The organism is Oryzomonas japonica, from assembly GCF_008802365.1.
GTDB classification, from domain to species: domain Bacteria; phylum Desulfobacterota; class Desulfuromonadia; order Geobacterales; family Pseudopelobacteraceae; genus Oryzomonas; species Oryzomonas japonica.
In genome coordinates, this window is sequence record NZ_VZQZ01000009.1 from 57672 (window position 1) to 115342 (window position 57671).

The 57671-nt window shown below is 59.7% G+C and carries 52 protein-coding genes and 1 riboswitch (1 of these 53 only partly in view); of the genes, 17 read left to right on the forward strand and 35 right to left on the reverse strand.

The genetic code is table 11. The annotated features are described in order from the left end of the window. The 6 genes from obgE to F6V25_RS13730 form a co-directional block, all read right to left on the reverse strand. A protein-coding gene (obgE, locus tag F6V25_RS13705) for a GTPase ObgE (RefSeq protein WP_151129105.1) crosses the window boundary here: on the reverse strand, window positions 1-167 show its start. 847 nt of this gene lie to the left of the window's left edge; only the first 167 of its 1014 coding nucleotides appear in the window; its start codon is at window positions 165-167; its stop codon lies off the left edge, out of view. A gap of 3 nt (window positions 168-170) precedes the next feature. Next, window positions 171-1340 carry a recombination-associated protein RdgC gene (gene rdgC, locus F6V25_RS13710; RefSeq protein ID WP_151129106.1) on the reverse strand — a complete coding sequence of 390 codons (1170 nt, stop codon included), beginning with the start codon at window positions 1338-1340 and terminating at the stop codon, window positions 171-173. 166 nt (window positions 1341-1506) lie between these two features. Further along, window positions 1507-2478, reverse strand: a complete 972-nt coding sequence (locus tag F6V25_RS13715) for a 4Fe-4S binding protein (RefSeq protein WP_151129107.1) — start codon at window positions 2476-2478, stop codon at window positions 1507-1509. A 209-nt stretch (window positions 2479-2687) separates the two neighbouring features. Next, the gene (locus F6V25_RS13720) at window positions 2688-4106 is read right to left on the reverse strand and encodes a DegQ family serine endoprotease (protein ID WP_151129108.1); all 1419 of its coding nucleotides are present in this window, start codon (window positions 4104-4106) and stop codon (window positions 2688-2690) included. Window positions 4107-4232: 126 nt separating this feature from the next. After that, window positions 4233-4904 carry a response regulator gene (locus F6V25_RS13725; protein WP_151129109.1) on the reverse strand — a complete coding sequence of 224 codons (672 nt, stop codon included), beginning with the start codon at window positions 4902-4904 and terminating at the stop codon, window positions 4233-4235. A gap of 67 nt (window positions 4905-4971) precedes the next feature. Continuing rightward, complete coding sequence (locus F6V25_RS13730; RefSeq protein ID WP_151129110.1) at window positions 4972-5781, reverse strand: pyruvate, water dikinase regulatory protein; 810 nt, start codon at window positions 5779-5781, stop codon at window positions 4972-4974. A gap of 242 nt (window positions 5782-6023) precedes the next feature. Here F6V25_RS13730 and F6V25_RS13735 point away from each other — a divergent pair, with 242 nt between their 5' ends. From F6V25_RS13735 to F6V25_RS13770, 8 genes are all read left to right on the forward strand, one after another. Further along, on the forward strand, window positions 6024-6590 hold the full coding sequence (locus F6V25_RS13735; RefSeq protein ID WP_151129111.1) for an MXAN_5187 C-terminal domain-containing protein: 567 nt from the start codon (window positions 6024-6026) through the stop codon (window positions 6588-6590). A 130-nt stretch (window positions 6591-6720) separates the two neighbouring features. Next, window positions 6721-10221 (forward strand): transcription-repair coupling factor, encoded by a 3501-nt coding sequence (gene mfd, locus F6V25_RS13740; protein WP_151129112.1) that lies wholly within the window; start codon window positions 6721-6723, stop codon window positions 10219-10221. A gap of 104 nt (window positions 10222-10325) precedes the next feature. After that, entirely contained in the window at window positions 10326-12902 is a 2577-nt protein-coding gene (locus F6V25_RS13745; RefSeq protein ID WP_151129113.1) for a putative bifunctional diguanylate cyclase/phosphodiesterase, read from the forward strand. A gap of 105 nt (window positions 12903-13007) precedes the next feature. After that, entirely contained in the window at window positions 13008-13958 is a 951-nt protein-coding gene (locus F6V25_RS13750; protein ID WP_151129114.1) for a peptidylprolyl isomerase, read from the forward strand. Between the two features lie 97 nt (window positions 13959-14055). Beyond that, window positions 14056-15042, forward strand: coding sequence for a peptidylprolyl isomerase (locus F6V25_RS13755; protein ID WP_246167045.1), 987 nt, complete (start codon window positions 14056-14058; stop codon window positions 15040-15042). A 183-nt stretch (window positions 15043-15225) separates the two neighbouring features. Next, the gene (locus F6V25_RS13760; RefSeq protein ID WP_151129115.1) at window positions 15226-16842 is read left to right on the forward strand and encodes an ArnT family glycosyltransferase; all 1617 of its coding nucleotides are present in this window, start codon (window positions 15226-15228) and stop codon (window positions 16840-16842) included. Between the two features lie 11 nt (window positions 16843-16853). Next, entirely contained in the window at window positions 16854-18014 is a 1161-nt protein-coding gene (locus tag F6V25_RS13765) for a glycosyltransferase family 2 protein (protein WP_218043552.1), read from the forward strand. Further along, the gene (locus F6V25_RS13770) at window positions 18001-18714 is read left to right on the forward strand and encodes a class I SAM-dependent methyltransferase (RefSeq protein WP_191966197.1); all 714 of its coding nucleotides are present in this window, start codon (window positions 18001-18003) and stop codon (window positions 18712-18714) included. Before F6V25_RS13765 ends, F6V25_RS13770 begins: the two co-directional genes overlap by 14 nt. A 421-nt stretch (window positions 18715-19135) precedes the next feature. On the opposite strand, the gene F6V25_RS13775 is transcribed toward F6V25_RS13770, so the two are convergent. The 9 genes from F6V25_RS13775 to F6V25_RS13810 form a co-directional block, all read right to left on the reverse strand. Next, the gene (locus tag F6V25_RS13775) at window positions 19136-19876 is read right to left on the reverse strand and encodes a response regulator (protein ID WP_151129117.1); all 741 of its coding nucleotides are present in this window, start codon (window positions 19874-19876) and stop codon (window positions 19136-19138) included. 88 nt (window positions 19877-19964) lie between these two features. Next, entirely contained in the window at window positions 19965-21437 is a 1473-nt protein-coding gene (gene rfaE1 / locus F6V25_RS13780; protein ID WP_151129118.1) for a D-glycero-beta-D-manno-heptose-7-phosphate kinase, read from the reverse strand. Window positions 21438-21483: 46 nt separating this feature from the next. Continuing rightward, window positions 21484-22332, reverse strand: coding sequence for an energy-coupling factor ABC transporter ATP-binding protein (locus F6V25_RS13785; protein WP_151129242.1), 849 nt, complete (start codon window positions 22330-22332; stop codon window positions 21484-21486). Continuing rightward, entirely contained in the window at window positions 22329-23096 is a 768-nt protein-coding gene (gene cbiQ / locus F6V25_RS13790) for a cobalt ECF transporter T component CbiQ (protein ID WP_151129120.1), read from the reverse strand. Before cbiQ ends, F6V25_RS13785 begins: the two co-directional genes overlap by 4 nt. Next, window positions 23093-24049: a methylmalonyl Co-A mutase-associated GTPase MeaB gene (gene meaB, locus F6V25_RS13795; RefSeq protein ID WP_151129121.1), complete on the reverse strand. Its 957-nt coding sequence runs from the start codon at window positions 24047-24049 to the stop codon at window positions 23093-23095. Before meaB ends, cbiQ begins: the two co-directional genes overlap by 4 nt. A gap of 191 nt (window positions 24050-24240) precedes the next feature. Further along, a complete protein-coding gene (locus F6V25_RS17045) occupies window positions 24241-24390 on the reverse strand; it encodes a hypothetical protein (RefSeq protein WP_191966198.1) in 150 nt (49 codons plus the stop codon). 18 nt (window positions 24391-24408) lie between these two features. Continuing rightward, complete coding sequence (locus tag F6V25_RS13800; protein ID WP_151129123.1) at window positions 24409-24720, reverse strand: STAS domain-containing protein; 312 nt, start codon at window positions 24718-24720, stop codon at window positions 24409-24411. A gap of 1 nt (window position 24721) precedes the next feature. Beyond that, a complete protein-coding gene (locus F6V25_RS13805; protein WP_151129124.1) occupies window positions 24722-25330 on the reverse strand; it encodes an ATP-binding protein in 609 nt (202 codons plus the stop codon). Next, a complete protein-coding gene (locus F6V25_RS13810) occupies window positions 25327-26529 on the reverse strand; it encodes a PP2C family protein-serine/threonine phosphatase (RefSeq protein WP_151129125.1) in 1203 nt (400 codons plus the stop codon). Before F6V25_RS13810 ends, F6V25_RS13805 begins: the two co-directional genes overlap by 4 nt. 298 nt (window positions 26530-26827) lie before the next feature. On the opposite strand from F6V25_RS13810, the gene sixA reads away from it, so the two are divergent. Then, window positions 26828-27361 (forward strand): phosphohistidine phosphatase SixA, encoded by a 534-nt coding sequence (gene sixA, locus F6V25_RS13815; RefSeq protein WP_151129126.1) that lies wholly within the window; start codon window positions 26828-26830, stop codon window positions 27359-27361. A 31-nt stretch (window positions 27362-27392) separates the two neighbouring features. On the opposite strand, the gene F6V25_RS13820 is transcribed toward sixA, so the two are convergent. The 3 genes from F6V25_RS13820 to F6V25_RS13830 all read right to left on the reverse strand — a co-directional run bounded on the left by F6V25_RS13820 (window position 27393) and on the right by F6V25_RS13830 (window position 32210). Then, complete coding sequence (locus tag F6V25_RS13820) at window positions 27393-28442, reverse strand: acyl-CoA thioesterase (RefSeq protein ID WP_151129128.1); 1050 nt, start codon at window positions 28440-28442, stop codon at window positions 27393-27395. Window positions 28443-28728: 286 nt separating this feature from the next. Beyond that, a complete protein-coding gene (locus F6V25_RS13825) occupies window positions 28729-30426 on the reverse strand; it encodes a methyl-accepting chemotaxis protein (protein ID WP_151129130.1) in 1698 nt (565 codons plus the stop codon). A gap of 455 nt (window positions 30427-30881) precedes the next feature. Continuing rightward, complete coding sequence (locus F6V25_RS13830) at window positions 30882-32210, reverse strand: anaerobic C4-dicarboxylate transporter (RefSeq protein WP_151129131.1); 1329 nt, start codon at window positions 32208-32210, stop codon at window positions 30882-30884. Window positions 32211-32633: 423 nt separating this feature from the next. Between F6V25_RS13830 and F6V25_RS13835 the strand changes: the two genes are divergently transcribed. From F6V25_RS13835 to F6V25_RS13855, 5 genes are all read left to right on the forward strand, one after another. Further along, window positions 32634-34160 carry a B12-binding domain-containing radical SAM protein gene (locus F6V25_RS13835; protein ID WP_151129133.1) on the forward strand — a complete coding sequence of 509 codons (1527 nt, stop codon included), beginning with the start codon at window positions 32634-32636 and terminating at the stop codon, window positions 34158-34160. A gap of 176 nt (window positions 34161-34336) precedes the next feature. Continuing rightward, entirely contained in the window at window positions 34337-35140 is an 804-nt protein-coding gene (locus F6V25_RS13840) for a DUF2971 domain-containing protein (protein WP_151129134.1), read from the forward strand. A gap of 179 nt (window positions 35141-35319) precedes the next feature. Beyond that, a complete protein-coding gene (locus tag F6V25_RS13845; RefSeq protein WP_151129135.1) occupies window positions 35320-35994 on the forward strand; it encodes a phosphopantetheine-binding protein in 675 nt (224 codons plus the stop codon). A 109-nt stretch (window positions 35995-36103) separates the two neighbouring features. Then, window positions 36104-36409: a YciI-like protein gene (locus tag F6V25_RS13850; protein ID WP_151129136.1), complete on the forward strand. Its 306-nt coding sequence runs from the start codon at window positions 36104-36106 to the stop codon at window positions 36407-36409. 153 nt (window positions 36410-36562) lie between these two features. After that, complete coding sequence (locus F6V25_RS13855; protein WP_151129138.1) at window positions 36563-37156, forward strand: hypothetical protein; 594 nt, start codon at window positions 36563-36565, stop codon at window positions 37154-37156. A gap of 52 nt (window positions 37157-37208) precedes the next feature. On the opposite strand, the gene lhgO is transcribed toward F6V25_RS13855, so the two are convergent. The 7 genes from lhgO to F6V25_RS13890 form a co-directional block, all read right to left on the reverse strand. Continuing rightward, window positions 37209-38408, reverse strand: a complete 1200-nt coding sequence (lhgO, locus tag F6V25_RS13860) for an L-2-hydroxyglutarate oxidase (RefSeq protein ID WP_151129139.1) — start codon at window positions 38406-38408, stop codon at window positions 37209-37211. A 36-nt stretch (window positions 38409-38444) separates the two neighbouring features. Further along, a complete protein-coding gene (locus F6V25_RS13865; protein WP_151129141.1) occupies window positions 38445-38966 on the reverse strand; it encodes an FUSC family protein in 522 nt (173 codons plus the stop codon). Window positions 38967-39004: 38 nt separating this feature from the next. After that, entirely contained in the window at window positions 39005-39331 is a 327-nt protein-coding gene (locus F6V25_RS13870) for a DUF1634 domain-containing protein (RefSeq protein WP_149308787.1), read from the reverse strand. Continuing rightward, window positions 39328-40131: a sulfite exporter TauE/SafE family protein gene (locus F6V25_RS13875; RefSeq protein WP_246167047.1), complete on the reverse strand. Its 804-nt coding sequence runs from the start codon at window positions 40129-40131 to the stop codon at window positions 39328-39330. The genes F6V25_RS13870 and F6V25_RS13875 overlap by 4 nt, the downstream gene beginning before the upstream one ends. Before the next feature lie 57 nt (window positions 40132-40188). Beyond that, complete coding sequence (locus F6V25_RS13880; RefSeq protein WP_151129143.1) at window positions 40189-41610, reverse strand: sigma-54-dependent transcriptional regulator; 1422 nt, start codon at window positions 41608-41610, stop codon at window positions 40189-40191. Then, the gene (locus F6V25_RS13885) at window positions 41607-43316 is read right to left on the reverse strand and encodes a transporter substrate-binding domain-containing protein (protein ID WP_420849997.1); all 1710 of its coding nucleotides are present in this window, start codon (window positions 43314-43316) and stop codon (window positions 41607-41609) included. The genes F6V25_RS13880 and F6V25_RS13885 overlap by 4 nt, the downstream gene beginning before the upstream one ends. Before the next feature lie 82 nt (window positions 43317-43398). After that, window positions 43399-43797 (reverse strand): PilZ domain-containing protein, encoded by a 399-nt coding sequence (locus F6V25_RS13890; protein ID WP_151129145.1) that lies wholly within the window; start codon window positions 43795-43797, stop codon window positions 43399-43401. A 236-nt stretch (window positions 43798-44033) separates the two neighbouring features. Here F6V25_RS13890 and F6V25_RS13895 point away from each other — a divergent pair, with 236 nt between their 5' ends. Beyond that, window positions 44034-44378 (forward strand): hypothetical protein, encoded by a 345-nt coding sequence (locus tag F6V25_RS13895; protein ID WP_151129146.1) that lies wholly within the window; start codon window positions 44034-44036, stop codon window positions 44376-44378. 65 nt (window positions 44379-44443) lie between these two features. Here the strand turns inward: F6V25_RS13895 and F6V25_RS13900 are convergent, their stop codons facing one another. The 4 genes from F6V25_RS13900 to F6V25_RS13915 all read right to left on the reverse strand — a co-directional run bounded on the left by F6V25_RS13900 (window position 44444) and on the right by F6V25_RS13915 (window position 48382). Continuing rightward, window positions 44444-45217, reverse strand: coding sequence for a glucose 1-dehydrogenase (locus F6V25_RS13900; RefSeq protein ID WP_151129147.1), 774 nt, complete (start codon window positions 45215-45217; stop codon window positions 44444-44446). A 65-nt stretch (window positions 45218-45282) separates the two neighbouring features. Then, window positions 45283-47298, reverse strand: coding sequence for a CHASE2 domain-containing protein (locus F6V25_RS13905; RefSeq protein WP_151129149.1), 2016 nt, complete (start codon window positions 47296-47298; stop codon window positions 45283-45285). An 11-nt stretch (window positions 47299-47309) separates the two neighbouring features. After that, complete coding sequence (locus tag F6V25_RS13910) at window positions 47310-47942, reverse strand: OmpA family protein (protein WP_151129150.1); 633 nt, start codon at window positions 47940-47942, stop codon at window positions 47310-47312. Further along, on the reverse strand, window positions 47942-48382 hold the full coding sequence (locus tag F6V25_RS13915; protein ID WP_151129152.1) for a FecR family protein: 441 nt from the start codon (window positions 48380-48382) through the stop codon (window positions 47942-47944). The genes F6V25_RS13910 and F6V25_RS13915 overlap by 1 nt, the downstream gene beginning before the upstream one ends. A gap of 164 nt (window positions 48383-48546) precedes the next feature. Then, window positions 48547-48623, forward strand: a riboswitch (cyclic di-GMP riboswitch). Window positions 48624-48717: 94 nt separating this feature from the next. On the opposite strand from F6V25_RS13915, the gene F6V25_RS13920 reads away from it, so the two are divergent. Further along, entirely contained in the window at window positions 48718-49320 is a 603-nt protein-coding gene (locus F6V25_RS13920) for an OmpW family outer membrane protein (protein ID WP_151129154.1), read from the forward strand. Between the two features lie 78 nt (window positions 49321-49398). On the opposite strand, the gene F6V25_RS13925 is transcribed toward F6V25_RS13920, so the two are convergent. Continuing rightward, complete coding sequence (locus F6V25_RS13925) at window positions 49399-49932, reverse strand: hypothetical protein (protein ID WP_151129155.1); 534 nt, start codon at window positions 49930-49932, stop codon at window positions 49399-49401. A 260-nt stretch (window positions 49933-50192) separates the two neighbouring features. Here F6V25_RS13925 and F6V25_RS13930 point away from each other — a divergent pair, with 260 nt between their 5' ends. Next, window positions 50193-50630 carry a thioredoxin family protein gene (locus tag F6V25_RS13930; RefSeq protein WP_151129157.1) on the forward strand — a complete coding sequence of 146 codons (438 nt, stop codon included), beginning with the start codon at window positions 50193-50195 and terminating at the stop codon, window positions 50628-50630. Between the two features lie 54 nt (window positions 50631-50684). On the opposite strand, the gene F6V25_RS13935 is transcribed toward F6V25_RS13930, so the two are convergent. The 5 genes from F6V25_RS13935 to F6V25_RS13955 all read right to left on the reverse strand — a co-directional run bounded on the left by F6V25_RS13935 (window position 50685) and on the right by F6V25_RS13955 (window position 57610). Then, window positions 50685-51119: a hypothetical protein gene (locus F6V25_RS13935; RefSeq protein WP_151129159.1), complete on the reverse strand. Its 435-nt coding sequence runs from the start codon at window positions 51117-51119 to the stop codon at window positions 50685-50687. A gap of 233 nt (window positions 51120-51352) precedes the next feature. Further along, window positions 51353-53503: a squalene--hopene cyclase gene (gene shc, locus F6V25_RS13940; protein WP_338045601.1), complete on the reverse strand. Its 2151-nt coding sequence runs from the start codon at window positions 53501-53503 to the stop codon at window positions 51353-51355. A 65-nt stretch (window positions 53504-53568) separates the two neighbouring features. Continuing rightward, the gene (locus F6V25_RS13945; protein WP_246167048.1) at window positions 53569-54183 is read right to left on the reverse strand and encodes a TetR/AcrR family transcriptional regulator; all 615 of its coding nucleotides are present in this window, start codon (window positions 54181-54183) and stop codon (window positions 53569-53571) included. Between the two features lie 108 nt (window positions 54184-54291). Then, window positions 54292-55818, reverse strand: coding sequence for a B12-binding domain-containing radical SAM protein (locus tag F6V25_RS13950; RefSeq protein WP_151129161.1), 1527 nt, complete (start codon window positions 55816-55818; stop codon window positions 54292-54294). A 238-nt stretch (window positions 55819-56056) separates the two neighbouring features. Beyond that, the gene (locus F6V25_RS13955; RefSeq protein WP_151129163.1) at window positions 56057-57610 is read right to left on the reverse strand and encodes a sigma 54-interacting transcriptional regulator; all 1554 of its coding nucleotides are present in this window, start codon (window positions 57608-57610) and stop codon (window positions 56057-56059) included. Window positions 57611-57671: the final 61 nt, after the last annotated feature.

A 57671-nucleotide genomic window follows, 5' to 3' on the forward strand; every position in this document is an offset into this window, starting at 1 on the left:
AGGGTCGAGAGGCCGGAGGTGGCCACGAAGATCACGTCGCCCCCCTTGCCGCCGTCGCCGCCGCTGGGGCCGCCGAACTCGATGAACTTCTCGTGGCGGAAGGCGACGCAACCGGCGCCGCCGTGCCCGGAGGCGGTGAACAGGGTTACTTCATCAATGAATTTCATAGGCTACTTTCCGTCCAGCCAAGCCTGAATGGCTTGGAGGCGCGCTCCCCAGGCATCGGTCAGGCGCTCGTTGAGAAATGCGGCGAACAGGCTGTCGAAGAGTTGGACGCCCTGCTCCAGCAGGAACATGCGCTCGTAGAAGACCGCCTCCCGCTCGCTCATCTGATCCACGGTGGCGTCCTTCTCGATACGGACCTGGGGGCATTTGAGGGAGGCGAAACCGAAGGTCTCACCCTTGAGGGTCAATTTCCAGGGGTTTTCGTCCTTTTCCATGCAGATGGTGGCACTGGTGATCCGCTTGCCCCCCTTGAGGGCCGAGATGGCCTCCAGGTAGCTGTCCTGGGAACCGGAGACCGAGACCTTCTGGATGCTCCCCTCCTCGCTCCCCCCCTGGAACTGGATACGGTCGTCGATCCAGGCGGAAAAACGCTCGCCGGTGCCGAGATGGCCCGGGCGGCTGACGGAGAAATCCCCCTCCCCGTTCACCCCACGCTGGAGGAGCCAGAGGAGGAAATCCCACCCCAGCCACTGGTTGTCGCGAATCTGGGCCGCCACCGCGTCCGATCCGGCCAGGTTGGCGGCCTCCAGCTTGTCCAGCATCGGCCCCTCCACCAGCATCCGGGCCCGGGCAAAGGGGTGGACGATCACCGGGCTGAACCCTTCGAAGGTCTTGCGGAAGATCTCCTCGAAGCGCTCCAGGACCTTGGTCCCCAGGCTGAACAGGGTCAGCACGCCGCTCCTCTGGTCCCAGACCACGTCCACGCTGGAGGGGACCGGCAGGGATTTGGTCAACAGGCGCAACTGCACCAGTTCCTTGATCTCCTCCCGCTTTTTCTTGGGTGCGCGGCGCAGGTTGGGGTGCTGGGCCAGGAAGGCCCCCTCCTCCCGGCCGGCGTGGGATTTGAGCAGGGCGGCCGGCACCTTGCGCTGGTCCCGGCGCAGGGAGAAGACCACGTAGTTGTCGCGCCAGAAATCGGACGGCACCTCGAAGTCGGCGTTATCGGGATGGTCCACCAGGGTCCACCCTTCGGAGGATTCTTCGGCGGAGTTTTCGATGGACTGGAACCCGCGGGCCGACAGTTTTTCGGAAAACCACTGGAACTGGTCGTTCTTCGGCAGGTCGCCGGTTATGGTGTACTGGGTGATGCTGACGGTGTTGGCGTAAACTCCCATGATTCGGGTGCATCCTTTCGTATCTGAAATAGTCGGTTAGTATGACATATTTTCATGGGTTGCGCCACGATTATGGGGCCAATGGGACTAATGGGACGTATAAGTCCTATGGGACCCATAGCTCCCGTATCCTATAAGTCCCATCAGCCCCATAAGCCCCGTCTCCCTACCTCCCCAGGAGCCTGCCGTACTCGGCGGCATCCAGCGCCGTGCGCCAGTGGCCGGTCAGTTTGCCCGCCAGGGTCCCTCCCCAGAAGAACAGCACCACCAAAACAGCAAAGACGATGCCGGGGATGACGAACCTGCCCACGACGCGCATGGAGAGCGCGCCCTCCGCCCGACAGTGACTGACGCAGCGCCAGCAGCCGATACACTCGGGGGAATTGACGCTCTGCTTGTGCATGACGTCGATATAGGTGGGGCAGACCTGGTTGCAGACCCCGCAGGAGACGCAGCGCTCGCTGTCGCGGGTGACCCGTACCGGCGAGAGCAGGGCCGCAAGCCCCAGCAGCGCGCCGTAGGGGCAGAGGTAGCGGCAGAAGGGGTTGCGCAGGATAAGGGAGGCCGCCACCAGGAAGAGGATGATCATCAGGACCGTGGGGGAGATATACAGGAAGAAGTCCAGGAGCCGCACGTCGGCAACCTTGTGGTAGTCGGAGAAGATGAAGTCGCGCAACCCCTCGGCCGACATGGCGATGGCGATGGAGTAGATGAAGAAGGCCATCAGCAGGTATTTCAGGCCGCGCAGGGTCACGTCCAGCCAGCGGGGGAGGCGGAGGTTGCGCTTGAGTCCCTTGAACCCGCCCTTCCAGGCGCATTCCGAGATGGTGGCCACCGGGCAGACCCACGAGCAGAAGGAGCGTCGCAGCAGCAGGGATACGCCGAGTATGGTCAGGAAGATCACCACCGCCGCCGGGTGGACCGGGTTGATGCCCAGCCCCTTGAGCCAGCCGGCCAGGCCCAGCAGCCCGGAGATGGGGAGAAACCCCTCGACGCCGTCGGGACGCACGGGGGCGGAAGCGCCGCCGACACGGAGATACTGGACGAACTGGTAGAACCTGAGCCCCAGCCAGAGCATGAAGGCGAGAAAGCAGAATTGGATCAGGATGCGCAGCGGCTGGACGTAACGAGCGGACATGGGGACTCCCGGGATGAAATGAGAAGGGCGGGCCNGCGCCGCCGACACGGAGATACTGGACGAACTGGTAGAACCTGAGCCCCAGCCAGAGCATGAAGGCGAGAAAGCAGAATTGGATCAGGATGCGCAGCGGCTGGACGTAACGAGCGGACATGGGGACTCCCGGGATGAAATGAGAAGGGCGGGCCTGCGGCCCGCCCTCTCCGGTTTTATTGGTCGATCTTTACGGCAACGTAGTAAAGCGCGCCATCGGGGTGCTTCAGGAGCAGGCGGGCCACGTCGCCCTTTTTCAGCTTGGCGACCACGGCGTTGTATTTCTCCCGGGTATCCGGCCCCTGGCCGTTCACCTCAATGATCATGTCGCCAGGGGCGATCCCCGCCTCCTCGGCGGACGAACCGGGCTTCACCTCGCTGACGATCAGCCCCTTGGTGTCCCTGATACCCAGGCGGGAGGCCAACTCCTTGGTCAGTTCCTGCACCACGATGCCGATGGATGCGCTCTCGGTGGTGCCAGCGGCAGCGGCCTGGGCCTCGCCATCCTTCAACCGGGCGATGGTCACCCCTACCACCTGCTTCTTGCCGTCGCGGAAGATCATCAGCTTGACCTTCTTGTCGATGGGGGTGGCCGCAACGTAGCGGGGCAGTTCATTCCCTTCGGTGATCGGTTTGCCGTCGTACTCCAGGATGATGTCGCCCGCCTTGAGTCCGGCCTTATCGGCCGGGGTGTCCTTCTCCACGTTGGCGATCAGGGCTCCCTTGTCCGAATCCAGGCCGAAGGATTTGGCCAAATCGGCGGTCAGCGGCTGGAAGCGCACCCCCAGATACCCCCTGGTGACCTTGCCCTTGTCCCGGAGTTGGGCCACGATGTCCTTTGCCATGTTGATGGGGATGGCAAACCCGATCCCCTGGCCGCCGGCGATGATGGCGGTATTGATGCCGATCACCCTGCCGTTGGCATCGAAGAGCGGCCCGCCGGAGTTGCCCGGGTTGATGGAGGCGTCGGTCTGGATGTAGTCGTCATACGGTCCGCTGCCGATCACCCGCCCCTTGGCGCTGACGATCCCGGCCGTGACGGTCTGGGCCAGGCCGAAGGGGTTGCCGATGGCCATGACCCACTCCCCGACCTCCAGATTGTCGCTGTCCCCCAGTTCGGCGACCGGCAACTTTTCCTTCTCGCTGATCTTGATCAGCGCCAGGTCGAGTTTTTCGTCGCTCCCCGTAAGCTCGCCCTTGATCTCCCGGCCGTCGGAAAGCTTGACCATCACCTCGTCGGCGCCGCTGACCACGTGGTTGTTGGTCAGGATGTACCCTTCGGCGCTGATGATGAAACCGGTGCCCAGGGCCTGCTCACGGCGCGGCCGCTGTTGCGGCGCCTCGTCGAAATAGCGGCCGAAGAAATCGTCGAAGAAATTGCCGAAGGGTGGTTGCTGAAGCTGGGGGTGTCGGGCGCGTTGCCGCGGTTTGATGTTCTTGGTGGTCCGTATATTGACGACGGTCGGTTTGAGCCGCTTCGCCAGGGCGACGAAGTCGGGACTGATCGGTTTGGCGATGGACATGACCGGGATTGCCAGGGTGGCAATCAGACCGGCGACCAGAAGACGGACCGTGGACACGAATGGTGTGGACATGTTCTGACCTCCGAGATTTTATGGGGTTGACAACCGACAAGGGCGGATCGCATTACCAGCCACGACGCCGCCCTTGACCCTTTTGGGGGAAAATAATCCATCAACCGACAAAAATCAAGTCCCCCGCTACCCCTCCCGCAGGATATACCCCTGGCCGCGGACGGTGTGGATCAGTTTGCCGGAATAATCCTTGTCGATCTTCTTGCGCAGGTAGTTGACATACACGTCGATGATGTTGGTAAAGCTGTCGAAGGCGTAGTCCCACACGTGCTCGGCAATCATGGCCCGGGAGAGGACGGTGTTGGGATTGCGCATCAGGTACTCCAGAAGGCCGTACTCCTTGGACGTCAGGTCGATCTCCTTGACGCCGCGCCACACCTTGTGGCTGACCGGATCGAGCCGCAGGTCGGCGAAACGGATTTCGGCGCCCCGGTCCTGCTCGCCTCTCCGCAGGAGGGCACGGACGCGGGCCAGCAATTCGGCAAAGGCGAACGGCTTGGTAAGATAGTCGTCGGAACCGGCGTCCAGGCCGGACACGATATCCTCCATATTGTCGCGGGCGGTCAACATCAGCACCGGCACGCGGTTTCCCGCTTCCCGCAGCTCCCTGACCACCGCCATGCCGTCCTTTTTGGGCAGCATCATATCCATGATAACCAGGTTGTAGTCGCCGTCCCGGGCCTGCCTGAAGCCATCGAGGCCGTCATAGGCCACCGCGACCTTGTAGTTGTCGTCCTCGAGACCGCGCTTGATGAAGCTGGCGACCTTCTTTTCGTCTTCAACCACGAGAATGTTCATGTGTACCTCCCTCATAATATCGACCCGGTACATCTATGTGAAAAACGCTCGGGAAACCGCTTCAGCTTCAATAGACGGGCGGTTCATCCCGGCGCCGCATGATCTCCGATGCCGATTCCTCCACCGATTTGTTGGTAACATCGATGGTCAGCCATTCCGGGTGCTGCCGGTACAGTTTTTTGCAGAATGCGACCTCGTCCTCCACCTGCTGATAATCGGCGTAGCTCCCGCGGGGGCTCTGCCGCATGTTGAGCAGCCGCGAGGTGCGGATCTCCACCAGGCGCCGGGTATCGATGATCAACCCCACGACCTTGGCCGGGTCGATCTGGAACAGCTCCTCAGGGGGCTCGATCCCCTTTACCAGCGGCACGTTGGCCACCTTGTACCCCTTGTGGGCCAGATACATGGAGAGGGGGGTCTTGGACGACCGGGACACCCCCACCAGGACCAAATCGGCCTTGTACAGGTGCCGGGTCTCCTGGCCGTCGTCGTGCTTGACCGTGAAATCCACCGCCTCGATCCGTTTGTGGTAGTCGGTGTCGATGCGGTGCAGCAGTCCGGGAATCTCCCGCGACGGGGCTCCCAGATAGCGGGACAGGTTGTAGATCAGACTGCTCAGCAGGTCCACCGCGATGAGGCCCTGCTCCTCGGCGACCCGTTCGACCGCCTCGGAGAGGTGCGGGTCCACGAGGGTATAGACCAGCATTCCCGGTTCGCGCACCACCACGGCAAGGGCCTGTTGCAGGTCGTTCTGGGAACGGATCTGGAACACACGGTTGACCTTGACGTCCTCTTCGTAGAATTGAGAAAGAGCCGCCTTGATCACCCGTTCCGCGGTCTCGCCGGTTGAGTCGGAAAAGACGTAGATCGTTTTCATTTATCTCGCCGTAACCTTGCCAGTCTCATTAGTTTAAAGACGATTTTTCTAATTAAATATCGCCAGCACAGTAATATGTCAAGAGTTTTCGTTTACGGGAAAAATCTTATTAACGCTTTACATATCGGGGTGATTGATTATATTTTGTTTAATTGCGGTGCATGGCTGCCGGATGGCCCGCACCCTGTTTTTTCCGGGCGGGTTCGGGGCGGCCGTAGGAAAGAGGGGATTGGGGTTTTTGCATGGGAATGGCCGAGGATTTCGCAACACTCGAACAGGCGCTGGCCGATCTGGTCCTGCGCTATGAACAGTATTTCTCCGGCCTGGAGAAACGGGAGCCGCTCCCCCTGCGTGGCGAGGTGGAGAGGACGGTGCGGCGCTATATCGGCACGCCCATCAACAACACCATGCTCAAACATAAATTCGCCACCCTGGTCGCCCGCTTCAACACCTATCGGGAACATTGGAACCGTATCCTCCGGCTCATGGAAGAGGGGAAGTATTCCCGCGACCGCTTCATCAGCGACCTGCATCAGAGGCAGCGCAGCGGCGCTTCACCGGCAAAGGCGGAGCCCGACCGGCCAACGCCTGACGGGCCGGACAATCAGGTGGAGCGGGTCTACCGGGAATACTGCGAAGCCCGCAAAAGCTGCAACCTGCCGATAGACGGCATCAGCCGCGACCAGATCCGGGCGGCCATCGAGAAACAAAAACCGGCCCTCAAGGGGAAGCTGGGGACCGACGACCTGGCATTCCGGGTGGTGGTGGAAAACGGCAAACCCAAGATCAAGGCCGGCCTGAAAAAATGACCCGACAGACCGACGCGCCGGAATCAGGACACCTGCACGACGGCACGGCGTAACCTCTCCGGTGAAAGAGCTTCCAAACGAGCCGACGAAAGCATGACCAAAGCAAGGCGCCGCGCATGATGGTACCCCCATGACCTCTCCGACAACAATCTCCCTGCCGCCCCAATTAGTGGATTGCCTGGCTGCCCTGCGCAGGGGCGACCGGCGTATCGTTCTGCCCGGCCTGAAGGGCTCCGCCGCCGCCTATGTGGTTGCCGCCCTGCTCGGTTCGTCCCCTAAGGGGCTCCTGGTCATCACCGCCGACCAGGAGGCCGCCGACGAGTTCTGCCGGGAACTGGCCTTTTTCGGCAGCGACGTCCCCCCCCTCTCCTTCCCGGCCTGGGACAGCGCCCCCTTTGCGGCGGCCTCCCCCCACCCCGACATCTCGGGCGCACGGCTCGACGCCCTCTCCCGCATGCACGGCAATCAGGCCCGGGCGGTGGTGCTGCCGGTGGCGGCGGCCCTGCAAAAGGTCCTGCCCCGGACCGTCTTCAACCAGGTTGCCTGCTACCTGGTGGCCGGCGAGGAGTTCGACCGGGACGTGCTTTTGGGCAAACTGGTCAGGCTCGGCTACTCCAGCGCCCCCCTGGTGGACGACCGCGGCACCTTTGCCGTCCGGGGCGGCATCCTGGACATCTTCCCCCCCAACTTCAGCACGCCGGTCAGGATCGAGTTCTTCGGCGACACGGTGGAGACCATGCGCGCCTTCGATCCCCTGACCCAGCGCTCGCTCCAGCCGGTTGAGGAACTGGTGCTGCTCCCGTCCCGGGAACTGCTCCTCACCGACGAGGTCCTGGACGATATCTCTCCCCGGCTGAAGCAGTGCTGCGACGACCTGGACATCCCGGCCGACCGGCGGCGCCTGATCCTGGAGGATCTGCGCAACGCCGTCTACTTCCAGGGCATCGAGTACCTCCAGCCGCTCCTGCACCCCGGCCTGGAGACCGTCTTCGACTATGCGCCGGCCGCGCCGGTGGTCCTGCTCGACCCCGAGGCGGTCCGCGAGGCCGCCGCCCGCTTCGCCGACGAGATCGCCGCGGGCGGGGACAAGGCCCGCGCCGGCCGCCTGCCCCATTCGCCGCCGGAAGCGCTGTACCTGGACGCCGGGCAGCTTGAGGGCATCCTGGCCGGCAAAAGCCGCCTGGAACTTTCCGGACTGGCGCTGGACGGCGGGGGGGAGGCCACGACCATCGCCATCCCCTGCGAGGACAACGCCGGTCTGCGGGTCTCCGTCTCCAAGGAGACCACCCACGCCCTGGCCCCCCTCTCCCAGACCCTGCGGGGGTGGCTCGACCAGGACTTCCGCGTCCTGGTCGCCTGCCACCAGCGCCCCCAGGCGGAACGGCTCAAGGAGTTGCTGGCCCCCTACGCCATCCCCTGCGTTATCAGCGAGGCGACCTTCTCCGAAACCATCTCCGGCGCCCCCGCAGGCGTGACCATGGTCCTGGGGGAGGTCTCCCGCGGCTTCCGTCTCCCCTCCTCCCGCCTGGCCCTGGTGGCCGAGGAGGAGCTGTTCGGCAAGCGGGTCAAGCGGCGGGGCATCTCCGAGGTGCGCAAGAAACAGATTCTGGCCTCCCTGGCCGAACTCAAGCCGGGCGACTACATGGTGCACGTGGACCACGGCATCGGCCTGTACCGGGGACTTCAGCACGTCAATATCGCCGGTATCGGCGGCGACTTCCTGCTCCTGGAGTACGCCGGCGGCGACAAGCTCTACCTCCCCATGGACCGCCTGGGGCTGGTGCAGCGCTATGTGGGCCCCGAGGGGAGCCAACCAGCCCTGGACAAGCTGGGGGGGAGTTCGTGGGAAAAGACCAAGGGCAAGGCCAAGAAGGACATCGAGGAGTTGGCCGGCGAACTGCTGGAGATCTATGCCAAACGCCAGATCTGCGAGGGGTTCTCCTTTTCGCCCCCGGACGAGATGTACCGGGAGTTCGAGGCCGCCTTTGCCTGGGATGAGACCCCCGACCAGCTCTCCGCCATCCAGGATGTGTTGGCCGACATGCAGCGTTCCCGCCCCATGGACCGGCTGGTGTGCGGCGACGTGGGGTACGGCAAGACGGAGGTGGCCCTGCGGGGCGCCTTCAAGGCGGCCCTGGACGGCAAACAGGTGGGCATCCTGGTGCCGACCACCATCCTGGCCCAACAGCACTACGAGACCTTCCACGAACGGCTCAAGGAGTACCCGGTCACGGTCGAGGTCATCTCCCGCTTCCGCACCCCCAAGGAGCAGAAGGAGCTACTGGAGCGCCTCAAGAAGGGGGACATCGACATCATCATCGGCACCCACCGCCTGTTGCAGAAGGATGTGGCCTTCAAGGACCTGGGGCTTCTGATCATCGACGAGGAACAGCGTTTCGGCGTCAAGGACAAGGAGCGGCTCAAGGCCTTCCGGGCCGTGGTGGACGTCATGACCCTGACCGCCACCCCGATCCCCCGCACCCTGTACATGTCGATGATGGGCATCCGCGACCTGTCCATCATCGACACCCCGCCGGTGGACCGCCTGGCCGTCAAGACCTTCGTGGCCCGCTTCTCCGAGGAGTTGGTCCGGGAGGCGGTCATGCGCGAACTGCGCCGGGGAGGCCAGGTCTTTTTCGTCCACAACCGGGTCCAGACCATCGCCAAGCGTCTGGAACAGCTCAGCGCCATCGTGCCCGAGGCCAGGATCGCCGTGGGGCACGGCCAGATGAACGAGCACGATCTGGAGAAGGTCATGCTCGGTTTCATGCACGGGGAAACCAACGTGCTCCTCTGCACCACCATCATCGAATCGGGCCTGGACATCCCCAACGCCAACACCCTGATCATCGACCACGCCGACAAGTTCGGCCTGTCCCAGCTCTACCAGTTGCGCGGCCGGGTGGGGCGCTCGACCCAGCGCGGCTACGCCTATCTGCTCGTGCCGGGCGAAGGCTCCATCAGCGGCGACGCCCGGGAACGCCTGCGCATCCTCCAGGACATCTCCGAACTGGGGGCCGGCTTCCGCATCGCCACTCACGACATGGAGATCCGCGGGGCGGGCGACATGCTGGGGAGCCGCCAGTCCGGCACCGTGGTGGAGATCGGCTTCGAACTGTACAACCAGATGCTGGAGGAGACCATCTGCCGCCTGCGGGGCGAGGAGATGACCGAACGGGTCGAGCCGGAGATCAACCTCAAGGTGCCGGCCTTCATCCCCGAGGCGTACATCAAGGAGACCGGCCAACGCCTGGTGATCTACAAGAAGCTGACCCAGGCCGAGAACGAGGAGGACGTGCTGGACGTGCAGAACGAGGTCAGCGACCGCTTCGGCGCCTACCCCCTGGCCACCGCCTACCTGTTCGAGATCATGAAGCTGCGGGTCCTTTTGAAACGCCTGCTGGTGCGGCAAATCGACTACGACGGCAAGAACATCGTCGTCTCCTTCCACCCCCGCACTCCGGCCCCGCCGGACACCATCATCGCCATGATGAAGAACGAGCCGAAGAAGTACCAGTTCACCCCCGACTATCGTCTGGTGGCGGCCATCAAGGGCAGCGCCTTCGAGGACATTCTGGACGCGGCCCGCAAGCTGCTGCTGCGCCTGCTGCCGCCCGCCTCCGCTCCTTAACGAAAAATAATGACGCCCCGTGTTGAATTATTAGGTCAAACAGGATATATATTGTCCTCTATCGTTTCGATTCACACATCCTTCACCCTTGCAGGACCCCGGCAATGAAAAACAAACCATCCAGCCCCATAACACTGAAACGCTTTATCGTTATCGCCAGCCTGGCCGTGTCAAGCATCACCTTCCTGATCGTCCTGGCCGTCAGCTCCTACATCTACAAAAAACACCTCGAAAACTCCCTGACCCGCCTTTCCGGTTCCATCTCCCAGCAGATCTTCAACTCCATACACCAGGGCATGGAACGGGGCTGGACCCGCATCGACATCGACCGGTTCCTCACCCAGTTCCGCCGGGCCTTTCCCGAAACCTTCACGGCCGCGGTCTTCCGCAGCGAGGCGATCAACCGCCAGTACGGCACCCCTTCGACCGAGATCACGGACAGCGACGCCCAGCGGGTATTTGCCAAGGGCACGCCCCACTCCCGGCGGGACGGGGACCTGATCAGCCAGTACTATCCCTTCAAGGCGGAAGAGCAATGCCGGACCTGCCACCTGACGGCCCGTACCGGAGAGGTCCTGGGGGTGGTGAGGGTCACCGAGGATTTCCGCGCCATGCGACAGAAGGCGATGCACGACATCTTCGTCATCTTCGCCCTGTTCTCGCCCTTCCCCCTGGTGATGTCCTTCCTGGTCGCCGGCTACATCAACCGCCGCATCGGTGCGGCAGTCGACATACTCAGCCACAAGGTGCAGACGGTCAACCGGGTCACCGACCTCACCACCCTGGAACTGGGGAACCAGCACACCGGCTTTGCGGAGTTGGACAACATCTTCGGCGAGTTCGGCAAGATTGTGGAGCGGATCAGGAAGGTTGCCGTGGGCAAGGAGATGCTGGAGTTCGAGATCCAGGTGCTGGAACGGTTCATCATCACCTCCGAGTCCATAAAGGACTGGAAGGAGCGGGTCGCGTACCTCTTGACCGAGGTCGGCAAGGTCATGCAGGTCTACACCATGTTTTGCATCTTCCAGGTGGATGACGAGGTTTTCGATATCGAGATCTTCTGGAAGCACCCCCCCACCGCCGAGACCAAGAGCATCATGGAGGAGATCATCCGGGGGAGGATCAAGGAGGAGCGCGTCAAGATCGACATGCCTGCCTCCATCAAGGTGGTCCACAACATCGTCGGCAGCCAGGACGCGCCGCTCCACCTGGACCGGGCCGCGATCGAGCTGCAAACCAAATCCCTGCTCCTCAAGGCCCCCCAGATCGGCGGCGTGGTGGGCATCGGTTTCCAATCCAAAATGGCCACCGACCCGATCCGCTCCCTGGTCATCGACAGCATCCTCACCACCATGCTCAACGTGGTCGGCTCCATCAAGGCCATCTACAAGTACACCAAGGACCTTGAGTACTATGCCACCCGCGACCCCTTGACCAACCTCTACAACCAGCGCGTATTCTGGGAGCTGCTCGGATACGAGGTGGGGCGCGCCGAGCGGCACGACTACAGTTTCGGCCTGCTGTTGATCGACCTGGACAATTTCAAGTGCGTCAACGACACCCACGGCCACCTCTTCGGCGACAAATTCCTGACCAAGGTCGGGGCCACCATCCACGAATGCCTGCGCAAGGGGGACATCCTGGCACGCTACGGCGGCGACGAATTCACCGTCGCCATTGTGGAGGCGGACAAGGAGCAGGTCTACATGGTGGCGAACCGGATCAGGGAGGCCTTGGAAGAGATGGCGGTGGTCTCCTCGGAGGGTATCACGGTCCGCGGCACCGCCTCCATCGGCATGGCGATCTTTCCGATCCACGCCAAAAACGAAAAAGATCTGTTCATCTTCGCCGACAACATGACCTACAAGGCCAAGAACTCGGGCAAGAACCGGCTGGTCGTCCCGACGGAAGACGACGTGATCGAGGTTTTCAAGAAGAGCGGCGAACTCTCCCGCACACTCATCAAGGCGGTGGACGAGAAACTGATCACCCCCTATTTCCAGCCCATCGTCGCCACATCCGACGGCGCCGTCACCTGCCACGAGGTGCTCTGCCGGATCGAGATCGGGAACGAGGTCCTTCCCGCGGTCGAATTCATCGAGATGGCCGAGGCCCTCGGCATCATCAGCAAACTGGACTACATCCTCATGGAAAAGGTCTTTCAGAAGGTCCGGGCGGAACGGCACGAGGGGATACTTTTCATCAACCTCTCCCCCAAATCGCTCATCCTCAATGAATTCATCCCGACCATCATCAGGCTGACCCACACCTATGGCATCGCCCACGAGAAGATCGTCTTCGAACTGACGGAGCGGGAAACCGTCAAGAACATGACCCTGCTGGAACGGTTCGTGGAGGAGTTGAAGCTCGAAGGTTTCAAATTCGCCATCGACGATTTCGGGTCGGGCTTTTCCTCGTTCCAGTACATCCGACGGCTACCGGTGGATTTCGTCAAGATTGAAGGGGTATTTGTGCGCAACATGCTCAACGACCCCAAGGATATGGCCTTCGTCAAGACCCTTGCCGTGCTGGCCAAGGAGTTCGGCATCCAATCGGTCGCGGAATATATCGAAAACGAGGAACTGTTCGAGGCGGTACGGAAAATGGGGATCGACTACGCCCAGGGGTACCATACCGGCATGCCGACGCCCGGCTTTGCGGAGCCGCCCCGGATAGTGTGAAAAGCCGTCCGGAAACGGCACGAAAAGAGTTGCCACCTTGTTCGGTGTGTGGTATTTTTTCGAGGTTTTTAACAACTTCATCGCCCCAATAATAAAGGAGATTCCGTGAAAGCTATCGCCAGCACCAAAACCATCGCCGCCGCCCTCTGCATAGCAGCCCTTTTCGGTTGCCAGAAGGGGTCAACAGGGTCAACAACGGAAACAAAGAAGGAAGGCCAGGTCGTGGCCGAGGTCAACGGCAGCACCATCACCACCGGTGACTTCACCCGCGAATTGAAGAATCTCCCCGAGTACCTCAAGAGCATGGCCGATACCCCCCAGGGACGCAAGGAGATGATGGACACCATGGTGATCCGCGAGCTGATCCTGCAGCAGGCGGCCAAGGACGGCCTGGACAAGAGCCCGGAGATCGCCGAAAAGCTGGCCGACCTCAAGAAGCGCCTGATTGTCGAGTCGTTCCTGAAGAAAAAGGTCGAGACCGACGCCAAGGTTTCCGACGAGGACCTGAAAAAATTCTACGAGCAGAACAAGGATAAGTTCAAAACCGGCGATCAGATGAGAGCCAGCCACATCCTGGTCAAAACCGAAAAGCAAGCCAAGGATATCCTGGCCCAGATCAAGGCCGGCGGTAAATTCGAAGACCTAGCCAAGAAGAACTCCGTTGACGCATCCGCGGCACAGGGCGGCGATCTGGGGTGGTTCAACAAAGGCTCCATGGTGCCGGTTTTCGAAAAGGCCGCTCTTGCGCTGAAGGAAGGCCAGGTTTCCGATGTGGTTAAATCCGACTTCGGCTATCACATCATCAAGCTGACCGGCAAACGCTCCGCCGGCGTCCGCCCCTTCGAAGAGGTCAAGGAGCAGATCAAGGCCGCCGTCATGCCGAGCAAACAGCAGGAGGTCTTCCAGAAGATCAAGGACGAGCTGAAGAAAACCGCCAAGATCAACATCAAGGAAGACGTGCTGAACAGCATCGGCGGCGCCAAAGGCGACAGCAAGCCTGCGACAGCCCCGGCTGCCCCGGCTGCCCCGGCAACTCCGGCCGCACCCGGCAAATAACAACCCGTGACCGGTCCGGACCATATCCGCATATAACGCCAACAACAGAAAGGGTGGGCTCTGCCCGCCCTTTCTCGTTTTCCCCGACGAGAGACCCATGCCTATGAAACGAAACACCTGCGCCCTGTTGCTCATCTGCCTGTTCCTGGCGCCCGCCGGAGCCCAGGCCAAGGTGATCAACGCCATTGCCGCCATCGTCAACGACGAGATCATCACCCTGCACGAGATTAACCGGGAAGCCCAGCCGGCCCTTCGTGATGCTGATCAGAAGTCGCCCCTGGACGACGCCGGCCGCAGCAAGATCCGTCATGCCGTCCTGAACCAGTTGGTCGAGAAAAAGCTGATCGAACAGAAGGCCCGGGAGTTGAACATCAAGATCGGCGACGAGGAGATTCGTCAAGCCATCGACGATGTGAAGCGGCAGAACAAGATCCCCTCCCAGGAGGCGCTGGTGTCCGCCCTGGCCACCCAGGGGCTCACCTTCGACCAGTACCGGGACCAGTTACGGGACCAGCTTGAACGCCTCAGGCTGGTCAGCATGGAGGTCCGCGCTAAGATCCAGGTGGGCGAGTCGGAGATGCGGGAGTACTACGAGGCCAACCAGGCGAAATACACGGAGGATGAGAGTTTCCACGCCCGGCACATCTTCTTCCGCACCAGCGAAAAGGCTCCGGCCGAGGAGATCAAGCGCGCCATGACCACCGCCCTGATGGTGCTGGCCGAGGCCAAAAGCGGCAAGGACTTTGTCGAGCTGGCCAAGAGCTACTCGGAAGACCCGGCAGCCCGCAAGGACGGCGGCGACCTTGGGGTGTTCAAGAAGGGGGACATGCTGCCGGAACTGGAGCAGACCATCCTGGCCCTGAAGCCGGGCGAGGTGAGCGAACTGGTTTCCACTCCGGCCGGATTTCACATCATCAAGCTGGAGGAGCGGATCAAGGGCAAGGTAAAGCCGTTCGAGAGCGTCAAAGCCGAGATCGAGGACACCATCTACCGGAAAAAATCCGAGGAGCGCTTCAGCCAGTGGGCAAAGGAGCTGCGCAGCAGGGCCAGCGTGGAGATCAAGGATTTGAAGGGGCTTTTGTAGGCGCTACCGCTGGGTGATATAAAAACAACAACAGCCGTTCCTCCTGACAAGGGGAACGGCTGTTTGCGTTTCGCGCTCGTACATTATTTTGAGATTGGATAACATTGCAATCTAAAGTATATTTCTGTAGTATTCGTACAAGTAAAAGATCACCTGTATTGAGGAGCATTTGAAAAAATTCTTATGAAAGAATTATGTCGATTACTTCAAGACCGTTGGGATCTCATCTGCGCATTAGGTATCTGCCTATTGGCATTTGCCATAAGATATCATTTTATCATCACCTATCAGCATCCCATGATGATTCATGAACAGGATGCCATAGGATACATGGAAATAGCAAAAAGAATAGTGCAGCTACAACCACTATATGTAAGTGGGAGGCCTCCTGGCTATCCAATAATTATTTCTTTTTTTTCACTTTTACCGATAGAATTAGAGTATGCGGCTCGCCTTGCTTCAATCTTTATGGATGCTTGTATCGTTTTCCCTCTGTATTTTCTTGCCAGATCATATTTTCCCCGTCTCCTTGCTTTGGCAGTATGCCTGTTGTGGACCTTCTTTTCTTTTAGCCTGTATTTCTCAACATCACCCCTGAGTCAATCCAGTTATCTCTTATATTTACTTTCAGCAATTGTATTTTTAAAAAATGGCTTGGATAAAAAAAACATACAATGGCTTTTTGGAGCAGGAATATTATTTTCTCTTTCCTTTTTAGCCAGACCAGAAGGTATTGCTGGCTTTGCCTGTGGATTTACAATGTGCCTTATTCCGCTATTAAATAGAGAAAATATCAAAAATATAAAAATATTTTTTCTACCTATTTCTATCTTGTTTGGATTTATGCTTCTCACAGGTCCTTATTTAATCGCATTTCATAACGAGACGGGGTACTGGGGTATTACCGCAAAATCTGAAGCAGCACTGAAGGGGCAGGATGGTGTTGTAAAGTTAGACTCAAAAGGGGAATTGGAAAAAAATAAGCCAGGGGTATCAGTCTGGAAGGAGTATTATGGTACGCTTCCAAACTTCATAAACGCGATCAAAGATAATATAAAAGCTTATTACAATGTATATTACCGAACTTTTCCGCCTTGGATGCATATAATATCATTAATTGGAATTATAGCACTCCTTTGGGGGAGGAGAGCCACAAACGTTCCTTATATCTTAATCTTATTGGCAGTTACAGCTCCGAATTACATAGTAAATGTATCGAAAAGCCACTCCTATCTTTATTCTGTGTTTCCAGTATTTTTCGTTTGTTTTATTGCAGGTATGGAAGTTTTTGCTAAATTAACTAAGTATATTATTGATAAACTCAAATTATTAACAAAACCTACGTTCAATAAAGCAGTAATAGAGTTTATCATTATAATAATTATTTCATACATTTCTTTTGAGTCCTACAAACTGGCCGACAATAGTTATCAAGGACTAATTTATGAGGCCCATAAAACTGAAAAAATATTTAAGGAACCGGGTGAATTTATAAAATTGAATTCATCAAAAAATGAAATCATCATGACCCGATGGGGGTTAGTTGGTTATTTTGCGGACCGGCCGGTGGTAACACTTCCGAAAGGGGGCGTTAAGGAAGTCATTGACTATGGCAGAAAACATGGGGTTCATTTTCTATTAATTGATACTGAGTCAGTTCTTTCCAGGAGACAGGAACTTATGGAACTACTTGATCCACTAGGTAATAAATCAATAAATCCTGAATACGGAATAGAAGTCGTGACTCGAAATTTGTATCCTGACATTGGTGGATATGTTGTTTATCGTTATAGAATTTGAGGGAGGACCTCGTGGAACTGACTATCCTGATGCCGTGCCTGAATGAGGCTGAAACGCTGGAAATATGTATAAAGAGAGCGGCAAAACTACTTGAAGACAACAAAATTGATGGCGAAATAGTAATTTCCGACAATGGCTCAACGGATGGCAGCCAGGAGATTGCAAGGCGTTGTGGTGCCAGAGTTGTCAATTGCCCTGTTCGGGGCTACGGTGCTGCACTCCAATACGGCATTGAGCAGGCTGAAGGTGACTTTATTCTGATGGGAGACAGCGATGACAGCTATCATTTCGATGAATCATGGCCGATGATTCTAGCTTTACGGCAGGGCTATGATGTTTGTATGGGGACTCGTTTAAAAGGAACTATTATGCCAGGTGCAATGCCATTACTTAACAGACGCCTTGGAAACCCTGTACTCACTGGCATAGGAAAACTGTTATTCCATACTAAACTGAGCGATTTCCATTGTGGCATGCGGGCTTTCCGTCAGAAAGAAATTATAAAGCTTAATCTTGTAACAACGGGAATGGAGTGGGCATCTGAAATGGTCATTAAATCAAATCTTGCCGGATTGAAAATGACTGAAGTGCCTATCACTCTGCATAAGGATGGACGCTCTAGACCACCTCATTTGAGGCGGTGGCGAGATGGCTGGAGGCACTTACGCTTTATGCTTTTGCATTCCCCCAATTGGCTTTTTACCCTTCCCGGTGCTTTACTGATTCTTGCAGGGGCAACCGGTGAAGCGGTTCTCGGACATGGAACGGTAAAAATCGGTAATGCTGTTCTTGACGTGCACTCTCTTCTGGTAATGGCATTCTTAATAATACTTGGTGTACAAATTCTATTCTCCGGTATTTTTGCAAATATTTATACCCGAACAGTCGGCATTCTTCCCTGGAACGAAAAATTTGATCAGATAATTAAAAAATTGACTCTTGAGAAGCTTCTTTTAGTTTCATTGATTCTTGGGGGAGTTGGCATTACAGGTGTTACTACCTGTACATGGCACTGGTATGCTCAAGGATTTTCACCACTCGATTATCAAACAACTATGCGTAAACTGGTGCCATCCTTAACACTGCTTACAATAGCAGTGCAGGGGATCTTTAATGGTTTTATGCTCTCTATCCTATTTCTAAAACATGGGAGCAAGAATGCCAGAGATTAATTTTGATGAATATGTTGGTGAGTACCGCAACATAATTAATCAGGTATCACGCATCAGCGGGGAACAGTTTGAGTTTTTCATTCAACTCCGGCTTCAGCTGATGAAATCGCGCGTTTTTGAGCAATTCCAATCACTCAACAAAATAAGGATTCTTGACTTTGGCTGTGGGGCAGGTGCCACTGAAATATATTTAAAAGAGACATTTCCTGAAGCATCTATCTATGCCATTGACTCTTCTGCCCAATCGATACGTGCTGCGCGGGAGAGGAATATCGAAGGAGTTGAATTCATTCATTCCGATGCGTTCGAACTCCCTTTTCCGGACAGCTATTTTGACTTGATTTATTCAAATGGGACGTTCCATCACATCCCCCCTCTCCATCACAAAAAGATCATTTCTGAAATATCCCGGATCTGCCGGGTTGGTGGGAATTTCTTTATTTTTGAAAACAACCCCAAAAATCCTCTTATGATGAGAGCAATGAGGAATAATCCATTTGATGCAGATGCCATAGTTGTACGCCCTTACATGCTCAAAAGGATAACGGCGATAGCAGGCTTTGTTCAAAAAGAGGTGTGTTACTATTTTTTCTTTCCTAAATTTCTACGATTTTTGAGATTTTCGGAAAAATGGTTGAGTAGTATTCCTCTGGGTGCACAGTATTTCTATTGGTCAATCAAGCAACCAACTACCAATTGATAAACAGAAACAATTTGGGCGACCTGGTTTGTCAGTCAAAACCTGCATTATTAACGTGGTGGGTAAAAATGAACACATTCAAAGCGTGGTTTCCGGTTACACCTCCTCCCCCCTGTCAGGGCTGACCCTACTAACTTTGTGATAACCGCCTTCAACGCTCTTGGCGAATCAGCGGCATCATCCGAGGTGAGTACAACACCGGCAAATTTATGCCGCGGCATCCTCGTCGGCAGGATTCCGTATCATCAAACTGGAGGAGCGGATAAGTGGAAGATGAGGCCGTTCAAGGACGTCAAGGACAAGATTGAAGATTTGAAGGGGTTCCTGTCGTCGCGACATCTGGATGATCTTAAACAACAACAGCCGTTCCCCCTGAAAGGAAACGGCCGTCTTTTTGTTGTTGTCTGCCGGATTATCCAGATCACTCCCGCCGCCGCAGATACCCCAGAAACTCCTCGCAGGTAAGCTGCTTCTTGGACACCAGATTGGCCACTTCCCGCGCCATGGCCTTCTTTTCCCCCTCCTTCATCTCCTCCTTGAGCAGCACGAACAGGGGGGTATTGCGGCTGTAAGGGTAGAGGCGGATTTTCTCCAATAGCTCGAAGGCCGACATGTCCGGGAGCATCAGGGTACTGAAGACCAAGTACTTGGGCCTGATGGAGATCAGCGCCATGGCCTCCTTGCCGGTATATCCCTTGACGATCTCGAACCCCACCGATTCCACGGCCCTGGCAAGGTTTTCCTCCCCCGAGCGGGAAACGACCAGCGCCTGCAGGTCCCAGGTTTCGGCGTCCTCGGTCAGGCCGTACACCGCCAGCCGCTCCAGGAGGTAATGGTCATCCACCGGCAGGGTAAAGAAGCCGGCCACCGGGAACACGCCCCCTATGGCGCCCTTCTCGCTCAAAAACACCGGCAGGATGGGGATGTTGCGGGTCGTCGGATCGCTCTTGATCTGGCGGAGCAGGCCCCAGCCGTCGTCGGAAAAGGGGGAGATGTCCAGGATGATGCCGAGGGGGCGGCCCGAGGCCACGTTTTCCAGGCGTTCCAGGCGATTCTTGTAGCCGCCGCTCTCCAGGTATGACGTGAGGACCTGCCCGCGACCGCTCTCCGCTTGTACCCCCAGAATCCACAGTTCCCGATCGGTGACGGCTTGTTCTGACATAACCACTCCTCTTCGATCACACCAAGTAAGATTAAATCTTCATGTCCTGCTAGAATTGTAGGATAAAACCCGGCTAATGCAACCCGAGTCAGTTGCCGGAATAGCGCTCCAGCACCCGTTCGATGATGTTGGTGGTGGATTTGCCGTCCACAAACGAAACCAGTTCCACCCGCCCGCCGTAGGCCTCCACCACATCCTTGCCCACGACCCCGTCGGCGGTGTAGTCCCCCCCCTTGGCCAGGATATGGGGCTTCAATGCCGTGATCAGTTCCAGGGGGGTGTCCTCGTCGAAGATCACCACATAATCGATGCAGTCCAGGGCCGCCAGGAGGTGAGCCCGTTCATCCTCGTCGATCAGGGGGCGTTTGGGGCCCTTGAGCCGGCGCACCGAGGCGTCGCTGTTGAGGCCCAGCACCAGGACATCCCCAAGGCGGCGCGCCTTCTGGAGGTATTTGACATGCCCGGCGTGCAGCAGGTCAAAGCAGCCGTTGGTGAAGACGATCCGCTTGCCGTTGGCCTTCTCCGCCTCGATGATGGCGGGGAGCACATCCCGGTTCTTGATCTTGGACTCGCTGTCGTGGTGGCCGAGCGCCACGGCATTGATGATCTCTCCTGGCGCAACCGTGGAGGTTCCCAGCTTGCCGACCGCAATGCCGGCGGCCACGTTGGCCAGCCCGGCCGCCTCGGCCATGGTCAGCCCGGAGGCCATGCCCACCGCCAGGGTGGCCAGGACCGTGTCGCCGGCCCCGGAGACGTCGAACACCTCCCGGGCCACGGTCGGGATATGGACCGCGGCGCCGTGGCGCGTAAACAGGGACATCCCCTCCTCGCTGCGGGTGATCAGCAGATGTTCCAGCCCGGCGGTCTCCATGATCGACTCGGCGGCCCGGGAGAGGGAGTCCATGTCGCGGATGGCCATCCCGGAAGCGGTTTCGGCCTCCTTGCGGTTGGGGGTCAGGATGGTCGCGCCGTGGTAGCGGGCAAAATCCGCCCCCTTGGGGTCCACCAGCACGGGGACGGCGGCTTTGGCGGCAGCGGCGACGGCGGCCTCGATGACCCGCTGGGTCAGAACCCCCTTGTTATAGTCGGAGAGCAGGATGACGCCGAACTCCCCGGCGTGGGCGGCGATCCAGGCGCAGACCTGTTCTTCCACATCCTTGGGCAGGGGGGTGCGCGATTCCCGGTCGATGCGCACGATCTGCTGGTTGGAGGCCACCACCCGGGTTTTGCGGCTGGTGCGCCGCCCCGGATCGCGGAACACGGCCTCCGTACCGGCCGCCTGGCGCCCGAGGGCGGACAACAAGACTTCGCCGTTGGCGTCCTGTCCCACGACCGAGCAGACCGTCACCTGCGCCCCCAGGGCCCGCAGGCTGTTGACCACGTTGCCGGCACCCCCCAGGCGCAATTCCTCGCGCAGCACATCCACCACCTGCACCGGGGCTTCAGGGGAGATGCGCTCGGTCTTGCCCCACAGGTACTCGTCCAGCATCAGGTCGCCCATGACCAGGCATTTGACGGCACCGATGTGGTTAAACAAGGATTCCAGCGATTTTCGGTCCACAGTAACTCCACGTGTATGTCAGAATGCGTCGCTTATTAACGACCTGTTATGGTCTTTCCCGCCCGCCCATGGTCTCCAGGATCTCCCGACGCGCCGCGCCGATGGTCAGGGGGAGCCGTTTGAAGGGGAGATGGTCGTCGATCCTCAGCCGGTGGATCAGCTCGGCGATGTAGGGGAGGCGCAGCTTGACGTTTGCCAACTCCTCCGGGGAATGGAAGACCTCCTCCGGTGTGCCGCTGCGTACCAGCCCTCCCCGACTCAGGACGTGGAGGCGGGAGAGAAAGACCGGCACCAGGTCCACGCTATGGGTCGCCATGACGATGGTCACCCCCGACTCCCGGTTCAGGCGGGTCAAGAGTTCCATCATGCGGTGTTCCCCCATGGGGTCAAGACCGGCGGTCGGTTCGTCCAAGAGCAGGATTTCGTGCCCCATGGCCAGGAGCCCGGCGATGCAGACCCGCTTTTTCTGGCCGTAACTCAGATTCTGGATGTCCTTGTGGGCCAGGCCGGCCATCTCCACCGCCTCCAGCCCCTCGGAAACCCTGCGGCCCACCTCGGCCTCGCCAAACCCCATGTTACGGGGGCCGAAGGCCACATCCTCGTACACCGAATGGGCAAAGAGCTGGTCGTCCGGATTCTGGAACACCAGCCCCATCTTGCCGTAGATCTCCCGGGGGGAAAGCCGCCGGATCTCGTCCCCGTCCAGGAGTACCTGGCCGTCATACTCCTTGACGATACCGTCCAGGATCTTGAGCAGGGTGGTCTTGCCGGAACCGTTGGAGCCCAGGATGCCGCAGAATTCCCCCTGCATGACCTCAAGGCTGATGTCGCTCAGGGCCGCGGTGCCGTCGGGGTAGCGGAACGAGGCGATCCGGGCGCTGAGGCGCGGGGTCATCGCGGCCAATTTTGTACGCTCCAGGCGGCGGTTGCCAGGGCGGCAAAGACCACCAGCCCGCCCACTTGGGCCAGACTCAGGCGGGCGCCGCGCAGAAGCGGCAGGGAGCCGTCGTAGCCCCGTTGCGTCATGGCGGTGGTCATGGCGTCGCTGTTGTCGAAAGCGCGGATGACCAGCATGCCGGCCATGGTGCCGAAGGAGCGGAGGCCGCGGCGCAGGCCGCAGTAGCCGAGGCGGTTTTTCTGGGCCGTGTAGACCGTGGCGGCATCGTCGTACAGCATGAACAGGGAGCGCCAGGCGAACAGGGTCACCTCCACCAGGGCGCGGGGGACGCGCAGCCAAGCCAGGGCCGCCATGGTTTCGGTAAAGGTCGCCACCTGCCCCAGGAGCACCGCTACCGACACCGCCCCCATGATGCGGGAGGCGATCACCAAACCGGCACGGAAGCCTTCGGCGTGGAATGCGACGCCAAAGGAGCCGAGCCGGAACAACTCGACAGCGCTCCCCGCCCCCATGCACGATTTCAGGATGAGAACCACCGCGGCGATGAACAGGGGGTGCAGCAGGCGCAAAACGAGCGTCCGCAGTCCCATGCCCTGCACCAGAGCCGCCGGCAGGCAGAAGGCCGCCACGACCCAGGGGAAAAGCGCGCCGGAGGAACTGACGACCAGCGTCAGCAACACGCCGGCGGCCAGCAGGCGAATGCGCGGATCGACAGCCGCGGCAACCCCGCCCGTGGTGCCTTGTCGCTGCAAGTGCCTCATGGTTCGGCCACGCCTCCCGTCATGCGCGAGATCACCGCCTCGGCCGCCGAATAGGGGTCGAGGGTGTTGTCGCCCATGCCGTCCACGATCCGCTCCAGGGTCCCGTCGCGCCCCATGAACGCCAGGGCGCGCCGGTAGAGGCCGTCCCGCAGGATATCCACAAAATGCCGTTGGTTGCGTTCCCGTACGAAATCGGCGATCCGGCCGCTGGTAAAGAGGAAGTCCCGGTGGGCCAGGATCTCGCCCGACAGTTCATCTATGCCGACACCGCGCTGGGCTTCGGTCTTGAGGACTTGCGGGTTCCATCCCCCCTCGGGGGCGTTGCGCATCTCCAGCATGGTGGTCAGTTCCCGGGTGGTGCGGTCGGCGCCGTCGCGGTCGGCCTTGTTGACCACGAAGATATCGCCGATCTCCAGAATGCCGGCCTTGATGGCCTGGATGTCGTCTCCCAGCCCCGGCACCATGACGACACAGGTGGTGTGGGCGGTCTTGACGATATCCACCTCGTCCTGGCCGACGCCAACGGTTTCGATGATGACGATATCCATGCCTAGGGCATCCATCACCAGCGCCACGTCCGAGGTGGAGCGGGACAGGCCGCCCAGGGCGCCGCGGGTCGCCAGGCTGCGGATGAAGACCCCCTCGTCGGAGGCGTGGCGGTTCATGCGGATGCGGTCACCCAGAATGGCGCCGCCGGTGAAGGGGCTGGTGGGGTCGATGGCCACCACCCCCACCTTCTTCCCCTTTTTGCGGAAGGAGGCGGTCAACTGGTCCACCAGGGTCGATTTGCCGGCCCCCGGGGGGCCGGTGATGCCGATGATGTAGGCCGTGCCGGTGTGGGGGTAGAGCCGTTTCAACTCCTCGACCGCGAGGGGCCGATTGTCGTCGATATCGCGCATCATGCGCGCCGCGGCACGGATATCACCGTTCAAAACCTGATCTGCGAGGGACATGGGGCACCTTCCCCAAAGAAAGATATGCACAACCGAATGGGTACATATATCACGGGCGGGAAGTGAATACAACGCCTCTGCTAACGGGTAAAGGGGGCGGGGGTGCCTCCCGGAAAGAGGGACAAGGGCAGGGTCGCACCGGACCGTGGATGCGGTGCCGTGGGACAAGATCCGCGCCCTGTGCGGCGAAACTACTCGCCGAACAGAATGCGCGACAGGTATTCTCCGTAATAGCTCGTGTTGCTTTTTTTGTACTCGGCGGCCAATTCCCTGAACTTTTCGATTTGCAGGTCAAGGTCCGAATAGTCGAAGACCCGCCAATACTTCCTGGGGTTCCACATGGCAATGACTCCTGGTTATTACCGCTTTGCCTCGGGTGCCAGCAGATAGATACCGGTCATCTTGAAGAGCATGGTATTGATCTGACTGGCCCCTTGAATACTGATCTCCGCCTGCTTTTCCGTCTTGATGCTCTTGATGGAACGGAGCAGCAGGGCGATGCCCATGGAATTTATGCGGCCAGCGCCGCTGAAGTCGAAGACCACCGATTTTTTGGAGATCTTCTGGTTCAACTCTTCAAAGTGACTGTCCGCATGGCTGTCGATATTGCCGTGAAAATGAACCGTGTCGTTGATGCTGCCGTTTTTGATCTCAATCTTGAAATTATCCATGTCAGATCGCTCCATATTCGTATGAATCGGGATTAAGCAGGAGATAGCCCCCTACTGATGTTTTCAGGCCGGGCACAAAATTGACGTAAAAATCTTTCATGAATTTCCACATGAAGTAGAGCCCGCGTCCGGCCCGGTCGGTGGAGGTATCATGGGCCAGGTTGATGGCGAGGAATCCCTGCACGGTTTCGGGGGAAAGCCGCCCCCAACTGTCGCTGACCTCCAGGAAGAGCCGTTCGCCGTCAAAGGCGCAGCGCAGCACGATCTCCTCGCCGGGGACGAGGCTGCGTCGTTCCCCCTTGGCGTAGATCTGGTTGCCTTCCGTATCCCGGGGCGCGGCGTACAGGGCGTTTTCCAGCATCTCATCAGCCATCAGGGCGGCGCGCTGCCGCAAAAACTCGTGGGAGGGGCCGTCGCCTTCGACAATGCGCTCCACGCGGCCGATGATCTCTTCCTTGTCCTCGGAGGAGAGAACCGGCCACTCGTGCACCAGGGGAAACCCGCTGAAGGAGATCGGGGGGGCAGGAGAGCAGATGATCCCGCCAGGGGTGTTCAGACTGAACATATTGATGGTCTCTCTTTGATATTTTTTTAGAAGTCCGGCGATCATGGAACCTGCTCCGCAGCAACCACTAGGAGTGTTACGTCGTCCTCGAAGGATGCGGCGCCGGTGAAACCGCGCACCTCGTCAAGCAGCCCGCCCCGGAAGGATTCCGGGCTTTCCCCGGAGTTATGCCGGGCGTAGTGGGCGAAGCGTTCATAGCCGAACTCCTCCCCCTCCCCGTTGCTGGCCTCGACGATGCCGTCGCTGTAGAGGGCCAGAAGGTCGCCGCGCCCGAAATCGATCTCGATCTCCCCGTATTCGCTGTCCCGGTCGAAACCGAGGGGAAAACCGGAGGTCCCATCCAGCATGGCAACCGTTTCGTCTGCCGACCGGTACAGAAACGGATAGTTGTGGCCGGCATTGGCAAGGGATGCCGTGCCCGCCTTCCGGTCGATGACGGCAACAACGGCGGTCATCATCAGGGAATTGGACGCCGTGGCGGTCACGGCCTTGTTCATCCCGCCGAGCAGCTTTCCCGGGGTTGTCACACCACTGTCCAGCAGCAGGTGCAGTCCCGCCTTCGCGGCGGTGGCCACCATGCCGGACTGGATGCCGTGGCCGCTCACATCCCCCACCATGACCCCCAGCCGGTCCTGGTCGATGAAGAAGTAATCGTAGACATCGCCGCTGATCTCCGAGGAGTTGAGCAGCACCGCATCCAGCACCAGACCGGCGTAGCGGCAGGCCGCCGGAGGAAGCAGGTCCCGCTGGATTTGGCGAGCCTTTTCCACCTCTTCATGGATTCTGGCGTTCAGGGCCTCAAGAGTGGCGAGGAGGCGGGCCTGGGACCGGGATATGGCCATCAGGAGTTCGGCCACATGCACGATCCCGACGCATTCCCCGTCGCGGATGACCGGGAAGGAATCCGTATCCAGGCCCGGGTCGTGTTCCAGCAGCATGACCAATGCCTCGTTCACGTCGCATCCCGGGGTGATGACCGGCGGCGCGCAATTCATCAGGGAGCTGATCGGTTTTTTGCCGAACAGTTCCATGGCAAACGGCCGGGAAAGGTGGCGGGTAAAGAGATCCCGACGGCTGATAACCCCCTCGAATATGCCGGCGCCCACGACCGGTATCATCACCAGATCCGGGTTACCCTGGAAGATGGCGACCACCTCCCGGACCGGCATGCCGGAAAGCACCGGCGTGACGCTTCTCATGACCCCGTCGATGGTGGGGAGTTGCTGGTTGTCGTGATCTGTCATAATCCCAATCCCGCCTGCTGTATCGACCGCTACTTGAATGGGTTGCCGTAATGAACCGGCTTGGGCACTACCATACCTGCCGATTGCTACAATCGGGTTGCAGGGGGGAAATGTTCTTGCGACATTCCGGCACCGGTGAATGGGTGAAAAGGGGATAATTCGCGCGGAGGGGGGAGGTCGTCTGTTCCAGACCGGGCACCGATCGACGCGTCTTGTTGCCAATCTGTAACAGGCGCGCGGGTTGCAAAAGCCTCTGGCGCGCCTATACTTGATCCATAACGAAACACGGGGGGAACCGATGATATTATACGTTTTGAGACATGGGGAAGCGGTGGAGAGAACGGACGGGGCTGGCGACGAGTGGCGTTACCTGACGGAACAGGGGAGAGCCGACGTCCGGAAGGTCGTCGAGCGGGTAACAAAGTGCGGGCACAAACCGCGCCTGATCCTGTCGAGCCCGCTCGTGCGGGCGGTCCAGACGGCGGAAATCGCGGCCCAGCTGGCCTGCCGGAAGAATAAAACCATCATCGCCGAGCAGCTCCAGCCGGACGGCGACCTGGAGGTACTCACCCGTCACATCCTGCAACAGAAGGACGCGAAACGGGTCATGGTCGTGGGACACGAGCCGCTGCTCGGCTCCCTGGTGGCCACCCTGCTGGACAGCCCCAACCCGGTCGCCCTGAAGAAGGGGGGGTGCGTGGCCCTGGAACTGGACATCGACAAGGGGGGGGCAAAGTTGAAAAAAGCCGCCACGTTCCTCTGGTCCATCGCGCCCGGCAAAAAGGTTGTGAAGTCCTGCAAGAAGGCCTTTGCCGGGAAAGGCGCGAAATGAGAACCGGCCCCGGCCGTCACTCCCGATGCCGTCAATCCACCCGCTGTCGGTAGGCGTTCAGATAGCGCGCATCCTCGGCATAGGTGACCGGGTAGATGGGGGGCACCGGCTGGGGCTGCAGGTCACTGTCCACGTTTCTGAACGTGAACAGGCATGAGTTGGACAGGGCCTTGTCGCCCGCGTCCCGGCTGAAGCGCTCGATGTCGGATTGGACGGTGATCGTCGTCTTGCCCGTGTAGACCACCCGCGCGATGAATTTGAGCTGGTCGCCCAGAAACACCGGCTGGTTGAAATTGATCCGGTTCACCTGGCACGGCACCACCCTGCCGGGAGCGATCATCTCCGCGGCCAGGGCCGCCAGTTCATAGGCCCTGCGGACGAGGTAGCCGCCGAACACGGTCTTGGGCACGTTCTCCTGCTCCGGGTACGCCCGCTGGGTCGATGCGAGTACCAGCTGCCCGACCCGTATGCCGCTGAACCCCTCCGCCTCCTGTTCCTTGTGCAGTTTTTTGAGGAACAGGTACTCGTCCAGGGACGGCATCTCCTCCGCCTTCGCCAGGCTCTCCCGGTACGCCTGGCGCCGCTGCTCGGCTTTCTTGTAGCGCTTTACCTCGATCTCCTCGGCGTAGGTCAACGGCGGCAGGGCGAGGCTCCTCGCCTCGCCGCTATCCGCCGAACGGGCGACCATGGTGAAGTAACAGGTGGCAAGATGCCCCCACCCCGCCCCCAGGGATTCGACCCGGATGCCCACCTCCATGGAAGAACGCCCCACATGGTTGATCTGGGCGGAAAAGACCAGATCGTGGTTCGTGTCGGCCAGGTTCCTGATCACAACGCTGTCGATGGCGGCGGTGACGACCCGGGCATCCGGGTAAAACCGGTTGACGTAGGCCAGGGTGGTGTTCTCGGCTACCTTGTCGAGGGTTTCCAGAATCTTGCCGAAACGGATATTGCCGACCATATGCCGGTCGCTCGCCAGAAAGCGCCTGGCCAGGACGGGGTCCGTGGAGAACGGGAGCACAAACAGGTATCTCGTATCGTGCGGGGTAATGGCTGCACCGTTTTTTTCGCTTTCGTTCATAGGGGGGTCCTCTCGCCTGCACCGGAGCCAGCGCTTCGAATACAGGCCGTTTTTTCCCGACGTAGTACTAATAGTAAAGCATTATCGCTGCTCCGGCAACTGTCTCGCAGGTCCTGGCTGCGTTTTCCCGGCCATGCGTAAAAAAATCATGACACTGCAACTTTTTTGTAACCAAAACGGGAAACGAATCGTCTACCCTGCATAACACGACTGGCCCATACGGCACCCCGCGGTCCCCTCCTGGTCGCGGGGATTTTTTTGTCGTATCCCGCCCCGGCTGCCCTGCCTACAGTTTGAAGCTGGCGACCACATCCTGCAACTCCACCGACAGACGGGAAAGCTGCGAGGACGCCTGGCTGACCTCCTGGGAACTCTGGGCGCTCTTCTGGATGGTATCGGAAATATCCTGGATATTACTGCTGATTTCCCGGGTGGTGGCGGTCTGTTCCTCCGCGGCCGTAGCGATCTGGCTGATCTGCTGGGTCACCTCGTTGATCTGGCCGAGGATCTCGGACAGCGCCTGCCCGGAGCGGGCGGCCTCGGTGGTGCCCTTTTCCACCTCGGTGACCCCCTCCTCCATGGCGGCAACGGCCTGTTTGGTCTCGGACTGGATTGCCTTGATCATCTCTCCGATCTCCCGGGTCGCTCGCGTGGTCCGTTCGGCCAGTGCCCGCACCTCGTCGGCCACCACGGCGAAGCCGCGCCCCTGCTCGCCGGCCCGGGCCGCCTCGATGGCCGCGTTCAGGGCCAACAGGTTGGTCTGGTCGGCGATATCCTCGATGGTAGCCACAATCTCGCCGATCTGGTCGGAGCGCGTGCCCAACTTGTCCACAACCTGGGCCGTGCCGCGGACCTTATCGGCGATGCGCCCCATGCCTTCGATGGTCGCCTCCACGATGCCGGCCCCCTGCTGGGCGGTGGCGCTGGCCCGGTTGGAGCTTTCCGCCGCCATGTGGCAGTTGTTGGCGATATCCGAGCTGGTGGCGGACATTTCTTCACTGGCGGTAGCCACGGTGGTGGCCTGACCGACCACCCGCAGGGAACTGGCGGCGGTCTGCTCGGCGGTACTCTGAAGCGTCTCCGACGAAGATGAAACAGTCTTGGCGTTTTGGTTGACCCGCTCCATGATCTGCCGCAGGTTCTCCACCATGCGCCGCATAGACTCGTAGACCCCGCCTCGTCCGGCCTCCAGGTGCAACGTCAGGTCCCCCTCCGCCACCCGCCCGGAAATCTCGGCCAGATAATCCGGCTCGGTGCCCAGGGAACTGAGCAGGCGTCGGGTCATGAACACCGACAAAAATGAGATGAGGATAACCAGAACCACGATCACCGTCACAATAGTGTAGATGCCCGCCATCAATTGCTTGCGATTTTCTTCGGTAGCCTTTGCGACCAACGCCTCCAGGTCGCCCACATAGTTGCCGGTCCCGACCACCCAGCCGAAGGGCTCGAACAGGAGCGAATAGCTTCGTTTCGCCTGGGGCACCGTGCTGTCCTTCTTGGTGGTGAAGTAGTCGCTGAAGCCGCCGCCCGGCTGCATCCCGGCTTTGATAATCTCCTGGATATTGTACTTCCCCTTGGCGTCCTTTTTGTTGATGCGGCTCTTGCCTTCGGCAGGGCCGCCAAGCAGGACCACATTGACCCCCTGGGTGGTGTCGGCCCAGAAATAGCCCTCCTTACCGTACCGAAGCGACCGGAGCAGGTCGGCCCCTTGGGACTTGGCCTCATCGAGGGTGATCTCCCCTTTCAGGCTCCGTTCGTGGAGCCGTTTCAAAAGGGTTACGGCCGTTTCCACCTCGCTTTTGGCCTGGGAATCGAAATCGTTGAAGAGCGACTGGCGGTAGGATTTCAGAAAGCTGGTGTAGCCGGCATGGTACTGTTTCAGGGCGATCAGGCCCGTGACCGCGGCCAGGCCGATGCTGGATGCCAGCACCATGATGAGTATCTTGGCGGAAAAGCTGATTTTGCTACCTGTAATGCTCATGCGAACCTCCGTCAAATGGTGATGTGGTATCATTCCGATGCGTTATCCAGGTTAGGCGCTACAAGCGGTGCATCCCGATCACGGCAGGCCGTCAACAACGGCGATGAAGAGATGATACTAAAGATTTGCCACTTGTCATTTTGTGTGGCGGCACGCTGTGCCGTTCGGAGCATGAAGCTCACATCCCGCATGACGGTATTGGCAAGCTGGGTGCTGTTTTGCGGGATCTACGTGGAGCATCTCCTTGCCGTTGACCTTGGCCACGGAGACGTGCTTTTGGGTGAGCAGGTGTATATTGTCTTATCGCCCCCCCCGGGGGTACGGATTCCATTTTCGACCCAAAAAAGGTGAGCACGTTGTCGTGCCCACCTTTTCAATATGGAGCGATCAACTCCGTTGTGATCTCCCATGTTCGGGACAAACTGGCGGCTCCGGGCCGCGGATGAAATTCCGGCCTAGAACATCACCTGCGAGATGGTATAGGCCACCACGGTCGATACCGAGACACCGATCAAGCCGGGGATCATGAAGCTGTGATTGAGCAGGTACTTGCCGATGTGGGTCGTGCCGGTGCGGTCCATGTTGATGGCGGCCAGGTCGCTGGGGTAGAAGGCGAAGAAGAAATAGGCGTAGCTGGCCGGCATCAGGCCCAGGAGCAGCGGGATCGGCAGGCCGAGCGCCAGGCCCAGGGGGAGCGTTATGGCGAGGGTGGCTGCCTGGCTCTTCACAAAGGCGGAGATGCAGAAGGTGGCGATGGCGAAGGTCCAGGGTGCCATCTTGACCATGATGCCGATGTTCTCCACCAGGAACTTCTTGTTGGCGGTGATGAAGGTATCACTCATCCAGGCGATACCGAAGATGGACACGACCGCGATCATGCCGGCGATGAACACGCTGGAGTGGGCGATTTCCTTGGCCTTGACGTTGGCGGAGAACATGATGAAGGCGCCGTAGCCAAGCATGACGAACTGAACCACCGTGGTCATGGGGATCGGCTTCTTATCCAACCCCAGGGGGAGCAGTTGGGGGCAGCTTGCCAGCAGGATGATGGTGCCGACGCCGGCGAAGAACAGGAGCACCGAAATCTTCGCGGTGGTTGAGATCTCCTTGCCCAGGGTCGTGACATCGGCGTCCAGGTTCTTTTTGAAGTCAGGGTCCTGCAGCCGTGCCTGGAAATCGGGGTCCTTGTCCAGGTCCTTGCCGCGGTTGAAGCTCCAGGCGGCGGCGGCCAGGACACCGATGATGCCGGCCGGCATGGTGACCATGATGATGTCGATCAGGGTGACCGGATGCCCGGCCTTGGCGGCGAATCCCAGGAAGAAGGTCACGGCCGCCGCAACCGGGCTGGCGGTGATGCCCATCTGGGAGGCGACGCTGGAGATGGCCATGGGGCGCTCCGGGCGGATCTTGGTCTTCAGGGCCACGTCGGAGATGACCGGGAGCAGTGCGTACACGGCATGGCCGGTGCCGCAGCAGACCGTCAGGAAGAAGGTGGAGAGCGGCGCCAGGATGGTCACGTATTTGGGATGGGCGCGCAGCATCTTCTCGGTCAACTGCACCAGGTAATCGAGGCCGCCGGCAACCTGCAGGGTCGCCGACGCCGTAACCACCGCCAGAATGATCAGCATGACGGCGATGGGAGGCTCGGAGGGGGCGCTGCGGAAACCCAGCACCAGCAGTGACACGCCCAGACCTCCGATCATACCAAGTGCTACGCCACCTCTGCGGATACCTATGAGTACGGCACCCAGTACGAGCACAAATTGGATCCAGAACATTGCCATGACGAACCTCCACCTTGAGGGATAAATTAGCGGATTAACATGATCCGCGCTTAAACTCTATCCCTTGCTAAAGCACAGTCAATGCCAGCATGGCAATTATTTGGCAACATTTCGATATTATTACGCAAATGTGAACATAATCGCCGTATTCAAGAGAGAAACCTCCATAACCGCAGGTTATGGAGGCAGCGTATATCATGGCGTAGACATTGTGATTTCAAGGAGATAGCTACTCACATAACCGTAGGTTAGGTTATAACCGCCGGTTATGGGAGTTCAAAGAAATCACCCCCCCCTGACCCCCTCCTTATCAAGGAGTGGGAAGGACTGGACGTTTTCCTCCCCTCCTAGCTTAGGAGGGGCCGGGGGTGGTAGCCATCCTCAGGCTTGCCATAGGGGCCTCTATTCATCATAATGGCCCACATGCTCCTCATATTCCCCCCCGTAGCCAAGCCGTGCGAACCGCCGGCCGGTATCGTCCAACTGGCGGCCGCCCTGCACAGCCGCGGCCTTCCCTGCCGAGTGCTGGACGCCAACCTGGAAGGGCTGCTCTGGTTATTGGAACAACCGTGCAGCGCCGACGACACTTGGAGCCGCCGTGCCGCCAAGGGGCGCGCACGCCACCTGGCCGACCTGCGGTCTGGCGACCTGTACCGCTCGCCAGACCGCTACAGCCGGGCCGTGCGCGACCTGAACCGTCTGCTGGCCGTGGCTGGCCAGGCAGGCAGCGCGGTCGTCGGCCTTGCGGACTATCAGCACGCCCACCTCTCCCCCCTGCGGAGCGCGGACCTGCTCTTCGCCGCCCAACATCCCGAACAGAACCCCTTCTATCCCTGGTTCAGCGCCGGTTTCGAGGCATGGCTCGACGGCATCGCCACGGTCGGCTTTTCCCTCAACTACCTGAGCCAGGCGCTCACCACCTTTGCCATGATCGGCCTGGTGAGGAAACGCTTCCCCTCCCTGCGCATCGTCCTGGGGGGCGGCTTGGTCACCTCGTGGCTGCGCCAGCCGGGGTGGCAGAACCCCTTCGGCGGGCTGGTGGACCACCTGATAGCGGGACCGGGGGAGATCCCCCTGCTGGAACTCCAGGGCTCCGCCGCCCCGGACCAGGGGCGCGTCAGGCCCGACTACACCCTGCTGCCCATGGGCGACTACCTGGCCCCCGGCTTCATTCTCCCCTACGCGACTGCCGGCGGCTGCTACTGGAACAACTGTTCCTTCTGCCCGGAGCGGGCCGAGGGGAACCGCTACACGCCGCTGCCGGTTGGCGAGGCCCTGGCCGACCTGCACGCCCTCGCCACCCACACCAAGCCGGTGTTGCTGCACCTGCTGGACAACGCCCTGAGCCCGGCCTTCCTGCGGGCCCTGGCCGCCGATCCGCCCGGCGTTACCTGGTACGGCTTCGCCCGTTTTGGCAGGGAGTTGGCCGACCCGGATTTCTGCCAAGCCCTAAAGCGTTCAGGGTGCGTGATGCTCAAACTGGGGCTGGAATCGGGGGACCAGGGGGTGCTGGACCGGCTGCACAAGGGGATCGATATCGGGGAGGCGTCCAAGGTGCTGCGCAATCTGCAAGCGGCGGGAATCGGGGTCTACCTTTATCTCTTGTTCGGCACCCCGGCCGAAACCGAAGCCGAGGCCAGGCACACCTTGGAATTCGTGGTGCGCCACCACGAGGCCATCACCTTCATGAACCTGGCCCTGTTCAACATGCCGATCTGCGGCGACGAGGCGGCCGGCTACGGCATCGACCCGTTCTACGAGGGGGACCTGTCCCTCTACACCGCGTTCCGCCATCCCAACGGCTGGGACCGCAAACAGGTGCGGGGCTTTCTGGACAAGGAGTTCAAGCGCCACCCGGCCGTAGGGGCGATCATGAGGAACGACCCGCCCCTGTTTACCTCCAATCACGCCGCGTTTTTTGTTGGTAGGGCTGGTGGGCTGCGCAGGTAACAAACTTGCGATGGACTCTTCTGATAAAAAGCTGTATATCGGTCCAGAGTGGTCTGCTGAACAGCCATTGCAACGTGTTTAATTTGTGATGGTATTTGAATGTCCTGAAGATAATCCGTACTATATTGCAGCTGACATGCGGTCTAACCAGACTTATTTATACCAGAGGGAAGATCATGGCAATACCTGAACATATTTACAAGTACGAAAGCATAAATGCTTACAGCCTAAAGAACTTAAAAGCACAGTCCATTTACATGTCTTCCCCACTTTTATTTAATGATCCGTACGACTGCGCGTTAAGTACTGTTATGAAAGAGATTTCAGATACAGATCTTGACAAATTGATTTCACATTACGTGGGACGAGAAGATGTGCCGGAACCGGTAAAAAAACAGTTCCTCACGGCCACCAAAGACGAACTAAAGGACATGTTTTTCCGAGCAAGCAAATCAGCTATTGAGCAAAACGTTCAACAGTTTTTAGAACTTAGAGGGGTGTCATGTTTTTCAGAAAAAATGGATGACCTATTGATGTGGGCGCATTACGGTGGATGCTATCGCGGATTCTGCTTGGAGTTCAGAACTGACTCTGAAATGTTTAACAAGCTGAGACAAATTCATTACAGTTCTGACATTCCACGGGTAGATGTTGCCACATGTTTAATCGAGAACGACTTTGACCACATCGCAGACCTTTACTGCACAAAGTCTATAAACTGGCAATACGAGCGAGAATGGCGGCTAATTCATCAGAAAGCTGGCACTTTATATGTATATCCGTCAGAAGCACTGAAAGCCATTTATTTTGGACCGAATACTGATGCACATATGATGGAAATTTTGTGTCTCATCATTCAGGGCCAAAACCCTCAAGTTGAGTTTTGGCGGGGCCATCTTAGTAAATCTGAGTTCAAAGTTGAATTTGAAAAGGTAGACTACATGCCGCATGTTGTTGCGAAGGAATTGGGGTTAGTATAACCAGAAAGAAAACGCGGGTAAGGCCGACAAATTTAATATTTGGAAATTGGGAAAAATTAGGGACACCTTCCGGTTTTCACACAGAAAAGAGGGGAAGCGTCACTAGCTTCAAAGCTTGGTACCGGATGTAGCAAACGGCGCAGCGCCAGAACTGTTGGCACAAAGAGGGAAAATAATTTATGGGATTAGATGCTGTGGAATTGGTGATGGCGGTTGAAGAGGAGTTTCAGATTGCGATTTCCGATTCCGAGGCATGCGAATGCACAACTGTTGGGAAGCTGGTAGAGTTGGTGCATTCACGCTTGCGGCACACAAGCAAGGGCCCATGTCCATCCCAACACTCTTTCTACATCGCGAGACAAAAACTGATCGAAATTACTCACATTCCCAGGCATCAAATAAAACCGGATACAAATCTTGGTGACATAATCCCCAGAAAAAAACGAAAGAAACTCTGGAAAAAAGTGACGACGGCATTGAGCGAAGGCGTATTTTATCAGAACCGACTCGTCCGTCCCAAATGGATGATCTACGGCTTAATCCCGGCCTTTTTCGTTCTATCCTGTGCCACCTTCATTTTCTGGCTTGGCTTTCCTTTCTCCCTAGCAATTATTTCAACTCTGCCAGTTTATATCATTCTTGTGATGACCACGCAGTTGTTCGCTTCGGAGTTCCCGGCTGAAATGTCACAAGTGAAAGACCTAATAAAGCTAGTTAAATCGCTCGACTCCAGAACATGGTCAGAGGAAGAGGTCTTTGCAAAGATAAAAACCGTTACCGCTGAGCAACTTGGAATAAATGAGTCGCTCATCACGCGTGACGCGAAATTTGTTGATGATCTAGGGGCAGGCTGAAATGGAAAGGGAGTAAGATAAGGGTCTACAAATTCCAAAAATTGCAAGTTGCAGGCATGACAACAGCCTTTTAATGGGTGACACCATAATTGTTTTTCAAGGAGCTTTCATGCACTACCTACTGTTCTACAACGTTTCTTCCGACTATCTGGAGCGCAGAGCCGAGTTTCGCGCCGAACATCTCACTCTTGCCTGGCAGGCACAAGCACGGGGCGAACTCATTCTCGGCGGGGCGCTGGCCGACCCGGTGGACGCTTCGGTGCTGCTGTTCAAAGGGGAGTCGGACGATGTCGCCAAGCGGTTCGCGGCTGCCGATCCCTACGTTAAAAACGGTCTCGTTACAAGCTGGCGCGTGCGCCCCTGGACAACGGTCGTCGGCGAGGACGCGACTTCGCCGGTTAGGCCGGAGTCATAAATGAGGCAAGATGAGGCGGGGCTCTCGAATTTTGGAATTTGGAAACCAGCCCCCTGGCCTCGCCCTAGAGCCGATTCGCAAGTGTTCTTGGTTCGGTGGCAACAACGTTAAGCAGTAGAGTGAACATCTCTCAATACGAGGAGGAGCAAGGCCATGAAAAATCATTGCGAGCAGTCGAGAGGAAAAAGATTGTGGCTGGTCATTCCGTTTATTCTTCTGCTAACGGCATGTACGCCGGCACACATGGTTCTGAAACAGGACAACTTCGATATCAAAACAGTAAAACCCACTGCCGGCAAAGCGGCGTTGGTAATCGCCAGGACAACGTCATTGGGAGGGGCGATAAACTTCCACACCTATCTCGACCAGAGCATCATCGGTGTGACAAAAGGCAAAAGCTGCATTGTTAAATACGACATCGAACCCGGAGTAAAATACCTCATTGCGAGAACAGAAAGCCTTGAAGAGGCGAAGATCAGCTTTGAGCCCGATCACATCTACTATGTGCAGCAATCGCCACGGATGGGTTGGGTCGTCGCACGGGTCACCTTGACTCCGCTGTCGCAAGAACAGCTCTTGTCAGAGATCGGGTCGGATGGATGTACCCTTTACGAGATGGACAGTAAGGATATGGGGGACAATTTGACAAATGATGAGTACAAGGAGGCCGTTGCTGATTATGAGCGGGAGTTGACAGAGGGGCATCATAAAGATTTCACCGACTATAAAGGCTTTGCCGTGAAATAGCGGGTTTCAGGCTGCAAAGAAAGACCATTGACGGGACTTGGTTAATGCGCCCCTACCCCTTGAAGTGCGCCGCCACGATCCCCTGGGCCAGGTCCATGGACGAGGTGAAGGCCGGGGAGATGGGGTTCAAGACGTGGAGCGAGGCCCCGTCCGCCACGACCATGAAATCCATGATCATCTGCTTGGTCTCCCAATCCACCAGTTGGGGCCGGATGCCGACCTTGGCGGAGGGGAGCACGTCCGTGGGGGAGAGTTCCTTTACCAGCCGGGCCGCATCCCGGTAGAAATAGGAGGGTAGGTATTTCAGCGGTTCGCTCAGGGCCACGCTGCGGAACAGGGGATTGGCCAGGAACAGGGTCAGGTCCTCCAGGGCGATGCCGAACCCCTCCCGGTCGATCCCGGCCAGGATGCCGTAGTTCTCCCGGCCGAAAGCGGGGATGGCGGTGGGGCCCAGGTAGACGTCGCCGTGGACGCTGCGGGTGAAGTGAACCCCCAGGAAGGGGTTGCGGATATCCGGCACCGGGTAGATGCTGGAATTGACCGTGAAGGGGGCCTCTTTGCGCAGCAGCCGGTAAATCCCCTTGAAGGGGATGAGGCGGAGGTTCCCGCCCACGCCGAACAGCCGGGCCACCTTGTCGCAGTAAGCGCCGGCCGCGTTGACGAAACGGCTGAAACCGATCTCCCCCTTGCCGGTCTGGGCGGTGCCGCTCCCCTCCAGCCCGGTCAGGGGGCACTCCAGGTGAAAGCGCACCCTACCGCTCTCTTCCAGGTCGTTTTTGAGGCTCTTCAGCACCGCCTTGGGGTCCACCACCGCCGTGTAGTGGGAGAACAGGGCGCGCCCCACGGTCCGGGCGTTGGGTTCGATCTCCGCCAGCTGGTGTTCGTCGATCATCTCCACCTTGGCACCGTTGGCCGTGGCCCGACTGTGGAGTTCGTCCAGCACCGGCAACTCACCGGTCGTGCGGGCCACGATCACCTTGCCGTTTTCCAGCAGGGGGAGCCCCTTTTCCTTGCAGTAGGCGCGCATCAGGAAGTTGCCGTTCAAGCACGATTTGGCCTTGAGGCTGTCGGGGGAATAGTAGATCCCGGCATGGAGGACGCCGCTGTTGCGCCCCGAGGCGTGCCTGCCCAACTCCGGCTCCTTGTCGATGATCACGATGTCGCCGTATCCGGCCCGGACCAGTTCCCGCGCAATGGTCAGCCCGATGATCCCCGCCCCCACAATCAGGATTTCCGCCTTGTCCAGTTGCATATCCAGCCCCCTTTGCACCGGCATCGCTTTGCCTCTTCAGGATTTGGTTTCAGACCGGGGTGTCACGAATACGATGGCCAGGGCGGTGACGGAGCCGATGCACGCCTCGCCGAAACGCAACACCGCATTCATGGCCGGGTTAAGCGTAGGATTCATGTGCGAAATCACCATGATGACCGCCACGGTTATGGCGGCGAGACGACTGTGTTCCGGTACCTTCAGGATCTGGCACAGCGCAATGGTCACGCCGATGGATATGGCCATGCCGACCGGACTGAAGGGCATAAAGGAGAGATACAGCCCGCTGACGAACGCGCCGATGAAGGTTCCGAGCACCCGGAGCCCTGCCGACGTCCAGGTGTCGCGGGTCGTGGCCTGGAGCACCACCAGCCCGGAGATGAGGGACCACAGCCCCCCCATGCTCGCCGACTCGCCGTGGAAGATGCCGGTGGAGTATTCCCCGCAGGGGTAGGCAACCAGGCAGACCACGGCATTTTGCAGAACCGTGAATACCCCGAACCTGTGGAACAGTGTCGTTATCGTTTCCTTGTCTATCATGGGGTCACCTGATACATGGTTACTGAAGGCACGGGACACTACCCTCCATGCTCATGCCCCAGCAGGATGCCGGCGACGATGGAGCAGAGCACCACCAGGCAGAAGAAGGCGAAGCGCCAATCCTTTTCCCGGGCAAAGATCACCCCCGCCACCATCACCCGCATGATCGGCGTTGCCAGAAGCGCCAGCAGGCCGGCGGTGATCAGGCGCGGGCCAACCACCGCATGCCCCCCCAGCAGCATAGCACCGATGCCAAGGGCCAGGAGGATGGCGGCGATGATGGAGCCGATGCGCAACAGGCGCGCCAGGACCAGTTCGATCGGCTCGTGGGGAGACGGGGTCTCGTGGTGCGTTTCGGTCGTCATCCCTTTACCCCCCGATAGATCATCTCGATGGCCGTGTAGACGATCAGCGGGATGAAGAGCTTGCGGATGGTGGAGGTTTTCAGCCGGACCATCAGCCGGGCGCCCACTACCGCCCCCAGCAGCACCCCCAGCACCACCGGCCCGGCCACCAGCGGTTTGACGTCGCCCCGGGCGAAATAGACCACCGCGCCGGAGGCCGCCGTGACCCCGATCATGAAGTTGGAGGTGGCGGTGGAGGCCTTGAACGGCATGCGCATGACCTGGTCCATGGCCGGAACCTTGAAGATGCCGGCGCCGATGCCCAGAAGCCCGGCGGCGGCCCCGGAGAAATACATGAGGACCAGCCCGGGGAGGGTCCGGGTGACCTGGTACTCCACCCTTTTGCCCAGCATGCGGTCGTAGTAGGAGCCGGCAAGGTTCAGCTTTCGCGACAGGCGGTCGGGCACGACCTCGCCCGGCAGTTCGGCCTTGCGGGTCCTGAACATATTGTAGCCCGAATAGGCCAGAAGCAGGCCGAACAGGATGTACAGGAAGCGCTGGTGCAGGTAGCCGGCGATCAGAGCCCCGCTCAGGGCCCCGGCGGAGGTGCCCATCTCCAGCCACATGGCCACCCGGGTATTGGTCAGCCGGTCGCGCAGAAAGGCCACCGCGGCGCCGGTGGAGGTGGCGATGATGGAGACCGTGGAGGCGGCCACGGCCGTGCGCATGGACACGCCGAACAGGATGGTCAAGGCGGGGACGATGATGATGCCGCCGCCGAGCCCCAGGACCGAACCGACGATCCCGGCCCCGATGGCCATGACGAATATCTCGATGGTGGTGGTGAGCAGAATGGCTGTTCTCCTTTGTTCTTACGTTTAGCCCGGCTGCCGCATCTTCAGGCGCTTGGAGAGCGCCGGCTGGGATATGCCCAGAAGCCGCGCGGCCAGGGTCTGGTTGCCGTTGGCCCGGTCCAGCGCCTCCATGACCAGAAAGGCGGCGGCATCGCTGAACGTGGGCAGTTCGTCGAACCCGGCAAAGGGGTTCTGCCGGGCCGCCGGGGCGACCGTCCCCCCCCCGCCCTGCCTCTGGGAGCGTTCCACGGCCTTGATGAACGACTCCATGGAGAGCATCCGGTCCCGGTGCACGCTGACGGCGTCGTAGATCATGGCCTTGAGTTCCCGCACATTGCCGGGGAAGGTGTAGGTGGCGAGGAACTGCGCCAAACCCTTTGGCGGGGTCGGCTTCTTCTTGCCCAAGGCCCGGGCCGCCTCCTCCAGAAAGTGGTCCAGCAGCAGGGGGATGTCCCCGCGCCGTTCCCGCAGCGGCGGCACATGGAGATGGTGGGTCCGCAGCCGGTAGTACAGGTCCCGGCGGAAGGTCCCCGCCGTCTCCTTGGCCGCCAGGTCCTGATGGGTGGCGACGACGATGCGGGCCTTGAGCCGCTTCGGCAGGTCGCACCCCAGGGGGAAATACTCCCCCTCCTGGAGCAGCCGCAGCAGCTTCACCTGGGAGGGGATGCTCAGGTCGCCGATCTCGTCCAGAAACAGGGTGCCGTCGGCGGCCTCCTCCACCATGCCGCGCCGCACCTGCTCGGCGCCGGTAAAGGCCCCCCGCACGTGGCCGAACAGGGTGTCGGCGAAAACCGTATCGTCCAGCCCGGCAACGTTGACCGTCACCAGCTTGCCCCGGCAACCGCTCAGGGCGTGGACGGCGCGGGCGACCAGTTCCTTGCCGACGCCGCTCTCGCCGGTGATCAGAAGCGGCTGGGGGCTTCGGGCCACCGCTTCCGCATAGGTGAAGACCGCCTGCATAGCCCGGTCGTTGGTGACGATGGCGCTGAAGGCCTCGGGATGCCGGACCTCGGGCGAACCGAACCGGCTAGCCATCTCCCGGTGATCCCGCTGCAACTCCTGCATGCGCACGGCCCGAAGCACGCCGTTCACCATGCGGTCATCATCGTCGGTCTTCACAAAATAGTCGAACGCTCCCCGGCGCATGCAGTTGACGGCGGTCTCCACCTGGTTCAGGCCGCTGATGACGATGGAGGCGATCTCGGGATGGCGCTCGGCGATCCGCTCCAGAAGCTCTTCCCCCGACAGATGCGGCATGGTGAGGTCCAGCAGCACCAGGCCGATCTGGCCCTGGTCCAGGATGGCCATGACCTGGCGGCTATCGTTGCAGGTGGCGATATTGGTGATGCCGGCGCAGGACTCCAGGGTCAGGGAGAGGGAACTGAGCCAGTCCGGCTCGTCGTCCACCAGGAGGATGCCGAAATCGGGATACAGGGGCTCGCTCACGTTACGTTCTCCTTCCGGTACTCGGGCAGGGTCAGGGTGACGGTGGTCCCGCTGCCCGGGGTCGAATCGAACTCCAGGGTGCCGCCGTGCTCCTTGACGATCCCGGCCGATACGGAGAGACCGAGGCCGGTCCCGCCCATGTCCCGCTTGGTAGTGAAAAACGGGTCGGTCAGGCGCGACAGGTGCTCGGGGGAGATGCCGCTCCCCTCGTCCCGCAGGCGGAAGATGACTGCACCGCGGGAGGCATCGTACAGGGTGGCGAGTTCGATGCCCCGCCCGGTATCCGGCAACGCCTGGCAGGCGTTGATGATCAGATTTACCAGCACCTGCTCGATGCGCTGGGCATTGCCCCGGACCGTGGGGAGCCCCTCGGCATACTCGGTGCTGAAACGGCTGGTCGCCTTGCGGATGGAGGGTTCGACCAGCCGGACGGCCGCCTGGGCCACGGCGTTGAGGTCGATGGTGTCGTTGGAGGCGGTATCGTCGCGCCGGGCAAAATCCTTCAGGTCGTCCACGATCCGCTTGATGCGCTTGCCCGCTTCCTGGAGCTTTTCCAGGCTGCGGGGCATCTCCTCCCGCATGCGCGAATAGCGGAGCCCGCCGCAGGTGAAATCGCCGTTTTCCTGATAGTACCGTTCCAGCACCTTGGAGGCGTCCTGGAAAAACCGCCTGAGGATCGGCACCTCCAGCAGGATCAGGCCGGTGGGGTTGTTGATCTCGTGGGCCACGCCCGACACCAGGACCCCCAGGGCGGCCATCTTGTCCGCCTGGACCAGTTGCTGCTGGTTGAGGAGCAACTCCTCCTCGGCATGGCGCCGCTCGGCGATCTCCCGGGTCAGATCGGCGGTGCGCAGGGCAACCTGGCGGTGCAGGGTGCGGGACCAGAGGGCAAAACCGCCCAACAGGAGCACCAGCGGAATCCCTACGATGGCGGCGTACCGGGTGACGGTGGCCCATTCCACGCGGTTCGGCTCCAGCACGCCGAGCCACTTTTCATAGATGGCCTGGTATTGCCCGGTCTTCCTGAGGATAGCCAGCCCTTCGTTGAAGCGGGAGATCAGCTCCTCATTGCCCCGGTTCACGGCATAACAATAGCGGTGGGTGGCCACGTTGCGCACCACCGGAATCAGGTTGGTCAGTTTCAGTTCGCGGATGATGTACATCCCCGGCACGATGGCGACGATGGCGAAGTCGGTCTTGCCCGCGGCCAGAAGACGCAGGGCGTCGGCCGGCGTAGCGGTCAGGATCAGCTTGCCGCTGAACCCCTTTTTGACCAGATAGTCGTGCATGATCCCGCCCCGGTGAACCGCCACCACCTTCCCTTCGATCTCGTCGAAGGTGTTGATCATGGGGGACTCCCGGCGGGCGAATATGGCGTGATTCACGATGGTGTGGGGGAGGGAGAAATCCACCTCGCGGGAGCGCTCCTCCGAGTAGGACATCCCCTGGAGCACGTCGACCTTTCCGGTCTGAAGGGCAGTGCGCACCTCCGCCCAGCCGGTAAGCCGGAATTCGACCTTCATCCCCATGACGTCGGCAATGGCGCGGGTCAACTCCACGTTATAGCCCGAGGGCTGGCCGTTCTTGTCGATGAACTCGTAGGGGGGGTACTCCCGGTCCCCGCCGACGATGATCACCTTCTGGGGAGTGCCCTGGAGCGTATCGGCCAGGGCGGCGCCGGAAAGCAGGCAGGCGACGGCCGCCATAGCCATGAAGAGCGTGGCGGCAAACCTGGATAAGAAGGGCATACCGTTGCGCGATGTTATTACTTTTCCCAAGGTCACGTCGTCATCTCCAGCGGCCCCGGTCCGTATTGATCCCCAGGCGGGTGTACAGACGGGAGGAGCCCTTGCCGCCCGCCATCTCTTCCTGAGCCGCCCGCCCCACAATGGCCGCCAGGGCGGTTTCCAGGGCGGCATCCGGCTCGACAAACCGCAGGCCGACCAGGCCAAACCCATAGTGGATGATCTGGGCTGCCACATCGAGCGGGGGGAGACCGTCGCCCTGCTGCAGCGTCAGCACGCACCGTTCTCCCTGGCGGACCACATCACAGGCAGCGTCGTCCGAACTGACCAGCGCCCCGTGCAGGGAAATATTTTCAACATAACAGGGGAAACGCTGGCTTTGGTACTGCAACACCCCATTGGCCACAAAAACGATCCGGCGGGACGATCTCTTTTCGCGCATAAGATTGGCCCTTTCGCGACACACATTCACACCGGTTCAACCACGCATGGCTTCAGTTTCTCATAAAATCAGGACAAGGACAATAAATTGGTTATGCCACCTTTCCACGGCGGGATGCGGTCACACCACGGCCACGGGGGATGGTGAACGGCGACGCAAAGAACAATGGCCGCCATGGCCGCAATCTGCTATAGTTTGGGGGCACGGGTGGTCATGCACGACGATAGGGGGTTGATATGCTGAGGATTGCGTTGGTAGTGGCGCTGCTCGCGTCTTCAAGCGGAGCGTATGCCCTGGGCAACAACGACCTGGTTCAGTTGAATCTGCGGGGAGCCCGGCAGCAGGCGCAGCAGCAACCGGATCTGGTAGAACTGCTTCAGCCGGCGCAACAGGCCAGGCTGTGGCAGGAGGACGCTGTGCAGGAGTTGGTGTGGCAACAGCAACGGCGGCAGTTCAGCCAGGAACGTTACCGGCAGGAAGTGCTCCTGGAACAGCAGCGCCATAAGGACACCTTCAGGATCGAGGAAGAGCGGCTGCGGGGTATCATGATCCAACGGGAACAAACTCCGCTGTTTCAGTAAGGCCGGGCAGGATGGCGTACCCGCCCGAAGAAACGATTCCCGACTGAGGCGCTCCCCTGCACCCACTAGGGGACGTAGATCATCTTGCGGGTCATCCCGCCATCCACGATAAAATTCTGGCCGGTGATGAACCCGGCCTGGGGCGAGACCAGATAGGCCACCATCCCGGCGATATCCTCGGGCCGCCCGACACGCCCCGCCGGATGTTGACCGTGATCCTCCGGGCGCAGTTCCGGCGCCGTGCGTTTGCCGCTCTTTTTCCAGTCGTCCACGGCGATCCACCCGGGGCTGACGCAGTTGACCCGGATGTGCGGCCCCAGGCTGACGGCCAGGGCATGGGTCAGGGCCACGAGCCCACCTTTGCTGGCGGAATAGGCCTCCGTATCGGCTTCGGACTGGAGGGCCCGGGTCGAGGCGATGTTGACGATGGCCCCCCCAGCGCTCCGCAGGGCCGGCACCGCGTGCTTGGCGCAGAGAAACGCCCCGGTGAGGTTGGTCCCCAGGACCCGGTTCCACTCCGAGAGTTCCAGCAGTTCCACCGGGCCGGGAGGCGAACTGCCGTGACCCGCATTGTTGATGAGGGCGTCCAGGCGGCCGAAGCGGGAGAGCGTCTGGTCCAGCGCCCCTACCACCGCCGCTTCGTCGGCCACGTCCAGCGTCACGGCAAGCACATCCCCCAGGGAGCCGAACTCCCCGGCCGTTTCCTGGGCCGCCGCTGCGTCCCTGTCGGCGATGACCACTGCCATCCCCTCTTCCAGCAACCGCTTGGCGATCCCCTTGCCGATCCCCTGACCGCCCCCGGTCACCAGCGCCACCCTACCGGCGGTTTGTTGTGTCATGCCGCGTCTCCTGAAGTGTCTTGAAAATTACGATAAAATCGTGCCGGACCATGGCGGAGCGCCCCTCACTCTTCATCGGCCAGCTCTCTGGCTATGCGGATGAATTCCTCCCTTTGGGCCATGAACGCCCCGACCACCTCGGGGTCGAAGTGTGTGCCCGACCTCGCCAGAATCCACTCCTGGGCCTCTTCATGGGAGAAGTCTCGCTTGTAGACGCGCCTGCTGACCAGGGCATCGTACACATCCGCCAGGGCCATCAGCCGGCCGGCCAGGGGGATGGCCCTGCCGCTCAATCCGAGGGGATAGCCGCTGCCGTCCCATTTTTCGTGGTGCGATTCGGCCATCTGGAGCGCGTAATTGAGGAAGGCCAGCTTCTCCGGGTGCTCGGTCCCCCCCATGGTCTTGGACAGGGCCTGGGCGCCGATGAGCGTGTGGGTCTTCATGATGTCGTATTCTTCGGCGGTCAGCGCACCCGGCTTGGACAGGATGTGATCCGGGATGCCGACCTTGCCGATGTCATGGAGCGGCGCGGATTTCGCGAGGAGTTCGATATTCGCTTCGTCCAGTACGGCGTAGCCGGGGAGCGTGGCAAGCTGCCGGGCAAGGACTTCCACGTAGCGTTGCGTCCGCAGGATGTGCCGCCCCGATTCCTTGTCCCGGGCCGCAGTGAGGGTCGACATGCTGACGATGATCGTATCCTGGGCCTGGATCAGGTCGTGGTTGCGTTGTTGCACCTTGCGGGCCTCGATCCCGTACTTCACGAGGCTCAAAACCGTCATCACGAGGATCGGCGTCGCCATGGGGATGAGCGGCGGGATGAACAGCCCCTCCCGGGACAGCAAAAGCGCCCTCGCCCCCCAGTAGCACCCGCCGCTCATCCCCATAACGGCCAGAAGCGACAGTACGTATCCGGGGCGGCTGAGCAGCCAGGTGCTCATCCCCCCCAGCAGGAGGACGACAAACAGCCCGGCGCCCCGCGCCCACGTGGGCTGGGCGATGAACGTGCCGGACAGGATCGTGTCGATAACGGCGGCATGGGCCTCAACCCCGTGGAGTTCCTGCCCGGACGGGACTTGATGGACATCGCCCAGCCCCTTGGCCCAGGCACCGATCAGGACGATCTTTCCCCGCAGGCTCCCGGCCGCCGGGTGACCATCCAGAATCGCCCGTGCCGAAAAATAGGGAAAGGAATCCCGGGTACGGAAGTCGATCAGGGTATCCCCCAGGCGGTCCAGGGGGATACGGCGTTCTCCCCAGCAAAGCAGGGTCTCGGACGCATCGTGGTCGATGCGGAGGCGCCGTTCTTGGGATGCGAGCAGGACGGCCCCCAGGGCCAGGGAGGGGTAATAGGCGCCTTCATAGTGCATCAGCAGGGGAACCCGTCTGAGGACCCCGTCCAGGTCGTGTTGGGCATTGGTGAACCCCTCGGCCCCGGCAGCGGCGGTCAGTGCCCCAATCCCCCTGATCATCCCGGTGGGCGTGGGCCACTGGGCACTGGCTCCCGGCATGGCCGCCACGACCATGCCGGCGGGCAGGTGGGGAGCGCCTCCGGCCCCCGACCTCACTCCCGTGGCAAGGTCCAGATAGTATCCGAGGATGGTAGGCCCCCCCGCCAGAGCCTTGGCCAGGCGCTGGGAGTTGACGTCCGTGACGATGGCCGGGGGTGGGGATGGGGACAGCCCGAGGTCGCGCCGCCGTTCCGCCATGATGACATCGGGAGAGGTACGGTCCGGTTCCGGCATCAGGAAGTCGAGTACGACGACCTTCGCCCCCAACGCCTCAAGCCGCTCCACGAGGCGGGCCAGGCGGTAACGGGGCCAGGGCCACTGTCCGTAGGCCTTGAGGCTCTCCTCGTCGATCCCCACGATCACCGGAACGCCGCTCTTCTGGGGAGCGGCCCGGCCGGCGAGCATGAGGTCGTAGAGGCGAAGTTCCGTCTCCTGTATGAACAGCGGCGAGAAGATGAGAAGCAATCCGGCGCAGAGCGTAAGGGCAAGGCCCGCGGCAATCAGCACGGGACGCCCTCCCTGGAGCGGCAGGAGGCGTTGGGGGGTGGCGCGGGAGGGGGCGACAGGGGACATACCGGCTACGCCTAGCGCACGATCACCTCAACGCGCCGGTTTCGGGGTTCAGCAACCCCGTCGGGCGTTGGGATTCGAGGGTTACCCTTGCCATGGGAGGATACGGACAGGCGTTGCGGATCGACCCCCTTCTGCACCAGCAGGTCCCTGATCGCCTGGGCACGTTCGTAGGCAAGCCTATCGTTGAGCTGGACCGAGCCGACCGCGTCGGTATGCCCGCTGATACTGATGTTGATGGCGTTACGCCGCTTGATGGCGGTAAGGATAGTGGGGATGACGGCCCGAGACTCGGCCATCAGGCAGGTCTTGCCCGTTTCGAAAAAGAGGATGAATTTTTCCGACGGGAGCGGTTCGACCGCCAATGCCGCGGCAAAGGTCGCGGCAATATAGGAAGGGTCGGCCGGTGCCGGGGAAGAGGGGGAATTTGAACGGCCGGAGACGCGGGTCATCTCATGGGCCTTTTCCAGCAGTTGTTTCCCCCCTTCGGTGGTCACCTCCGCCTTGCCCACATGTCCGTCCGGGTCGGGCATCAGAACGACCGCCCGCCGGGAGGCGCAACCGCCTGCCAAAGCCAGGAGCGCCACCAGCAGCACGCCCGACAGAATGACTCCCGTCGGCCCGGTATGCCCATCGCTGCGCGGCACTAGTCCTGAACCTCGATCAGCAGTCTGGTCCCCCGCACGGCAATGGTCGCCTCGGGGATTTCCAGCCGAATGGCGTGCGGGGCCAGTTTCGCCATGAGCCCGGAGAGATAGACAAAGGTCCCCTTGGCCATCCGCGCCAGGAACGTGAACTTACCCTCCTTGGGGTCGAAAACGTACTCCTTTATGGCGAGTTCACTGTTGGGGCCCAGGGAAAACGTCGTGTCATCCGCCAAGACAATACCCAAAGAGCCGTCCTTTGCGGTTCTGATCACGTCGCCCCGATGTACCGCCCCCCCGATTGCGGCAGGTTGCGTAAGAGTGCCCCGAAGGAAAGACGCGGACCCTTTCAAGGTCTGTACATGACCGATCACATCCGTCGGCGCGGCGAAGGCCGAAGCGGCGGAGAACAGGAGAAGGAGTCCGAAGAATATTGCTTTCATTGTGCGTCTCCCTTTTTTCTCAGTAATCCAACCTGTTACTCATAAGGATACCATTATAAACAAAGATTGGCCAAAAGAGGGACAAAAAAAGAACGCACCCCGGCCATTGACATTCAGCGCCTCATGTGCATAAATAGTCGCCGCTGAAAACAAGCGTATGTGATAACCGATACTACTCAACCATTCGCGAGGATGGGGCGGAAAGCCCACAGGGTCTCACCGAGACAGCCGGGTTGCCGAAATATCATAGATATTCGGCAACCCGGTTTTTTCATTTCATCCCACCCCTTACGCAATGGGCGGATGAACAAACACTATCCCCAAAGGAGAACATTATGAAGAAGACCATCTATTCCTGCTGTTTGGCCTTGTCGCTGCTTTTTGCCGTCAACCCCGCCATGGCGGACGATATCAGGGGCAGGCTCGGCGTCACCGGCAGACTCGGCTTTCTGGTCCCTGCCGACAGCGAGCTATCGGGACGTAGCGCCAGTACGGATACCGCTTTCGTCGGCGGCGGCGGGTTCATCTACGGCATAACAAGGAACATCGCGGCGGAATTCGATATCACCCACACCGACTACGATGTCCACGGCTACGGTGAGGGCGGCAACGCCGAAACCAACAACTTCTCCCTGGGCGCCCAGTACCGTTTTGACGTCGCGGTCCCCCGACTGACCCCCTATGTGGGCGCCGGCCTGGATATCCTGATCAACGACTTCACCTACTCCGACGGGACCAGAACCGACGTGGACACCAGCCTGGGCGTCCATATCAGCGGCGGCGTCGACTATTTCGTGACCAAACAGGTGGCCCTGACGGCGCAACTCAAGGCAATCCTGGCGCCCAACGCCGATATCAACTACCAGGGCAATAAAGTCGGCAATATCGACCCCATGAGCATCTCCACGACCTTTGGCGCGAGATACTTTTTCAACTAAAAACAACCGCCCCGAACAACAAAACCCCCGCCATGCACGGCGGGGGTTTTGTGTGAAATCCGGGGGGGCGGTTCCCTCTCAGCGCTTGATCGTGCCCCCTCCCAGCAGCAAATTGTACTGGAGATAGGCCTTCAGGCGTTCCGGCGTATTGACCGTCTGCGTATAGAGGAGTCGATCCATCTCGTCGGCCTCGCGCTGCGTGAGTCCCCGAACGATCTTGAGCATCATGGCGGCATCCTTGAAGGACTGATCCAGGTTCTTCGCCTCCTCAGCCGTTTTGGGGGGGGCGGCCATCACGTCCTGAATGGTCTTGGCCATGGTCATGAGGACGGTGCGTTTCACATTCGTCGTATAGTTTGTATAGATCCAGATCTGCACATCGTCACGCACGCCGATGCCGCCGGTATCGATCCCCGCCAGGGTGGCGTTGTTGGCCGCCATATCCGGCATGGGCGGCAGGTGGGGGTTCATCTCCGCAACCGTGGGGACGGCCGGTGCAATCTTCTTTTCAGGCCGGTAGACGAGATCGCCCATGCAGGCGGCAAGACAGCACACAAGCCCAGCCGTCACCATCAACTCCACCATGAGCGCGCTCTTTTTGATAACCGCCATCTCTGCTCCCGGTCCGCAGGTTTACGTCTATCGGCTGTTACAATGCAAGTCGACCTTTCCCCCTCGGCTGAAAAGTCGGCGGAGTATTTTGCAACACCTCCGGGATCGTTGCAAGGGCAAACATGGGCCGTGCCGCAAATGGCGTTCCCGAACCGGGGCACTTTCGGCGCAAACAGGCCCTGGTCCAGATTTTTTTTGCGTGTTCCCCTTGACCGCAGGAACTGGTTTGGGCGAAAATGAGGGGACGAGGAGAACGTACGATGCCTGACTATATCGTCATCTGCACATCCTGCGGCGCAGCCAACAGAATCCCCGCCGACAAGGAGGGTAAAAAGGGGCGTTGCGGCACCTGCCGCGCCACCCTCCCCCCGTTGTACCACCACCCGCAGCAGCTCACGGAGCAGACATTCGACGCCTTCGTGCAGAATTACCCGGGGCCGGTACTGGTGGAGTTCTGGGCACCATGGTGACCGCACTGCGTCTCATTCGCACCGGCGGTGCGAACAGCAGCGGAGAGATTGGCGGGAAAGGCGGCCGTCTGCCAGGTCGATACCCAGCAGAATCCGGCCCTTGCGGCACGGTTCGGCGTGAGGGGCATACCGGACGTCGTGCTGCTCCGCAACGGCAGGGTCGTCGCCCGGCTCGCCGGGGCGCAGAGCGTTGATGCCCTGCTGGCCTGGTTCCGCCAACAGCAGTAGGGTTTCGCAGTGGACTTGAATCGGGGCCATGCCCGACAGATCACTTCCAGGCGCCTATTCCTGTTCCAGAACGACAAAATCCCTGGAGACGGCAAAGGTATCATCGACGTACACCTTGACCCGGTGCTTGCCCACCCCCAGTACGGACGCCTGGATGCCGGACCAGACATTGAGGGGCGGAAGGCTCGACTCAACATTCATGGACCCTTGGGACACCAACCGGTCACCCGTGTACCAGCGGTACGTCATGACATGGGGGCCCCCCTCCTGCTCCGGGTCATCCCATGAGAACGAGGTGATGACGTACACCTTCCCCCCGCCGACGAACGTATCGGCTACTCCGGTCGGGCCCTGCATCTTTGACACATTCTTCGCGAGAAAACATCTGGTGACGTTCTTTTCTCCAAGCGTCACGCTCCCCCACGAAGCGCAGCCTCCCAGAAGCGACACGACTCCCGATACCACGACGAATGAACGTATAATTCCCATATCCGATCTCTTTCAAAAACGATGTACTGAGGCGGCAGGCGCCGGGAACTGGCCGGACAAAAGCAAGGCCTGAACCTTTGCGGGGAACAGGTATGAACAAATAACCGTTTGAGTTTACAGCCACCCCGGGAGCCACCGCACCAGTTTAGTATGGCACGTCTCAGGCCAGGGAGTTCTCCGGCTTCCTTGCCGTGTCAAAAAAATCCGGGGCCTTCTTCTGTCCCTGTTTCAGGTTACTGCAGTTTGAGCCAGGAGACTCCCCCCATATATTTTCTGCGCACCGCGTCCTGTACCGTTGTCGCCCCTCTCCGGCGCCGCAGGTACGCCCCCAGGGCCCACACCGGGAAGAAGAGCCGGTAGCCGTGGTAGCGCAGATAGAAGACCCTTGGGAAGCCGGTCCCGGTAAAATGCCGTTCCTCCCAGCCGTTATGGTACCGATCGACCAGGTACTGCATGCCGCGTTGGACCTCCGGGCGGTCCGTTTCTCCGGCAGCCATAAGCGCCAGGAGCGCCCAGGCGGTCTGGGACGGGGTGCTGGCGCCGCTGCCGGCCAATGACGGGTCATCGTAACTGGCGCACGTTTCTCCCCAGCCGCCATCCCCGTTCTGGCACCCCACGAGCCACTCAACCGCCTTCCTGACATACGGCTTCTGCATATCCTCTCCCACCTCATGCAGACCGGAGAGCACGGACCAGGTGCCGTAGAGATAATTGACCCCCCACCTGCCGAACCACCCCCCAAACGCCTCCTGCTCCTTTTCCAGATAGGCGAGCCCCCTGGCTATCGGGGGAAAATCCGGCCCGTAACCGAGCATCCCCAGCATTTCGATACAGCGCCCGGTGAGATCGGAGGTGCTGGGGTCGAGCAGGGCGCCATGGTCGGCAAAGGGGATATCGTTCAGATACAGGTAGTCGTTGTCGACATCGAAGGCCCCCCAGCCGCCGTCGGAATTCTGCATCCCGATGACCCACCTGACCGCCTTGGCGATCTTTTCCCGGTATTCTTCCCGCTCCAGCGCCCCGGCCCGGAACAGCCCCATCAGAACCTTGGAAGTGTCGTCAACATCGGGATACAGGGTGTTTTCGTACTGGAACGCCCAACCGCCGCACGCCAGACCGGGACAGTTGCCCGACCAGTCGCCCGGCGTGCAGATCTGACGGTCAAAAAGCCACTTCATGGCCTCGTCCGCGGAGAACAGATTCCCCGGTATCCCCGCTTCCACCAGGGCCGACAGGCTCAGGCAGGTATCCCAGACCGGCGAATTACACGGCTGGCAGAGACTGAAATGGTCATTCCGGGCTGTCGACGCATGCCGCGACAGCAGGAGGTCCGGGGCCGCCGAAGAGCGGTCGATCCCGCCCCCAAAGGGGCTGGTGTGGGGTACCGCGTCAGGAGCAGGCGTCCGATGAATCAGCAGATCGTCGAGAGCCGCTATCCCGCGCACATAGTCGGGATCGTCCTCCCGGCAGCCGAGGGTTTTCAACGCCATCACGGCGTTGGCCATGGCCGGGTAGATGGCCCCGATGCCCCCCTCCCCCTGCATGCGCGCCCGGGTCCACTGTTCGGCCTGACGCAGGGCGTGGGCCCTGATCCTTTTCGGGATGTAGTGCATCGTGCGCTTGAGAACGCGGTCAAGAACGATAAAGACATTCTTCCGCCAGGCCCGGTGCCGGAAGTGATCCAGGTTGCCCAGCATATCGGGAGGCGTGGTAAACAGTTCGGTGATTCCCTCATTATAGCGCAGCGCACAGACCGGCTGCTTCGCGTAGAGGATCAACAGCGGTACGATGACCGTTCTCGACCAGTAGGATATCTTGCTGAGATGGAAAAAGAACCAGCGCGGGAGCAGCATGATCTCGATCGGCATGGCGGGCGGCGTATGCCAGGGAACCTGGCCGAAGAGCGCCAGGGTGATCCTGGTGAAGACGTTGCAGCGCGCCGCGCCGCCAAGGGAGAGGATGATCTGCCGCGCCTTTACCATGTATGGCGCGTTTTTATCGTGGCCGAGCAGTTTGAGGGCAAAGTAGGCTTTTACCGAAGCGCTGATGTTGGCATTGCCGTCCACGGCGTACAAGGGCCAGCTACCGTCCGGCAGTTGCCGGTCAAGGAGATAGGAGGAGAGGCGGGAAGCGGTTTTTTCGTCGACGCTGCGGCCGAGAAACCGCTGCAGCATGATGTATTCCGACGGGATGGTGACATCCGCTTCCAGCTCGAACACCCAGTGCCCGTCCTCGTTTTGCAATGCGGCGAGCTGGTGCGCGGCCCTTTCCAGGATCGATTCGACATGCAGGAAAGTGTTTGCGGATACTCCCGCTTCCGCCTGTTTGGCTCCCCTGCCCCCTTCTATGACATTCAGTTTCGTTTTCGTTTTGCTATGCATCATGTCTGTTTCTCCGTTGAATAACGCAGCTATCCGTAATTAACTGCGTTAACCTGATGGGCAAAAAATTACGCGGCGTGCCCTTTCAAGAGCCCGTCAATCAAGGTGTCGGCCATGAGCGTGATATCGGGCATGGGGAAGTCCCTGGTGAAGATAATGCTGGTCACCAAGCCGTGCATGGCGCTCCAGAACACCATCGCGAGCATATTGCAGTCGTTTTTTTGCAGGACACCGCACTGTATGCACTCGCTGATGAGATCGAGAAAAGCCCGGTACGAACGTAAGGCGATCGTGTCCTTTGTCATAAAGCTGTCCGGCGAGCCGTAGACGACCGGGCTGGTGAAAAATACCGTCTTGTATTGTTCGGGATGGGAGACGCCGAACCGAATGTACTGATGGAGGATGAGGCGGAGCGCTTCGCCCGGGTCGGGCTCGGCCTGCCTGATTTCGACCACCGCTTTGAGAAAAGCGGCATAGAGTTCTTCACAGATATAAAAGAGCAGATCGTCCTTGTCGCGGAAATAGAGGTAGATCGTGGTCGGGGAATGCTCGATCCGGGCGGCCAGTTTGCGCATGGAAAACTGGGAATACCCCTCCTGGGAAAAGAGTTCCCGCGCTGCGGCCAGGATCTCCGCCCGGAACTGTTCCTTGTGCTGTATGCGTCGTTCCTTTAATCCCACCATTAACACCGTTAACTGTAATTACCGAAAGTAACGTACGTGATATCACACCGAACCGGATATGGCAAGAGAAGGAACAACCACGCGCCCCCGGCTTGGCTGCACGGCGGCTTAAACCTTGCGGACCGGGGCGATCAGTCCCAGGTCGATCATGGGCGACGGCAGGGACGGTTTGAGGGTGAGGATCCGCTTGCGGAAAGGGCTCATAAGCAGCTTCATGATATCGCCCTTTTTCATGAACCGGCCAAACCGGCGCAGGAGCTTGATGGTCTGAAAGGGGCGCAGGAAGAGCCGGTTGGCGAACAACAGCATGTACCCTTTCTGCCGGGCCCGGTTCACCACATCTCCCGGCAGGATGGTCGGGTCGATGTCCGAGCACTTGAACCATTTGTTCCAGTCGCGCTTATCGTCGATAATCCCCCGCTCGACGTAATCCTGCCACAGGGGGGTGCCGCGGTAAGCACAGAGGCGATTGAAGCCGAAGGTGTCCAGCTTGAGGCGGGCGGCAAAGCGGAAGCTCTCCAGGATATCCTCCGCGGTCTCATCCGGCGAGCCGACCAAAAAGAAGCCGTGGATGGTTTCGATCCCGTGGCGTTTGGCCAAGCTGACGGCGTCCTCCACCTGCTTCATGGTCTGCATCTTCCCGATACGGTCGAGCACCTTCTGGGTGCCGGCCTCTACCCCAAAGGCGAGAAAGTTGCAATGGGCCTTGGCCATGATGGGAAACTGGTCGGTAGCGACCGAATCGACCCGCCCTTCGCAGCCCCAGTTGAATTCGAACTTGCGGTCGATGATCCCCTGGCAGATGGCGCCGATGCGCTTGCGGTCGAGTAGAAACTGATCGTCGGTGAGATAGATGGAGCGATACCCCTCGTCGTTCAACTGCTGCATCTCGCCCAGGACATGCTCGGGGGAACGATGGCGCCACTTGCGGTTGGCCAGGGAGGGGATGCCGCAGTAGATGCACTGGTAGGGGCAGCCCCGGGACGTCTGCATGGTGCAGAAGCGGTCCAGGGAGAGGACGGCGGGGACGTCGAGCGGCATGGACTCGATGTAGTCGATGGGCAGACTCTTGCGGTCCGGGTAGGGAAACTGGTCCAGATCTTCGATAACCGGGCGCGGGGCGTTCTCGACGATGTCGCCCCCCGAACGCCACACCAGGCCGCCGACCGTGCCGGGCGCCCCCAGGTTCTCCAGAAATTCCGGGAGGAGTTCCTCCCCCTCGCCCCGGGCAACGTAGTCGATGTCCGGGGTGTCCGCAAGAATTTCCTTGGCGTTAATGGTCGCAAACACGCCGCCGACAATGATCGGCGTGTCGGGGGCGGCCTGTTTGAGCTGCTGCGCCATGCTGCGGGTGGCGGGATAGGCCGTGGTCGACAGGAACGAGAGCGCTATCACGTCCGGCTTCTCGGTGCGCACCGCACAGGCGATATGTTCCGCCTTCATCTGCGGATGGCAGGTGTCGAACATCCGCGCCTCGTGGCCGTGCCGACGAATAATCGGCGCCAGGGTTTCGATCCCGATGGGAGGGAAGGCCATCACCTGGACGCGATCCTTGCTGAATCGGGAGTCCCCGAGTTCGGCAGGGAGAAGCCGGTAGAAGTCCTCATCCCGGATGTAGATCAGAAAAACCTTCATGGTATGCCTCGGCGCTGAAATGTGGTGGATTTTTGTTGCGCTTACTTATACGGGCTTTTGGTGGTTTACACAACCACTTCGCCCTGTTAAGAAGACGGGTCGTTTTTCCGATTCAATGCCGGCACGCCACGGGAGCCCCAAGAGCAGAAAAAAGGGGCTCACAGCGATTAACGGCAAGCCCTTGTGGGGATTTGCTGCGTGGCGACACGAATGGCGGGGTTACCCCAGAGATGACGTATCATGGTAACGGCTCAGATGTTTTTTTAGAGCGGCCGTGCCTTATGCCGAGCTTATCCAGCCGCCACCGCAAGGTGCTCGGATTGATACCAAGCAATTCAGCCGCACCGCCAGGTCCATGGATCCTGCCATTGGCCACTCGCATGACATCGCTCAGGTGCAAGGCCATTGCTTCATCAAGCCTCAAGGGGGCGGGAGAGTTGCGGACCTCTTTGGGGACCGCGTTTTCACTTTTTCTTCCACCCGGCAGCAGCGTATCGAACATCAATTGCCCCCCCTGGTGCAGTATCACCTCCCGCTCCATCAGGTTTTCCAATTCGCGGACGTTGCCGGGCCAATCGTAATTCACCAGACGCGCCATGGCTCCCGGGGCAATGGCGGGCGTGAGGGCAAAACCCAATTCCATGGCCTTTGCCCTCACAAAATAGCGCGCCAGGAGCGGAATGTCCCCTTTGCGCTGCCGTAGCGGCGGTATGATAATGGGGAAGACATTCAGCCTGAACCAGAGATCCTCTCTGAACCTGTTTTCCGAAACCATGTTTTCCAGATTGCGGTGGGTTGCGGCGATCACGCGGATATCGACGGGGATTGATTTGTTGCCCCCGACCCGTTCGATTTCGCGATTCTGAAGGACGCGAAGCAGGCGCACTTGGGCAGGGGGCGGCAATTCCGCGATTTCATCCAGAAAGATGGTCCCGCCGTCGGCGCGCTCGAAGCGTCCGCGCCTTTCATCCACCGCTCCGGTAAATGCCCCCTTTTCGTGGCCGAACAGTTCACTGTCAATAAGGCTCCCCGGGATCGCCCCGCAGTTGACCTTGATGAATGGTCCGTTTTTGCGTGGCGAGGCAAAATGGATTGCGTTGGCAATCACTTCCTTGCCGGTCCCCGTTTCCCCCAGAAGCAATACCGTGTTGTTGAGCGGCGCCACGTGCTGGACCAGATCCAGGACGTTTTTCAACCCCGAATCCTCTCCGATTATTCGGCCTCCGGCTCGTGTGGAGAGTTCCTTGTTCAGAAAGTGGTTGTCGTCGATAAGCCGGTCCCGGTATTTCAAGAGCTTTTCGTACGACAAGGCATTGGCCAGGGCGATGGCAAAGGGGGTGGCAACCGTTGCGAGGAGCCCGGTATGTCTGGCGTTATATCTCCCCTCGCCACGCGCGCATAATATCAGCGACCCCAGTGATTTTCCCTCGATCAGGAGCGGCACGAGAATCTTTGAATTCCCCTCAAGCTTGATGAATGGTGCCAATATGCGGAAAAAATCGTCGCGGTCGGAGCTTATAATGGTAGGAACGATGGGCTTCCATGCTTGTATCTGTTTCCAAAGCTTCTTGGGAATGGCGATGATCTCATCAGGAAGATCCACATTGTCCGCCGCTACGTTGGCGATTCTCCTGATGGATGAGATGTTGACATCGTGAATGGTCAGACTGAGGGTATCCAGGGGGAAGTAAAGCTTCAGATAGTCGAAGGCATTCCTGAGCGCTGTTTTTATATCGAGGCTGCTGCAGATCCTGATCGTAACCTCTCTAAAAAAATCGTCCCGGTTAACCATATGGCCTCTCTTTCCGGCTCGCTTGTGCGTTGCGGCCCTGCTTAACGCAATATTTTGCAAT

Bases quoted from the DNA above. Each gene is read 5' to 3' on its own strand.
- F6V25_RS13730 (WP_151129110.1), bottom strand. From the start codon at position 5,781: ATGAAAACGATCTACGTCTTTTCCGACTCAACCGGCGAGACCGCGGAA.
- mfd (WP_151129112.1), top strand. From the start codon at position 6,721: ATGACCTCTCCGACAACAATCTCCCTGCCGCCCCAATTAGTGGATTGC.
- F6V25_RS13735 (WP_151129111.1), top strand. From the start codon at position 6,024: ATGGGAATGGCCGAGGATTTCGCAACACTCGAACAGGCGCTGGCCGAT.
- F6V25_RS13945 (WP_246167048.1), bottom strand. From the start codon at position 54,183: ATGGTGGGATTAAAGGAACGACGCATACAGCACAAGGAACAGTTCCGG.
- F6V25_RS13785 (WP_151129242.1), bottom strand. From the start codon at position 22,332: ATGACCCCGCGCCTCAGCGCCCGGATCGCCTCGTTCCGCTACCCCGAC.
- F6V25_RS13760 (WP_151129115.1), top strand. From the start codon at position 15,226: ATGAAAGAATTATGTCGATTACTTCAAGACCGTTGGGATCTCATCTGC.
- F6V25_RS13870 (WP_149308787.1), bottom strand. From the start codon at position 39,331: ATGACGACCGAAACGCACCACGAGACCCCGTCTCCCCACGAGCCGATC.
- meaB (WP_151129121.1), bottom strand. From the start codon at position 24,049: ATGTCCCTCGCAGATCAGGTTTTGAACGGTGATATCCGTGCCGCGGCG.
- F6V25_RS13955 (WP_151129163.1), bottom strand. From the start codon at position 57,610: ATGGTTAACCGGGACGATTTTTTTAGAGAGGTTACGATCAGGATCTGC.
- F6V25_RS13725 (WP_151129109.1), bottom strand. From the start codon at position 4,904: ATGAACATTCTCGTGGTTGAAGACGAAAAGAAGGTCGCCAGCTTCATC.
- sixA (WP_151129126.1), top strand. From the start codon at position 26,828: ATGATATTATACGTTTTGAGACATGGGGAAGCGGTGGAGAGAACGGAC.
- F6V25_RS13810 (WP_151129125.1), bottom strand. From the start codon at position 26,529: ATGACAGATCACGACAACCAGCAACTCCCCACCATCGACGGGGTCATG.
- rdgC (WP_151129106.1), bottom strand. From the start codon at position 1,340: ATGGGAGTTTACGCCAACACCGTCAGCATCACCCAGTACACCATAACC.
- F6V25_RS13830 (WP_151129131.1), bottom strand. From the start codon at position 32,210: ATGGCAATGTTCTGGATCCAATTTGTGCTCGTACTGGGTGCCGTACTC.
- F6V25_RS13865 (WP_151129141.1), bottom strand. From the start codon at position 38,966: ATGATAGACAAGGAAACGATAACGACACTGTTCCACAGGTTCGGGGTA.
- F6V25_RS13800 (WP_151129123.1), bottom strand. From the start codon at position 24,720: ATGGATAATTTCAAGATTGAGATCAAAAACGGCAGCATCAACGACACG.
- F6V25_RS13845 (WP_151129135.1), top strand. From the start codon at position 35,320: ATGGGATTAGATGCTGTGGAATTGGTGATGGCGGTTGAAGAGGAGTTT.
- F6V25_RS13855 (WP_151129138.1), top strand. From the start codon at position 36,563: ATGAAAAATCATTGCGAGCAGTCGAGAGGAAAAAGATTGTGGCTGGTC.
- shc (WP_338045601.1), bottom strand. From the start codon at position 53,503: ATGATGCATAGCAAAACGAAAACGAAACTGAATGTCATAGAAGGGGGC.
- F6V25_RS17045 (WP_191966198.1), bottom strand. From the start codon at position 24,390: ATGTGGAACCCCAGGAAGTATTGGCGGGTCTTCGACTATTCGGACCTT.
- F6V25_RS13905 (WP_151129149.1), bottom strand. From the start codon at position 47,298: ATGTCCCCTGTCGCCCCCTCCCGCGCCACCCCCCAACGCCTCCTGCCG.
- F6V25_RS13850 (WP_151129136.1), top strand. From the start codon at position 36,104: ATGCACTACCTACTGTTCTACAACGTTTCTTCCGACTATCTGGAGCGC.
- F6V25_RS13915 (WP_151129152.1), bottom strand. From the start codon at position 48,382: ATGAAAGCAATATTCTTCGGACTCCTTCTCCTGTTCTCCGCCGCTTCG.
- F6V25_RS13805 (WP_151129124.1), bottom strand. From the start codon at position 25,330: ATGATCGCCGGACTTCTAAAAAAATATCAAAGAGAGACCATCAATATG.
- F6V25_RS13935 (WP_151129159.1), bottom strand. From the start codon at position 51,119: ATGGGAATTATACGTTCATTCGTCGTGGTATCGGGAGTCGTGTCGCTT.
- F6V25_RS13925 (WP_151129155.1), bottom strand. From the start codon at position 49,932: ATGGCGGTTATCAAAAAGAGCGCGCTCATGGTGGAGTTGATGGTGACG.
- F6V25_RS13820 (WP_151129128.1), bottom strand. From the start codon at position 28,442: ATGAACGAAAGCGAAAAAAACGGTGCAGCCATTACCCCGCACGATACG.
- F6V25_RS13950 (WP_151129161.1), bottom strand. From the start codon at position 55,818: ATGAAGGTTTTTCTGATCTACATCCGGGATGAGGACTTCTACCGGCTT.
- F6V25_RS13885 (WP_420849997.1), bottom strand. From the start codon at position 43,316: ATGGCGGCCGTCGCCTGCCTGCTTTCCGGCGCCGCCCTGGCCGATACG.
- F6V25_RS13755 (WP_246167045.1), top strand. From the start codon at position 14,056: ATGCCTATGAAACGAAACACCTGCGCCCTGTTGCTCATCTGCCTGTTC.
- F6V25_RS13900 (WP_151129147.1), bottom strand. From the start codon at position 45,217: ATGACACAACAAACCGCCGGTAGGGTGGCGCTGGTGACCGGGGGCGGT.
- F6V25_RS13875 (WP_246167047.1), bottom strand. From the start codon at position 40,131: ATGGCCATCGGGGCCGGGATCGTCGGTTCGGTCCTGGGGCTCGGCGGC.
- F6V25_RS13745 (WP_151129113.1), top strand. From the start codon at position 10,326: ATGAAAAACAAACCATCCAGCCCCATAACACTGAAACGCTTTATCGTT.
- F6V25_RS13825 (WP_151129130.1), bottom strand. From the start codon at position 30,426: ATGAGCATTACAGGTAGCAAAATCAGCTTTTCCGCCAAGATACTCATC.
- cbiQ (WP_151129120.1), bottom strand. From the start codon at position 23,096: ATGAGGCACTTGCAGCGACAAGGCACCACGGGCGGGGTTGCCGCGGCT.
- F6V25_RS13770 (WP_191966197.1), top strand. From the start codon at position 18,001: ATGCCAGAGATTAATTTTGATGAATATGTTGGTGAGTACCGCAACATA.
- F6V25_RS13895 (WP_151129146.1), top strand. From the start codon at position 44,034: ATGCTGAGGATTGCGTTGGTAGTGGCGCTGCTCGCGTCTTCAAGCGGA.
- F6V25_RS13720 (WP_151129108.1), bottom strand. From the start codon at position 4,106: ATGTCCACACCATTCGTGTCCACGGTCCGTCTTCTGGTCGCCGGTCTG.
- F6V25_RS13890 (WP_151129145.1), bottom strand. From the start codon at position 43,797: ATGCGCGAAAAGAGATCGTCCCGCCGGATCGTTTTTGTGGCCAATGGG.
- F6V25_RS13920 (WP_151129154.1), top strand. From the start codon at position 48,718: ATGAAGAAGACCATCTATTCCTGCTGTTTGGCCTTGTCGCTGCTTTTT.
- lhgO (WP_151129139.1), bottom strand. From the start codon at position 38,408: ATGCAACTGGACAAGGCGGAAATCCTGATTGTGGGGGCGGGGATCATC.
- F6V25_RS13840 (WP_151129134.1), top strand. From the start codon at position 34,337: ATGGCAATACCTGAACATATTTACAAGTACGAAAGCATAAATGCTTAC.
- F6V25_RS13715 (WP_151129107.1), bottom strand. From the start codon at position 2,478: ATGTCCGCTCGTTACGTCCAGCCGCTGCGCATCCTGATCCAATTCTGC.
- F6V25_RS13775 (WP_151129117.1), bottom strand. From the start codon at position 19,876: ATGTCAGAACAAGCCGTCACCGATCGGGAACTGTGGATTCTGGGGGTA.
- F6V25_RS13835 (WP_151129133.1), top strand. From the start codon at position 32,634: ATGCTCCTCATATTCCCCCCCGTAGCCAAGCCGTGCGAACCGCCGGCC.